Below are 57,671 nucleotides of genomic sequence, written 5' to 3' on the forward strand. Positions count from 1 at the left end.
AGCACGATCTCTATGACGTTGTTCCGGTTTTGCGGGGCAATGCGCTGGTGAACATGCAGATTTGATTAGTTATTATTTAATGGTTATTAGCTAATGGTTATTGATAACGATTAATCAATAACCATTAACTAATAACTAATCAACTGGCAGCCGCATTCTTCTTCCGGGTGGCGGCTGCTTTTTTTGCGGATGCCGACCGTTCCTCCGGCGTGCGTGCTGCCGATGCGGCTCCCCCTTTTCGGCCGCCTTTCTTTTCGGGCTCTTTGTTTTCGGCATGTCCGCGTCCGGAACCGCTCTTTTTGCCTCCGCCCGATACCTTGTTTACCGTTGCCCAGGCCCGGCTTTCGGCTTCTTCTTCGGGTACCCCGCGCTTTTCGTAACTTTCCTCAATGTGTTCAGCCTGTCGTTTCTGCTTATCGGTATAGGCCGACTTATCTCCTTGTGGCATAGCTTTCTGGTTTAGCTTAAGATGTGCTTTTAGGGTGTAGCCATTACAACCCGTACCCTCCCATTGTGTTTTACCCAGAAAAAAGCTCAGCGGGAAAAATGACCAACTGGTCACTCTTCCCGCTGAGCGTATCGTTTTTGTATCAATTCGGCTGTATCAGGCCGTTGCGGCCTGTTCGGCTTCGAGGTACGTTAAGACGTCCTGCACGGTTGTTAGCTTATGGTAATCTTCATCTGGAATTCGAATACCAAACTCCCGTTCCAGCTGCATGATCAAGTCAACGCTGTCGAGACTATCCATCCCCAGATCACGTGAGAAATGGGTTTGGTCGGTGATGGCTGATTCGGGTATCCCGAATTCTTTCAGAATGTCAATTACTTGCTTTTTCATAACTCCAGTAGTTATATGGTCAACCTGCCTGTTTCTTTATAGAATCCTTTTTAATCCGATTTAGTATGTGCCAACGGCGGGGATTAACAAATTTTAACCTTACAGCAGTGACTCGCCCAGCAGTCTTTTTAGTTCCAGTTGATTCAGCATGAGCTGATATTGAAAGTTTAGCTGGCCTAGTTTGGCTTCTTCCACCCCCGTTTCGGCACTTTGTAATTCAACATTGGTAATGACCCCATTTCGCAGCCGGGCGTTGGCAATCTGAAGCGCTTTTTGTGCCTGCAACACCTGCGTTTCAAGATTGGCCAGACGAGATTGGTTACTCCGAATGTCGGCGTTGAGCTGGGCAATACTTTGCCGTACCTGTGCATTGGCGTTCTCCACGGCGTAGCGGCTGGCGTTCAGGTTGAGCTGTGCCGCCTGGTTTTGCAGTTGATACCGCTTGCCGGCATAAATGGGAACCGTAAGCGACACACCTGCCGCCACGTTGAAGCGGGGCGTATTAATTTCCGGCAAATACCCGTTTCGGTACCCTGCTGAGCCCGAAAAACTGAGGTTAGGACGACCGGACAAGTCAGAAACCAGAATGTCCGTTTCGGCCTGGCGAACCCGATCCTGAGCCAGTTGCACATCTTTACTGCTCGCCAACGGGTTTTGGCCGTCGGCAATCAGGAACGGCTGCGTGGTTGCGCTGCCACCGGCTGCTTCCAGATTGAACTGGGTCATGGCCCGGCTAACATCCGGATTGGGATTGCCGGTCAGGTAGGTCAACAAAGCCAGTTGACGTTCCAACTGGTTCTGGATTTCAATTTTCCGGTTTTGCGCCGATTTTACCCGCACCTGCTGGGTCAGCACATCATACTCCAGCGCGTCGCCGTTTTGCAGCCGTGTCGTCAGGAGCCGTACATTGGCACCGGCGGTCTGAATTACGGAATCCTGCACCGACAAGCTCCGTTGCAGAAACCCGACGCCGTAATAAGCTGCAGCCACCTGATAAGCCAGTGTCTGTTGGGTAATTTCCAGACCCCGCCGGAGTACCTGTACATTATCGGCCGCTTGCTGTACCGATGCATTGGTACGGCCCCAGTCGTAAATGGTTTGCCCAACGCCAACGGAGGCATTTACGTTGTGGTTGGGCTGAAACTGAATAGTCCGGTTCACACCGTCTACCGGTAGCGTAGCCTGTGCAACGGGCGTTACATACTGATAAGACGCCGTACCGTTTACGTTGGGCCGAAGGGCCGTGCGGGCAATATCAGCTCGCAGGTCACCCGCCTGAATGAGTTGTTGCTGTTGTTTCAGGCTTGGGTAATTGGTGTTTGCCTGCTGAACCAGCGCCCGCAGGTCGTCGGGGAGTTGTACCGGCTGGGTTTGTGCCCTAACGGCTCCCGCAGTGAGTAGTATAGCAGTTACTGTGTAAAGTCTGTGAATCATGGTTGAAGATGTTACGGTTTCTGTCTGCTGGCCTTCAAGAGTTTGAAGGCCAGCAAACAGAAACCAGAATCAGTGGGCGGCATCGGCAACCGCTTTGGCAGCGGCCGCGTCCATTTTTCTACTTTTGAGGAGGAACAACAGTGGGAACGAGACGACAAAAAACAGACCAGCCAACCTGAACGTATCCAGATAGGAAATCATCAGGGCTTGTCGGGAAATGATCAGATCCATCGTTTTGTAAGCGCCCGTCACGGCATCGAAGGAGTTAACGCCTTTGGCAATTAGTCCCTGTGTAATGGCATTAAGCCGCTCCATCGTGAGCATTTCACCCGGTTGCAGGTTCGATACCAGGTCGCCCCGGTGTACCGCTGTGCGTTGGGTAACGTAGGTATTCGTAATGGCTACCCCGAAGGCACCACCCACCTGACGCATCATGTTGACAATGGCAATGCCGGTTGGTAACTGGCGCGGCTCCAGCGTTGCCACCGACTGGTTAATGAGCGGCACGTTGACAAAGGCCAGCCCGATCCCCCGAATGATGAGCGCCGTAATGAAGTCGCCGTTTGAGGCATCCATGTTGTACGTTGCCATCATGAAACAGAACGATGCGAACGCAACGTACCCCACCGCTACCAGCGTTCTCGGCGATGTTCCTTTCGCCAGCAACCGCCCGACAATAGCGAACATCGGTAAGGTGATGATGCCGCCCGGAATGAGGAGCTTGCCCGTTTGCGTAGCGGTAAGTCCAACAATACGCTGGGCAAAAAGTGGGTAGAGAAGGACCGAGGTAAACAGGCCGTATCCGATCACGACCATCAGAATCGAGCCAATGGACAGGTTTCGATTCTTAAAGGTTCGAAGGTCCACCACCGGCTCTTTCGTTCCTTTGAGTTCCCACAGAATGAATGCTGGGATCGCTACCGCAGCCGCCACCGCCAGCCCCATGATCACGTTGCTGTCGAACCAGTCGTCTGCTTCGCCCCGCTCCAGTACGTATTGCAGACTGCCGATACCAACGGCCAGCAACAAAATACCCGTTTGGTCGATATGAATAGACTTTCGGTCGATAGCCAGTTCGTCTGCTTTCTTATCAATGAACGCAAGACTCAGCATAACAGCCGCAATACCAATGGGTATGTTGATGTAAAACATCCAGCTCCAGTGGTAATTGTCGATGATGAACCCGCCGAGCGTGGGGCCGAGCGTGGGGCCCAACACGATGCCCATTCCGAATAGCGCCGACGCCAGAGGGCGTTGTGACGGTGGAAACGCATCGAACATCAGCCCTTGCGAAGTCGACAGCAACGCGCCACCCCCAATGCCCTGCAAAAAGCGGAAGGCGACCAGCGTCCATAAACTATCGGCAAAGCCACAGCCGTAAGAAGCTATGGTGAACAGGATAATGGACCCGATGTAATAATTTTTCCGGCCGAAATACCGCTGCAAAAAGCCCGTCATTGGAATAACAATGACGTTGGCGATGGCATAGGCCGTTACGACCCACGATACATCTTCGACCGTAACGCCCAGGTTCCCCGCAATGTCGGTCAGGCCAACGTTCACGATGGAGGTATCAATTAATTCAATAATGGCGGCCGAAATCGCGGTCACGACAATAATCCACTTTTTAAATCCAGTGGGCATTGCCGCCTGCGTCGGGAGGGCCAATGGTTGAGTTGCCATGTCTTTAATGAAGAATGTATAATGAATAATTGACCATTGAGGGCGCTTTCGAATGAAAGCTGGGAATGACTAACACATCTGGGAAATGATCCCATAGACATTATTCATTGTACATTATCTATTATTCATTAGTTAGCGACTCGTACCTCAGCGTCTACGCTCAGGCCTGCCCGCAGTTGATTTTTGTATTTCTCCGGATTTAGAATCTCAATTTTTACCGGCACGCGCTGGGTGATTTTGACGAAGTTGCCCGAGGCATTATCCGCCGGAAGCAACGCAAACCGTGCTCCGGTAGCATCCGATAAAGACGAAATGCGGCCTTTAATGTCAAGATCAGGATACGCGTCGAGCTTGATGTCGACGGCCTGACCCAGTTGCATTTTCTCCAGCTGCGTTTCCTTGAAGTTGGCAACAACCCAGAAAGTCGAATCGGCAACGATAGTGAACAGGTTCTGACCAGGCTGTACATACTGACCAACCACCACGTTTTTGCGCCCGATTTTACCGGCAATCGGAGCGGCCAGACGGGCGTAGCCTACGCGCAGTTTGGCGTTGTCGATGGCCGCCTGTTTTACCTTCAGCACCGCCTGAATTTTCTGGATGTTTGCTTGTGCCTTTGCGATACCGGCCTGGGCCACCCCCTGCGACGTTTTGGCGAGGTTGATCTGCTCAACATTGGCATCGTACTGGCGTCCCTGCACTTCGGCATTGTTCTGCGAATCTTCCAGTTGCTTGCGCGTCAGCGATTGCTCTTTGTAAAGGTTCTGATCGCGCTGCAAATCCTGCCGTGATTTGTCCCGCCGGGCGGCCTGTACTTGCGCGTTCGATGCCGCAACCCGCGCATTCTGCACTACGTTACGGGCGTTTGCCTGGGCATTCTGCAAATCAGCGCGGGCGTTTTCGAGGTCGGCCAGCGACTGCTGGTAATCGGCTTCGGCCTGAGCCAGTGCCACGTCGTATTCCTGCGGGTCGATGGTGACCAGCGGCTGACCGCGTTTCACATTGGTGTAATCATCTACGTTCACGGCGGTAACGTAACCGGCTACCCGAGCCAGTACGGGGGCTGAGTTGCCTTCAATTTGTGCATTATCCGTGGTTTCGTATTGCTGACTGTGTACGTAAGCCTTATAGCCAAAATAGCCACCAACGAGTAAAACGAGGGCTATAATGATACGCGGTAAGTACGCTTTAATTCCGCTTTTTTCGTCTGTGGTTGCCATTGGTTCAGTTATGGTTGCCATAGTTTGAGTAGTGTTTTAGACATAGGCTGATGTCTTATGAAGAACTTAGTTGATAGTCAACACGTTTGACTATTGTATGACAAAAGTAAACCAAGTTGACTATAAAGTCAAGTAGGTTGACTATATTTGTACAATCTTTTGATTAGAATTGGTTCAGTATTTTTTATTTTGCGAGTATGTTCGTGGAAACAGATAAAAATTCCTTTGATTTTACCCAATTTCAGGCGATTAGAGATCGGTCTATCGGGCGGTTGTTTTGGCGGCTCAAACGATACACGAGTGCCTTTATCGAGCCGCGTCTGCACGCTAAAGGATTCGCCGATTTCAAAATGAGTTACCTGATGTTCCTCTCCAATATTGAAGAGGGGGGTACGACCAATAATGAATTAGCCAAACGAGCCTGCGTAACGAAACAGATGATGAGTAAAATCGTCGGACTGCTTGAAGCGGAAGGGTATATTTATACGCAGAAAAATCCCAATGACTCCCGTTCCAGCATCATCTTTCTTAACGAGCGGGGTAAAGAGCTGTTCGTTTCGCTCAAAGCCTGTATGCAGGAAGCCCGCGACAAATTTGACGGGATTGTAGGCCACGACCGCATGGAGCAGGTTATCGACACCATGGTCGAATTAGCCAATAAATTGGAAAACGAAGAACAGTAAGGAGGTGTATGATGTGTAGGATGTAGGATGTATGGGTACTTCACTACTATAATCAAGTCGCTCTCGGTGCATATATCATACATCTCTCTATGTTTACGTCCATAAATCCCTACTCGCAGAAACGCATTAAAACCTATCGGCCCGATAGCACCAGCGCCATCGAGCGGAAACTCAAACAAGCCGACCGGGCCTTTGCTGACTGGTCGGCTTTGTCGCTTTCGGAGCGCACGGATTACCTGCGGAAAGTCGGGCAATATCTAACGGCTAATAAACAGCGATACGGCGAGTTGATAACGGCCGAAATGGGGAAGACACTGAAAGAAGCCGTGGGCGAAGTGGAGAAATGTGCCGCCACCTGTACGTTTTACGCCGACCATGCCGAAGCTTTCCTCGCCGATCAGTCTATACAATCCGACCGTACCGACGGACCGGCCGAAAAGAGCTTTGTAACCTATCAGCCACTCGGGGCCGTGCTGGCCATTATGCCCTGGAATTTCCCTTTCTGGCAGGTCATGCGCTTTGCTATTCCGGGCCTTATTGCGGGCAACGTCGGGCTACTCAAACACGCACCTAATGTATTTGGCTGTTCGCTGGCCATTGAGGAAGCCTTTCGAGAGTGCGGGTTGCCAACGGGCGTTTTTCAGTCGCTGCTGGTCGATGTGCCCGTTGTTGAAGAACTTTTAAAAGACAAACGGGTCAAAGCCGTAACACTTACGGGTAGCGGACGGGCGGGGTCGTCGGTGGCTAGCATTGCCGGTCGTGAAATCAAAAAATCAGTACTGGAACTGGGTGGCTCCGACGCGCTGATCGTTCTGGCCGACGCTGATCTGGATAAAGCCGCAGAAGTGGCCGTGAAGTCACGCATGCAAAACGCCGGGCAAAGCTGCATTGCCGCCAAGCGATTCATCATCGAAAAATCCGTGAAAAAAGCCTTTACCGAACGGGTGCTACATCAGATCAATCAAATCCGTCAGGGCGACCCCCTGGACGAGACTACCACCATGGGGCCAATGGCGCGGCTTGATCTGGCCGATTCCATTGAGCGGCAATACCGGCAAACGCTCGCTAAAGGAGCCAAACGACTAACGGTCGGTGAGCGCGAAGGGTGTAATGTGCAGCCCATGCTGTTGGACAATGTAAAGCCCGGCATGGCGGCTTTCGACGAGGAAACCTTTGGGCCGCTGGCCGTTCTGATCGACGCCAAAGACGAAACCGACGCTATCCGATTAGCAAACCAGTCTGATTTTGGCCTTGGCTCAGCCATCTGGACGCAGGATCTGGACAAGGCAGAACGACTTGCCCGCCAGATTCAGGCGGGGTCTGTATTTATCAATGGGCTGATGCGCTCCGATGCCAGGGTGCCCTTTGGTGGTATCAAAACATCGGGCTTTGGGCGTGAATTGTCGGAAGCCGGTATAAAGGAGTTTGTGAATATGAAGACAATCTGGGTTGACAGAAGTTGAGGCTAGTTTAAACCTATAAGGTTTCTAAAACCTTATAGGTTTGTAGCCAAATGAGCACTAATCGGTGTTCACTTCGGCTTTCTTTTCCTTTCTGGCGTTCAGATAGCCTTTCACAACCGTGAACGTGGTTACGGCCAGGAAGAAGAAAATGATGTATTGAACATAATCGACAATACCCGGGAAACGCTCCCCGAAGAAGAAGCCGCCCCCCACCAGCGTGATTACCCAAACTGCCGCCCCAATGATGTTATAAAGCATAAAAAAGCGGGGTGGCATATGGATCAGGCCCGCCAGAAGCGGGGCAAACGTCCGGACAATAGGCAGAAACCGGGAGATAATCAGGGCACTATTGCCATATTTGATAAAGGCCTCCCGCGTATTTTCGATGTATTTCTGCTTGAAAAACAGCGAATCGGGCCGGTTTTTGATCCGTCCGCCAAAATAATAGCCCGTCAGATACCCGGTCAACGACCCTAAAACCGCTGCTGCGAAAACGCAGCTCAGCAAGAGCCAGAGGGGTACGTTCAATAGTTTTATTCCAGCAAACACACCCGATAGAAACAGCAGGTAATCGCCCGGCAGGAAGAAGCCGAAAAAAATGCCGTTTTCAACGAAGACAATCAGCGTAATCAGTACAAGACCACCCGTTCGGATAATATCCTCAGAGTCGAGCAGGGTCTGAAAAAAAGCTATGATCTGATCCATATACAATGATAGAATTCTAAATGAGTGAATGATAGAATAATAACCTGTGAACTATTCATTCTGTCATTCACTCATTCAGAATTAAATAAACTCCGCCAGTTCCAGCCAGCGGTCTGATTTTTCGGCAATGGTTTGGTCAATTGATTCGATTTGCCGCGACCATGCTATTAACTGTTCATGGTGACCTCCTGCGTTGAGGAGACTCACGATTTCAGTTTTTCGTTGCTCCAGAGACTCAATATCTTTTTCAAGTGTTTCATACTCCCGAATCTCTTTGAAGGAGAGTTTTCGTTTGGCCCCGTTCTGACTCGCCGGTACCGACGAAACGACGGGAACTGCGGCCTGACTCTTTACATCGGCCGGGGCCGTTTTGCCCGGACGCGCATTGGCTTTGGGCTGCGAATCGCGCCACTCCCGGTAATCGGTATAGTTGCCCGGATAATCGCGCACTTTTCCTTCGCCCTCCATCACAAAGACGTGCTCCACCAGCCGATCCATGAAGTACCGATCGTGCGTAACAATGAGGACACAGCCCGAGAAGTTGAGCAAAAAGTCTTCCAGTACATTCAGCGTGGTAATGTCGAGGTCATTGGTCGGCTCATCCAGAATCAGGAAGTTCGGGTTTTGCACCAATACCAACAAAAGTTGCAGACGCCGTTTTTCTCCTCCGCTTAGCTTCGCTACAAAATCATACTGCTTGGAACGGTCGAACAGAAACCGGCTCAGGAGCTGCGTTGCCGTGATGGTGTCGCCGTTGGCCAGCTTCATCACTTCGGCCACATCCTGCACCACATCGATAACGCGCTGGTTTTCGGGTAAATCCAGTTCGGTTTGGGTGTAATAGCCAAACTTGACCGTGCCTCCCGTGCTGATCTTGCCGGAGTCTGGCCGGAGTTGGCCGGTTAGCATGTTCATCAGCGTGGTTTTGCCCATGCCGTTTTTGCCGATCAGTCCAACGCGGTCGGGCCGTTTGAAGGTGTACGTGAAATGGTCGAGCAGGACTTTTTCGCCGAAGCGTTTACTCAGGTTCTCAACCTCCAGAATTTTGCTGCCCAGACGCGACATGCGCAGGTTGAGGTCCAGTTCCCCGTCGTTCTTTTTGCCGCTGGTCTTCTCTTTCAGCTCTTCGTAGGCATCAATCCGGTATTGTGCTTTGGTGCCGCGCGCTTTGGGTTGCCGACGCATCCATTCCAGCTCCCGCCGGAACGTGTTGCGATCTTTGGTCAGTTCGGAGGCTGCGGCTGTTTCGCGCTCGTCTTTTTTCTCCAGAAAATACGCGTAGTTACCTTTGTAAGTGAATAACTGCCCGTTGTCCATCTCGGCAATCTGGTTGCAGACCCGGTCCAGAAAGTACCGGTCGTGAGATACCATCAGCAGCGTACCGTTGTTGGTGTTGAGGTAATTTTCGAGGTATTCGATGGCTTCCAGATCGAGGTGGTTGGTAGGCTCATCCAGAATAATCAGATCGGGATTTTGAATGAGTACCCGTGCCAGCGCAACACGCTTACGCTGTCCGCCGGATAGCGAGCCAACAATTTGCTCGAAATCCTGGATTCCCAGTTCACCCAGAATTTGCCGGATCTGGGCTTCGTAATCCCAGGCTTCGAGCTTCTCCATGTCGGCCATGGCTTGTTCGAGACCTTTGTTGTCTACGTGAGCCAGGGCATGTTCATACGCCCGAACCGCATCGAGCTGAGCGCTTTCGCCCGCCAGCACAACTTCCATTACGGTCAGGGCATCATTGAAGTCCGGCTGTTGGTCGAGGTAACCAATGCTAATGTCTTTACGATGACTCACAATGCCGGAATCGGGCGGCATGGCACCGGCCAGAATAGAGAGCAGTGTAGTTTTTCCGGAGCCATTGGCGCCAACGATAGCTACTTTGTCACCCCGGTTAATGCCAAACGTGAGGTTTTTAAACAGAGTACGGTCGCCGTATGTTTTCGATAAATTTTCGGCTGAGAGATAGTTCATTCGCTAATCTTATAACGGACGGAGGAGAAAAGGTGACAGTATTTCTGTTTGCCTGACTCACTTAACTGGTATACCAGCCCGACCGCGTTTTCATTTATTTTTACAAAGGTACAACAAAGGAAATCGTTCGTACTTTTACCTGTCGATCAATACTGATTCCTTTTCTTATATAACCAACAATGCGTCTAAAATATCTCTTATTGACCATCGCCTTTTTAGTGGGCGTTTTGGTTCGTACAAGTGCCCAAACCACAACCGATTTTAAATCGTACACGCAAACCGTTCCGGGCAGTAACCAGACCTATGCCATGGTGGCTGTTCCTGGAGGAGTGTATCTGATGGGGAGCCCGGCCGCCGAAAAAGGTCGTAGTGCCGATGAAGGTCCACAGCATAAAGTGCAGGTTGAACCCTTCTACATGGGTAAGTTCGAGGTTACCTGGGACCTTTACGACCTGTTTGCCTTCACCAATATGGAAAAGGAAATGGCCGCTAAGTACACCGAGTCAGACGCCAATCTGGCAAAGACAGATGCCACCACCCGGCCCAGCCCACCTTATGTCGATATGTCGTTTGGTATGGGACGGGCGGGCTATCCAGCCATCAACATGACGCAATACGCGGCTATTAAATTCTGCGCCTGGCTCTATGCTAAAACGGGTATGTTCTTTCGCTTACCCACCGAAGCCGAGTGGGAATATGCCTGCCGCGCTAATACAACAACGCCCTATTCGTTTGGGGCCGATGTGAAGAAATTAGGCGAATACGCCGTGTTTACCGGTAATAGCGACGGAGCCTATAAAAAAGTAGGTACCAAAAAGCCGAATCCATTTGGCTTGTACGATATGCACGGCAATGTAATGGAGTGGACGAAAGACCAGTACGTTGCCGATTATTACAAGCAAGTGGCCAGTGGCAAAGTAAAAGAACCGTTTGCACCAACCACAGCGCTTTACCCCAACTCGGTTCGGGGTGGCTCGTGGGACGATGCCGCCACCGTACTTCGGTCGGCGGCCCGGACCCCCTCGGCCCCGGCCTGGAAAGTCCTCGATCCCCAAAGCCCCAAATCGGATTGGTGGCTAACTTCGGCTTCCTTCGTGGGTTTCCGGCTGGTGCGCCCCGCCAAAACGCCCAGCGAAGAAGAGATCAAAGCGTATTATGATATAAAGCCGATAAAGGATTATTGATCGATCAATAAGTGAGTGAGTGAATATGTTCGAGACGACTTTATTCACTCATTCACTCATTCACTCATTCACCATTGAAAACTCACCTCCTCCTCGGCGCCAACCTCGGCGACCGCCCTTATACGCTTCTTCGGGCAGTTGACTTTATTTCGGAACGTGTCGGACGAGTAGTGCAGCAGTCGGGATTGTACGAAACGGCTCCCTGGGGCGTTACCGATCAACCCGCTTACCTGAATCAGGTGCTGGCGGTTGAGACTACTTTACTGCCTAAAGAAGTGCTTGAACACACACAGGCGATTGAGCAGGAACTGGGCCGGGTGAGACTGGAGAAGTGGGGTGCCCGCGTGATTGACATTGATATACTGTTCTACGATCAGCTCATGCTACACACAAACACCCTTACGATTCCGCATCCGTTTCTTCACCAGCGACGGTTTACCCTCGTGCCGCTAGCCGAAATTGCCCCGGATTTTGTGCATCCTGTTTTGGGGAAAACGACAACTGAGTTACTGGGAGATTGTGAGGATGAGGGAGAGGTAACAAGGTTTATTTAAAAGTTATGACACAGAGATGCACGGAGATGCACAAAGAAGAAAAAAGACCCTCTGTGCATCTCCGTGCATCTCTGTGTCATAGCCCCTTTTTTAATTTCCTAAAAACTACGCCCCTCCGCTGAAAACCCACTACCTTTGCGGTCAGTTTGTTATCATTTTCTCAAAAACATCACTGATTATGTCTGCCACGCTTGACACCGTGAGTTTGTTAGCCGACCGCATCAACGCGCTGGAGGAGTCGTCCACGCTGGCGATGACCAAAAAGGCCCGTGAATTGGCCGCTCAGGGCCACAAAGTAATTAGCCTGAGCGTTGGGGAGCCGGATTTTAAAACACCCGCACACATCTGCGAAGCCGCCAAGAAAGCCATTGATGATGGTTTCCATGGCTATTCGCCCGTTGCCGGTTATCCCGACCTACGCAAGGCCATTGCCGATAAATTCAAGCGCGACAATAATATCGACTGGAAACCCGAGAATATTGTTGTGTCGACCGGTGCCAAGCACTCGCTGGCAAACGTCATTCAGGTGCTGGTGAACCCCGGCGATGAAGTAATTATCTTCTCGCCGTACTGGGTTAGTTATTCCGAAATGGTGAAACTGGCCGAAGGTAAAGCGGTTGTCGTTGACGGTAGCTTCGATAATAACTTTAAAGTAACGCCGGAACAGTTTGAAGCCGCCATTACGGACCGGACCAAGATTGTGATGTACGCATCGCCGAACAACCCAACGGGTTCTATTTATTCGGAAGCCGAACTGCGTGCCATTGCCGATGTGGTGGCCCGGCATGAGAACGTCCACGTACTGGCCGATGAGATTTACGAATACATCAACTTCACCCCCGAAGGTCATTTCAGCATGGGATCGATTCCCGAAATTGCTGAACGTGTCATTACGGTAAATGGAGTAGCTAAAGGCTATGCCATGACGGGCTGGCGGATCGGGTATATTGGCGCGGCTAAATGGATTGCCGATGGTGTTGAGAAACTCCAGGGCCAGGTAACATCGGGTACCAACTCTATTGCGCAGAAAGCAACGGTAGCTGCCCTGAACGGGCCGATGGAACCATCCATGGAAATGGCTAAAGCGTATCACCGTCGGCGTGATTTAGTCGTAGGCTTGCTGAAAGAAGTCCCTCATTTTCGTACTAATGTACCGGAAGGTGCCTTCTATGCTTTCCCCGACATCAGCTATTACTACGGCAAGTCGGATGGAACGACAACGATCCAAAATTCGGATGACTTCGCTGGCTGGTTACTGAATACTGCGCATGTGGCAACCGTTGCGGGTTCGGGTTTCGGAGCTCCGGATTGCCTGCGTATCTCAACGGCCGCATCCGACGAATCACTTGTCGAAGCGGTTCAACGCATTAAAGATGCAGTGGCTACATTAAAATAAATAAAGAAAAAACGCAAAAGGGGACAAAAAGAGCGTGGTAAACCACCAACTCTTTTTGTCCCCTTTTGCGTTTTTGTTGGCTAAACCTCTATATTTAATATAGTAACAGGTTGTAAAAAAGCTGGCTAATCACTTACAAAGCACCCTTTTGACCTGATTCGTTATAAAGTTTTGTAGTTCAGCTTTATAAGGAAATTTTTGGCATAGTAATTGACAAGTAGAATACAAGGTAATGGTGGTGACAACTAATTTATCTATTTATACTAAAATGTAGTATATTAGACAGTGAACTTTTTATCGTAGCGTTTGTTTTTGTACAAAGACAAGGTTAATTTTGAATATCGATAGAAAGTGGCACTGAAAAGACTAGATATTAGTTATCACTTCTTAAATACCGTAAACTTAACTTTAAAATATCTTTTAAGCCGATGAAGAATTTTCGTTTGCACATGGCTTTTCAGTGGATCTTTTTTTTGCCAATCATTCTCCCTCTATGCATAGTCTTCGGAGCTCTTCGTGGGATCATTCAAATGATTGAGCGCGTAATGGAGCAAATTGTGCTGGATGTAGCGCCTACAGAGCCTAACACCTCCACATTGACTGAACGCTGATAACACCTCAACTCGGTATATAAAAATGGCTCTGTATTCCTTTCTCGGAATACAGAGCCATTTTTATGATTAAGCCAGAGCGTTGGCGGAGATTACTCAAAGGTAATATCCAAATTCTTATCGTTATAAATCTCCGTGTCCAACTCAAGGAATTCTTCCCAGAATGGGTCGTTTGGCAACCCTGCTTTACAAATAATGGGGCGATCCTCCGCTCCGGCCTGCTTGATTGGATGGATGAAATACAGTCGGCGAGCGTGTAGATAGATCTTTTTGTCGGGAACAGCCCGGTCGTATCCATATTTAATATCGCCCCGAATAGGACAGCCCATGTGCGCCAATTGCGAACGAATCTGGTGTGGCCGACCTGTAATCGGATTTACTTCCAGCAAATAGTGTTCATTGATCTTGCCGAGCAGCCGGTACGAAAGTTCGGCTTTCTGCGACTTGGGGACCTCGTAATCATACACTGTTACCTGATTTTTCTGCTCGTCTTTGATAAGCCAGTTAACCAGTTTATCCGCATCTTTTGGTGGTTTTCGCCTAACCACGGCCCAGTACGTTTTTTGTACCTGCCGTTTCCGGAAAATCTCGTTCATGCGTTCCAGCGCTTTCGAGGTACGCGCAAACACAACCAGACCACTAACGGGCCGGTCGAGCCGGTGAACGAGTCCCAAAAAAACGTCGCCGGGTTTATTGTACTTTTCCTTGACATAGTCTTTAAGGACATCCAGTAGGGTAATATCGCCGGTGCGATCCCCCTGTACCAGAATGCCGGGGTCCTTATTGACAATAAGCAGGTGGTTGTCTTCGTAGACCACCTGAAATGGTTTATTTTTCATGAGTCGTGCGGGTGAGAACCCGCATTAATAATCAATTGGCCGATTCCCACCCGCCTTACTTAACTCAATACGCTTCTTTCTCGTTCGGGAAGTCGTTGGTTTTCACGTCGTCTACATAATGAGCGATGGCCTCGGTCATGATTTTGTGCAGATCAGCGTACCGGCGCAGGAACCGTGGCTTAAATTCATTGGTGATGCCCAGCAGGTCATGGACAACAAGAATCTGCCCATCGGCGTCCGGGCCAGCGCCGATACCAATCGTTGGAATTGTGAGGCTTTCTGAAACGGTTTTGGTGAGTACCGCCGGGATTTTTTCAAGTACCAGCCCGAAGCAGCCAATATCCTCAAGCATGTGTGCATCGTCGATCAGCTTTTGCGCTTCGGCTTCTTCTTTGGCGCGCACTGCGTAGGTGCCGAACTTATAAATGGATTGGGGCGTCAGGCCCAGATGCCCCATGACGGGTACGCCCGCACTTAAAATCCGCACAATCGATTCTTTGATTTCCAGCCCACCTTCCATTTTCACGGCATGAGCCCCTGATTCTTTCATGATCCGAATGGCCGACCGCAGTGCTTCCGTCGAGTTGCCCTGGTAAGAACCAAAGGGTAAGTCGACCACTACCAGCGCCCGTTTAACACCCCGCACTACCGAACACGCATGATAAATCATCTGGTCGAGGGTAATGGGCAGCGTAGTTTCGTGGCCAGCCATAACGTTGGAAGCCGAATCACCCACTAAAATCAGTTCGACGCCAGCGGCATCAACCGCCTTGGCCATGGAGTAGTCATAGGCGGTCAGCGCCGAGATTTTCTCGCCTTTATTCTTCAGTTCCTGAATGGTATGCGTCGTAACGCGTTTGATATCGGGATTATGAACAGACATAGTGTCGGTTTACTATTTACGGATTTCGGTAAAAGGTTATAAAAGTACGGTTTTTTACCGATGCCCTTTTCATCAGTACCTTATCGGATCAACTCAAAACGGGTTGATCTAGCGGGGCGTAAGCCACGACTCCGGGTTGAGTTTGGTGAATTCCTTCCAGATTTGGAACTGAATTTCAGACACTCCATTCTTATCCGTTGCTACCGTACCGATGGATTCGCGGGCTTTCACTCGTTGCCCAACCCGAACCGATACGCTGCGAAGTTTGGCGTAAACCGTGAAGTAATCGCCGTGCTGAATGGCTACCACGTTGTTCATACCGGGCATGCTGGTCACGTCCTGTACAATGCCATCGTAAACCGACCGGACGCCTTCGCCCGCATTAGTCTGAATATCGACGCCCTGATTTTCCACGTAAATTCCCTTCAGAACCGGGTGTGGTTTGCGGCCGAAACGGTCAGAGATAAACCCTTTGGTTACCGGCCAGGGCAGATGCGCCCGCGACGATGTGAAGGACGAAGCCAGTGCTGTCTCTTCGTCATTAAGGTTATTGTTTCGGCGTTCGTCCGGTTTTTTCGGCGCTGGTTCCGGTTCTGCCGGCCGTTCTACTTTGGCTACGTCGGCGGGGGCGGGTTTTTCTCCGGCCTTTTCGGCAGCCGCAATGGCATCTTCAGCTCGTTTGCGTTCCGCTGCTTTGCGGGCGGCTTCGAGTCTGGCAATTCGGTCGCGCTCGGCGCGTTCACGGGCTTCGCGTTCGGCACGTTCTCTGGCTTCCCGAACAATCAGTCGTTTGATCAATGCTTCGAGTTGTCCAACAGCCCGGCGACTTTCGGCTAGTTCAGTTCTCAGTTCTGCTTCTTTTTGGCCCAGCTCCTTAACAACCTGGTTCTTGACGACCTTAAGGGTTTCGAGACTTTTAGTCTCCTGCACTTTGGCACCAATCGTATTCTTTTGCTCCTGACGTTTGCGCTGAGTGGCCCGCTGTTTGCCGTCCAGCATCGTCTTGACGTTCGACATCTGCCGCACCTGACTCTGGCGGGCATCGGAGTATTGCCGTAAATAGCGGTAACGGGCAACCAACTGATTGAAATTGTCGGCGGCAAACAAAAAGCCCATTGGATTCACCTGCTGTCGACGTTTATCGGCTGCGTAGATCATTGACCCGTATTCGTCCCTGAGTTTATCAAGATCTCTGACTAGGGTAGTACTAGCCCGTCGGAGTTCCGCAATTTCGGCTTCGGTTAACTGAAGGTCTTTGTTGAGCAGTCCAATTTGCTGCGATTGCGTCTGAATCTGCTGGTCAAGGGCCTTTAGCTGGCCCAGTCCTGCCTGCTTTTCGGTGGCAGTCTGTTTCAGAATGGTTCGAATCTGGTTCATTTTCTCCAGATTCTGCTTTTTTTCTTTTTCCAGTACCTGTCGGTCACGCACTGTCTGCTGCGCCTGCACCGATGGCATTGACCACACCCAGCCAATGATGACCAGCCCGATTACCGACCAGCGAACAACGTACGGAATGTGGGAAATTTTTGACTGCATAAGGGCTTTAACCAACGAATAAACTTAGGGTCGACGGGTATAATTGGCAGGAATAGTAAAGGGAAATCCCGGCGCTTTGTCTATCAGTTCAACTTTATTGTGCTTGATACGAAGCAGCGTTTGATAAAACTGCCCGTCAGATTTCGATTTGTAATCGACCGTAACCAGACTGGTATAAGGGAAGAGGAAGTTGTTGAGCGAGGTAAAATCTTCGTAATCCAGCCGAAGGGTATTCTTCGTTGGCTGCTCGGTCACCATTAGTTTCTTTAACTTTCGGTCCTGCTCGCCAATGTAATTTTCAACCAGTACTTTGCCTTCGCTTTGCCGGAGTAGCAGGTAATCCCGCTCATTTTTTATTTTTTGCGCCGGTCGTTTGGGTAGCGGCAGGTTGCCAACAATCAACGCCTGAAGCAGATCGAAGCTCAGGTTAAAGTTGAACCGCTTGCTCAGGGTCGGGAAATCATATACGGAATACTCGCGGTGTATTTTATCCACAATCGTGATGGAATCACGGGTAATCATACCCCGAACGGCTTCAATGCCCAGCTTGGAAACCGATACCCATATCAGGCTGTCTTTCCGGACCCGGATACTGACATTAGCGTTATCAATATCCTGCTGTTGCCCTTTGAATGAAATCTTCGACTTAGCGGTCAGGTAGCGAAAGTCGATTTCCGCAACATTGGCGCGGGCCTCTTCAATTCCGGGCCTGGATGGGTCCGGCCTGGATGGGTCCGGCCTGGATGGGTCCGGCCTGGATGGGTCCGGCCTGGATGGGTCCGGTTTTGATAACTCAGGCACAATCTTCGTAGAGTCGGTAGGTGGGTTTGGCGCTGGGTTGGCAGTAAGGGCAGAATCGACAGGCGTGGGGACGACTGAAACCGGCGCTGGGCCAGTGTTGCGGGACATGCGCTGACGTCGACAACCTTCCGAACTTAACAATACGCTTATCAGGAGCGTAAACAGCAGGTGTTTATTCATTTAAGAGCTTTTCGGTCTATCATTTTTCCATCTACGGCCATCAGAATAAATGGATTGACAGGGTAAGGCCGTATTCATGGACCGTAAACCGGTTTACATTTTGCCAGAGGTTATTTTCTTATCTATATCGGGGCTGGCACCACCTTTCGTCTTCGCTTTCTTCCACTGCTCAAGTGCCTTGTCTGCCTGGCCTAACTGGTAAAGAACATCGCCATAATGCTCAATGATGGTTCCGCTTACGTTTGTTGGATCCGCCAGCGCTTTTTCGAGGTATTGTTTTGCCTTGGCGTAGTCTTTCGAGACGTAGAGCACCCAGGCGTAGGTATCCAGATAGGTCGCATTGGTTGGGTTGCGCTCCACGAGTTTCTGGGCCAGTTGCAAGGCACGGGGCAAGTTCTCTTTCCGTAAAGACAGAAAATAGCTGTAATTGTTCAGAACGTAGTCGTTCAGGGGATCAACCTTCAGCACGGCTTCATACGATTCGTCTGATTTGGCATAATCGCCAAGGCCGTTGTACGCATCGCCCAACTGGGCACTGATTCCCTTTTTCAACTCGTTGCTCGAACTGGTAGCCAGTAATTTCTGACTTTCTTCGAGGGCATCGACCGCCTGCTGATACCGGCGCTTGTACAAATTGGCCGACCCGTTGGAGTACCAAAATAGCCCCTGCGTTGGGAATACCTCCAGCGCCTTTTCGGAGTGGACAAGGAGACTATCAACCTGATTCAGTTCATTATCGAGCTGTAGCAAGGCACCCCAAACTTCGTAAATGGAGCCGTCCAGACGGGTGGCTTTGGCATACGCATCGCGGGCTTCGGCTTTCTTGCCCTGCTGCATGAGCAGGTCGGCCAGCATTACCTGCGTTTTCGGGTCGTTGGGCGATGTTTTTGCCAGGTTCTGGGCCATAACCAGGGCGTCCTGCTGCGCTGCGCTATTAGAGCCAGTCATGCCCATGTAACTCGACAGGATACGGGCTTTCAAACCAGCTTCGAGGTTGGGGTTGGCCAGTACTTGATTCAGCTCTTTACTAACCCGGTCCATGTCCCCCTTTTTGCGATAGATATCGGCCAGCAGCACATGGGCCTGGGGCAGATCGGCGCTTAACTTAAGGGCGCGGTCAATCCAGCCGATAGCCTGATCGGTGCGGTCGTTGGCGATGAGCATTTCCGCGCCTTCGAGCAGGTAATCGGGGTCGGAGGGTTCGGACGCTACCAACTTTTCCGCTTCCTCAATGGCCTTGTCAATTTTGTTCTGCTTGAGGTAGATGCGTTGCTTCTGGCGGGTGATTTCTTCGTTCAAGCCCAGTTCGCGTTCTACTTTGTTGTAGGCGTCAAGCGCCTTGTCGGGCTTCTCATTGAATAGGTAAATAGCCGCCAATTCGACGCCATATTCTGCGTTTTCGGGGCCTTTTTTCAGCAAGGCTTCGTAGAGGTCCTCGGCTTCATTATATCGCTTTTGTTTGACGTACAGTTCCGCCAGCAGGAGTGAATAAAATTTGTTGTCAACGTCCAGTGAATGCGCTTTAACCGCAAACGGAAGGGCTTCGGTCACTTTCCCGCTTTTGAGGTAAGCACTGGCTGTCGAGTACTGAGCGGCTGCATTGTTGGGGTCTTTCTGCAGCACTTTGGCAAACTGGGCAATGGCCTTGGACGGGTCATCCGTCATCAAGTACCGGATCCCCTCCGTAAACTGCGTTTCGGCCTCCATCCGGACGGTGGTGGTCGATGTAGAGCCTGGTTTGGCCAGTGCCGTGTCGGCTTTGTCGCGTTTGCGTTGCGCCAGGGCAGGCGCGTCCGCAAGGCAAAGGAGCAGGCCTACACTACTTGCTAACCCAATGAGTAGCCGATGGCTTCGATATGTTGAATATATTGAATTCATGTTGGTCAGCGTGTCGTGATGCATACGTACGAAAAACGCGGCTCAACCCGGTCTATTGCGGCTCCGATCTAAATAAACCGCTAAGACAAAGGTAGTTTAAAATGGTGGAATGTCTTCTTTTAGGAGTTAGTATGTAGGAGCGAGGAGTGAGGAGGGCTGGCGCAGGCTGGCGCGGGCATTAGCCCGTGACTTTCGATGAAGTCAGTGTTCACTGACGCCTTATCTGCTAATGCCAGCGAATGCTGGCTATATAAATAGTCACGGGCTAATGCCCGCGCCAGCCCTCCTAACTCCTCGCTCCTACATACTAACTCCTGATACTCAAAACATTCACTATCCCACTGCATCATAAATCTGCACGCGTTCCCAGAGGTGGGCGCAGTTGGCCACGAAGGCCAGGTGGGTAGGGTGTTCCTGATAGACATCGTGGGCGGCTTTGTCAGTGAAGACCAGCGTTAACGAGAAATCGTAGGAGTGGTCGATAACCGGACGGCGGGTTTCGGCGGGGGTGCCTACATAAGCCGTTGAGATGTCGGTTATTGATTTCAGGGTTTCAAGACCGGCGCGTAAGGCCTGATGGTCGTCCTGGCTTTCGGGATGGCGAAGCCAGAAAAAAACAGTATGAACAAACATAAGCGTAGAGCAGGCTATTTACTGGCTGCTCCGTAAAAGTAAGCATAGTTTCCTGTAAACACCGCCAGGTAATCAGTAGAAACAGACGTTGTAGAACCGGTTGATGGAAATGCTGAAACGTGAACGCCAGCCGTTCAGTTTTTTTTATCGGCATATCGCTTTTCTAGCAAACATTTCGCTACCTTAAAAACGTTATGGGGGTATAAACGACATTATTTACGCAGCGAACGAATGGATGGAGATGGTAACGCTATGAAAACGCCGGGTACCCCTGATGGTCAGGGGAATAAGAACCGGATTCAGAATGATAAAGCAACGGTGCGTATACCCATGCTATTGGGTATTGCGCTGGCTGGAGGTATGTTGATTGGGGCGACGTTTTTTGGCGGCACTCGGAGTATGAACAACATCGGACGGGGATACGGTAAATACAAGGAGATTTTACAGCTGATCGAGAACAATTACGTCGATACGGTCAATACCGACGATCTGGTCGATTACTCGATTACCAAGATGCTCGAAAGGCTTGATCCGCATACGGCCTACATGAACCCGCAGGATGCCGTGGCCGCCCGGGCGCAGCTGGAAGGTGGATTTGATGGTATTGGCGTGGAATTTAATATCTACAAAGACACTGTTTATGTGGTGACGCCCCTGGCGGGTGGACCCTCTGAAACGGCGGGTATTCAAAGTGGCGACAAAATTATTAAGGTCGATGATAAACCCCTGGCTGGTGGTAAAATTGAAAATAGTGCCGTGTTTAAGGCCCTTCGCGGTAAGAAGGGCACAGATGTCAGGTTAACCATTCTTCGGAAAGGGGACAAGCAACCCAAGGACTTTACGATCACGCGCGACCGGATTCCGACTTACTCTGTCGATGCCGCCTATATGATCGATGCCAAAACGGGATACATTAAAATTAACCGGTTCTCGGAAACAACTTACGATGAGTTCAAGACGGCGCTGGCATCGCTCAAGGCAAAAGGAATGACCCAGCTCATGATGGACCTTCGGAATAACCCCGGCGGATACATGGACCGGGCTACCAACATTGCCGACGAGTTTATTTCGGGTAACAAGCTGCTTGTTTATACCGATGGCAAAGACAACCGATATGACCGCAAAACGATGGCCCATATTGCCGGACAGTTTGAAGAGGGCGCTCTGGTTGTATTGATCGACGAGGGAAGCGCGTCGGCTTCTGAAATCGTGTCGGGGGCATTGCAGGATCACGACCGGGCCTTGATTGCGGGTCGTCGGTCGTTTGGGAAAGGGTTGGTACAAATGCCCGTAACGCTGTCTGACGGTTCCGAATTGCGGTTGACCATTTCACGCTATTACACACCCAGTGGTCGTAGTATTCAGAAACCGTACGTGCCGGGTCAGGAGGGTGATTATGAGAAAGACCTCGAACTCCGCTCGAAACGGGGTGAGTATTACATTGCCGATTCGATCAAAAACGATCCCAAGCTGAAATTTAAAACCGATGGCGGACGGGTTGTCTATGGCGGTGGCGGTATCACGCCGGATTATTTTATCCCGCGGGATTCAACCTGGCAGACGGCCTATCTGGTGCAACTTTACGGGAAGAACATTATCCGCGAGTTTGCGATGGAATACACCAATGATAACCGGAAGAAACTGGAAAAAATGTCGTTCGATGAGTTCGATAAGGCGGTTATCATCAACGATGAGCAGATGAACCGTCTCGTAAAAGAGGCTACCTCGGAGGGGATCAAGTTTAACGAGAAGGAGTACAATCGCTCGAAAAACTACATCCGTACGCAGATAAAGGCACTGGTAGCCCGGTCTGTCTTCCAGAAGACCAGCAAGGGCGGCCAAAATAACGAGTTCTTCCGCATCATCGCCCAATCGGACGATACCTATCAGAAAGCGCTGAAACTCTTCGATCGGGCTAACAAGCTCGAACACGGAGCGATGACGTATAATCAGAAGTAGAATTAGGAGTTAGGAGCGAGAAGTTAGGAGTGAGGAGGGCTGGCGCGAAAGTAACACATGCGCCAGCCCTTCTCACTCCTCGCTCCTAACTCCTAACTCCTAATACTCGCTACCGTCATGGTTTCTTCGAAAACTGATAGGCGAAGCCCAGAAAGGATTGAAGATTCCCTGTTTTAAAATCTTTTCTCGAATAAGGCGCCAGTTCGAAGGCTACCCGCAGGTTGGGCATAAACAGGAGCGGCTTTATTCGTACACCAACGTGCAGTGAATACCCTTCCAGCACATCCCGATTGTCGATGCCATTCAGTGCATTGAAGCGAACGCCCAGACCTGTATAGTAATTTACCTGCGCCTTTCGAGCCACATTGACCATAGGACAGATCGTTGTACTCAAGGAGCCAAACAACGTATTCGTCTGCATACGGGCATCGGCCCAGAAAGCGCGGTCGGCGTTGGTACTGACCGTAATCAGGCTGTTAAACGGATAATAGGCTACTGATGCCTGACCAAAAGCAGTTATTGTGACACTTAAAAGAAGCGCAGTTAAAGCATGTTTCATAGGCGCAAAGCAACAAATTTATTGGTACAAAAAAACGGTATGTACCCGAAACTGACTGTCTGGTTTTTTCAGGGTTTCCTGGTTTAGTTAGAAGGAGGTTTCTCAATTGCTCATCTCCGAATAGAGAACAATACTAGTTGATGCTTCTTTTCTTTGTACCTTTGCCGCTCCTTTGCTGATAATTACTTACTGAAAATGTCTTGGTTCGTCCGAAAAGATAAGGGTATTCAGACCCCAACCGAAATGAAACGGGAAGCTCCCGACGGGTTGTGGTATCAATGTCCGAACTGCAAAAAGGTAATGAACACGCGGGAACACAAACTCAACGCGTATACCTGTGTTCATTGCAACTACCACGAAAAAATAGGCTCCGATGCTTATTTCTCCCTCCTGTTCGATGATAACGAATTCACCGAACTCGATGCCAACATGCAATCGGCCGACCCGCTCAAATTTGTCGACACCAAAGCCTATCCGGATCGTGTAAAGGCAACCATTGCCAAAACGGGTTTGAAAGATGCCGTTCGGACAGCTTACGGGCCTATGAACGGGTTGATCGTGACGGCGGCTGTCATGGATTTCAATTTCATTGGCGGTTCAATGGGCTCGGTAGTGGGCGAAAAAATTGCCCGTGCCATTGACCATGCTATCGCTCACAAAACGCCGTTCCTGATGGTGTCGAAGTCGGGCGGGGCGCGGATGATGGAAGCCGGTTTCTCGCTGATGCAAATGGCGAAAACGTCGGCAAAGCTGGCGTTGCTCGATAAAGCCAAGCTTCCTTACGTGTCGTTGCTGACCGACCCGACTACGGGGGGCGTAACCGCTTCGTACGCCATGCTCGGCGATTTCAACATTGCCGAACCCGAAGCACTGATCGGTTTTGCCGGGCCGCGCGTTATCCGCGAAACCATTGGTAAGGATCTGCCAAAAGGCTTTCAAAGTGCTGAGTTCGTCCTCGATCACGGCTTCCTCGACTTCATCGTCGACCGGAAAGACCTGAAAGATAAATTAGTGAGCCTGTTCAATATGCTGTTGTAGAGACGCAATACCTTGCGTCTTTTACTCAATAAAAAGACGCAAGGTATTGCGTCTCTACAAATGCCCCATGCGCCTTGTCTCCCATCCTGTTCTCTGCAACTACTACGTTACCTATCGCTGTAATGCGAGCTGTAGTTTTTGCGATATATGGGAGCGGCCTTCTCCGTATGTCACCCTCGAAAACGCCCGGCAGAATCTGCGTGACCTCAAACGGTTAGGCGTTCGGGTGGTCGACTTTACGGGTGGCGAACCCCTGCTGCATCGCCAGCTTCCCGAACTTCTCCGCGAAGCCAAACGCCTTGGCCTGATTACGACCGTCACGACGAATGCGCTGCTGTACCCCAAACAGGCGGAGAGCCTGCGAGGTCTGGTCGACATGCTTCACTTTTCGCTCGATTCGCCTATTGCCGAAGAGCACGATGCCTCTCGGGGGGTGAAGTGTTTCGATAAGGTAATGGAGTCGATTACACTGGCCCGGAGCCTTGGTGAGCGACCCGATATTCTCTTTACGGTTTTTGAACATAACGTGCATCAGATCAAACAGATGCATGAAGAAATTTGCCTGCCAAATGGTCTTGTGCTGATTCTAAATCCGGTATTTGAGTACAATACCGTCGATACCGGCGACCAGCTCTCGGAGGAGGCTCTGCACCAAATGTCGTGGTGGGGAAAGCAGAAAGATGTGTACCTGAACGATGCCTTTATCCAGCTTCGGCGCGACGGGGGGAATCACATCGAGGCCCCCATTTGCCGGGCGGCCAGCACAACCATCGTTATTTCGCCGGAGAACAAACTCGTGCTGCCCTGTTATCATTTGGGATTGACGGATTTTGCCATCGACAATAACCTGTTTGCCCTCTATCGCTCTGATGAGGTACAGAAATTAGTGGCGCTGGAAGGTCGGTTGCCCGCCTGCGAGGGCTGTGCCATTAACTGCTACATGCAGCCGTCGTTTGCTGTCGAAATAAACAAATACTTCTGGCGGGCACTGCCCAGCACCCTCAAATACAATTGGGTAAAAGGCACCTGGAAACAGTTGCTTAAGTAAATGATCCCAATTTGCGGCTTGTAGGTCATGAATATCGACTAAACTCGCCCCATGATGAAGTATGCACTCCTGACGTTCCTTTTATCAATTGGCGCACTGGTAACACAAGGCCAGACGAAAAACCCGCCCGAACAGGTCGTAATCACCTCTAAGAAGGGTAAAATCCGGCTGTCCAGTCATGAAAATGGGCAATTACAGCTGAATGTGCCGCCAAAAGATGTCGTTAAATTCAAGGCTGCTGGGTTGGTTCATTATAGCGACTTCGGTGCCGCAGGCAATGGCAAAACGGATGATATCGATGCTATTGCGGCCACGCATGCATTTGCCAACCTGCATGGCCTTTTAGTGAAAGCCGATGATAAAGCTACCTACTACATTAGCGGCAAAGAGCGCACAGCCTTCATCCGTACAAACACCGATTTTGGCACGGCATCTTTCCTTATTGACGATACAGAGGTTCAGAATCGCAATGCCTCTGTGTTCACGGTCAGTTCGGACCTCAAACCGTTTAAGCTGGAAACGATAACGTCCCTGAAGCGAAATCAGCAAAAGATTGACGCGGTTTTGCCTGCTTCCTGCCTGATTACTGTTACGAACGCCACCGTAAAGCAGTACATCCGGTTTGGACTCAACCAAAATAATGGCTCCCCACAGACCGATATTTTTGTCGTTGATAAACATGGCAATGTCGATATGAACGCCCCGATCATTTGGGATTTCTCTCAAATCACCGACATCACGGCGCTGCCGATCGACGAAAAGCCACTGACTATCAAGGGGGGACGTTTCACAACCATTGCCAATAAAGCCGAATCAAAGTATACCTATTATAACCGAAATATTGCCATCAGACGGTCTAATGTGCTGGTTGAAGGACTGCAACATTACATTAAAGGCGAAGAAGACCACGGTGCGCCCTATGGCGGCTTCATCAACATCGGTGAGTGCGCTTATGTAACGGTAAAAAACACCATCCTGACCGGCCACCGGACGTATAGCACGATTGGCGCGGCCGATAAGCCGGTTACCATGGGCACTTACGATCTGTCTGTCAATCGGGCGCTCAACGTATCGTTCGTTAATTGCAGCCAGACCAACGACATCAACGACAATACGTACTGGGGCATTCTGGGGTCCAACTTCTGTAAAAATCTTCTTTACGATCAGTGTACCCTCTCTCGGTTCGATGCCCATCAGGGCGTTGCCAATGCCACCATCCGTAACTCGACGCTCGGCCACATGGGGATCAATGCGATTGGCAGCGGCCTTTTGCTAATCGAGAATTCGACCATCCGGGGCAGGAGTGTAGTCAACCTGCGCCCCGATTATGGTAGTAGCTGGCAGGGAGAGCTAGTGATCCGTAACTGTGTTTTCGTGCCATCCGATGGCAAACCCATCAGTGCTGCGGTGATAAGCGGCTTTTATTCAGGCCAACATGATTTCGGCTACACCTGCTATATGCCCGAACGAATCACCATTGAAAATCTGCGTATCGACGACTCCCGGCATCCGGAAAATTATCAGGGACCGGCCATTTTTGCCAACTTTAACCCGCAACTGACCGACGCTTCCTACCAGGAGAAGTTCCCTTATGTTAAAACGAAAGAGGTCATCCTGAAAAACGTGACGACTGCCAGTGGCAAGCCGCTACGAATCAGCGATAACCCCTTCATGTTCCGGGATGTGAGAGTTAATAGCGGTCAGTGAGCCTGCATAAACTACACAAATCCGTTCGGCTACATCCGGTCAAAAACCTACCGCTCACCGTTTCACAACTTTGCGCGTCAGTGTTCGTCCGTCTACGTCAACACGCAGTACATAAACGCCAGGCGTCAGACTACTCATACTGACAACCTGCTCATGCTGGCGGGCCATTCGATGAAACGTTAACTCATGAAGTTTGCGGCCGTTATTGTCCGTTAGTTGCAGTGTAGCGGTTGTTGGGTTACTGGTCTGAATGACCACCTGCAACCGATCATCAACGGGGTTGGGAAACGTAACGAGCCGGACGTTGACATCTTCATAGTCTGTTATAGCCGTCACCAGGCCTGTTGGCGATGGCCCATCAGCTACCGGTTCGTAAGGAGGAATAATGCCCGGTGTGCTGGGAATATCCTCAACAACAAGCGGAATTTCCTGCATTGTCTGGCTGATCAGGATACCGCGTCGGTATTCGTTAATGGTTAAGGTTACGCTGTAGTATCCCAGTTCAGTCGGGGCATCCCAGACTAGTTCGCCCGTTCGGCTGTTGAGCTTGAAGGTCCCCCGGCGCGTTACATCGTTCGGATACTGGTAGGAGGCCACCGACTGCGCATTACACGATGCCTGCGTTACGCTGGTCTGCGCTTTTGACAGTCCATACACCAGACTATCGCCTTCGGGGTCGGTGGCAGCCAGGGCAATCGTTGCCCGGCGTCCAACGCCAACACGGAAGCCATTTCCGGGATAACCCGGTGTAGGTGTCTGGTTGACCAGGTTGGTCGATAGGACCGAATTCAGGGTAAACAACTGCGCGTCGGCATTCGTAATGTTCTTAACACCTGTCCGGTTCGAGAGAATCAGGGTTAAGGGATAAACGCCCGGTCCGGCATACGTATGAATGAGCGTGTAGCTATTGATACTCGTTGTTTTATTTTCAATCAGCAATCGGCTGGCGCGAAACGCTTTTACGGTACTGCCATCGCCTAAACAGATGTCCAGTACATCGGCCTGATCGGCGGCCGGTTTCCCGCGAACTTCGTCCATGTACAATAAAGCCGATATTCGGTAGGTGAGGGGTGAACCGGTGATTGGCGTAGCCTGAATATAACCACCCAGCAAATGGCTTGCCTGTGCGGTGGACAAGCCAATCAGCAACAGGCAGAACAAGGTAATGATTTTCATGACGGATTCGGGAGAAGGAGAACGCATGGAGATAACTTCAACTGGACAACTAACCATATGTCCAGACCGGAACATTTCGTAAGCGGTATTTTTTGTACTTTTCGCCCATGCTGTATACGCCCGAACAAACTGCTCAACTACCGGCCGATGGCTTTCGTTACCTGCTCACCTCGGTCGATGACCACGTGCTGACGATTACGCTGAATCGGCCCGAAAAGAAAAATGCCCTCCATCCACCCATGCTGGCTGAACTGGCTTTTGTACTGGCTTATGCCAATTACACGGCCCACATCTGGCTTGTTGTGCTGGCCGCTGCGGGCGATACGTTTTGCGCGGGAATGGACCTGAAAAGCCTGTCGGTGGGCGATACGGAAACCGCAACGGTGCCCGCACCTGCGGGGCCGGTTCGGCTGGGGGAGTTAATGGCCGGGTTGCACAAGCCCACTATTGCCCGCGTGCAGGGACCGGTGTATGCCGGTGGTTTTTTGCTCGTGGGTGCCAGCACGTATGTCGTTGCAGCGGAGTCGGCAACGTTTACGTTACCGGAAGTAAAACGGGGCTTGTTTCCCTTTCAGGTGCTGGCTATTCTGCTGGACATCATGCCCGCCCGAGCCGCTCTCGACCTCTGCCTTCGGGCCCAAACGCTGACATCCGCTGAGGCAAAAAGCCTGGGGTTGGTTACAGATGTTGTACCTGTTGATGAACTGGACAACGCCATAACCCAGTTGGTAGACGAGTTGAAACAACTTTCGCCCACGGCCATGCAGTTTGGGTTACGGGCCTACCGGCAACTAAAAGACCTGCCGTCGAGTGAACAGCAGGCCTATTTATTCGATCAGTTTCAGCAACTCCAGCAAACGCCCGACGCCAAAGAAGGGATGGCCGCTTTTCTGGAAAAACGCAAACCGAACTGGGGCAATGTATCAAACAGCTAGAAGCTGTTTGGTACTTTACGGCTTCGGTAAATCCGGGCAGTTGTCTTTCCGGCGGGTGTCGATAATACCCTGAATCTTCCAGTTACCATTAACTTTCACAAGCGTGAAGGCATTCACACCGCAGTGGCTTTTCTGATCTTTGAGGTAAAAGACGTAGGGTGTCCAGGCGGTGGCCAGTTCGGCATCAATTTTTATTTCCATGCCCGATAGCCGCTCGTCGAGGGTGAAGGCCGGGTATTTAACAACCGAAGCCGCAAACTTGCCAATATCATCGGTCCTGACGGAAACATCGCCTTCTTTATTTTTAGCAATTGTCTGTAAGGACGCGCCGGGCATGAACGTATTTTTTATCTGGGTCGAATCCCCTTTTCGCATGCCGTCGAACATAAGTTTGATGGTCGTTCGAACGGCGGCTTCATCGGTGCTGGCTTGGGCAAAGGCCGAAACGGTTGAGAGAAAACTGACGAAAAGGAATAAATGCTTCATGAAATACGCTGTTTACGGCCAATGAAAATATAAAGGAGTGCTCCGATCAGGTTCAGGAAAACGATAATGATTACCCAGATCACTTTATCGTTTGGGCCACGAAAGTCGCTTCGAACAACATCGACGAGCGCAACAATGGGGAAGACGAGCAGAAATGCTAAAACGCCCAGAATGAAAAAAAGCTCTATTCCACCAATACCAATAAATGCTTGCATAGAGATAGAGTTTACCCGGACTTGCCCAACACGGAGTTCGGCAAGTCCGGGATGTTTTGGTTAAATATACTGGTTAACGATCATTTCGTATAGCTCCTGTTTGCCACTTAGCTGTTTGGGCTCGCCATTGGTCATGGCATACTGGCGTAGGTCTTCGAGAGTCACTTCACCTTTTTCAAAACGGGCACCCTCTCCCGAATCGTAGCTGGCGTAGCGTTCTGCACGGAGTTTCCTGTACTGCGATTTGTCCAGAATGGCTTCGGCCGCGATGGCTGCCCGTGCAAATGTGTCCATGCCGCCAATGTGGGCGATGAAAATATCGTCCAGATCCGTTGAGTTCCGGCGCGTTTTGGCGTCGAAGTTAACCCCGCCGGATTTCAGGCCGCCCGCTTCCAGAATGACCAGCATGGCTTCCGTCAGTTCATACACATCCACCGGAAACTGGTCGGTATCCCAGCCGTTCTGGTAATCGCCCCGGTTGGCGTCGATACTGCCCAGCATATTGTTGTCAGCGGCAACCTGCAATTCGTGCGCGAAGGTGTGGTTGGCCAGGGTAGCGTGGTTGGTTTCGATGTTTAGCTCAAAGTCGTCCTGTAGACCGAAGCGATTCAGGAAACCAACAACCGTAGCTGCGTCGAAATCGTACTGATGTTTGGTGGGCTCCATCGGCTTGGGCTCAATGTAGAACGAGCCTTTGAAGCCCTGCTTACGGGCGTAATCGCGGCTGATCTGCAGAAACTTGCCCAGGTGTTCCTGCTCGCGTTTCATATTGGTATTCAGCAGCGACATGTACCCTTCCCGACCTCCCCAGAAGGTATAGCCCGAGCCACCGAGTTCGATGGTGGCATCGATGGCGTTTTTCACCTGCCAGCCACCGTGGGCGAGCACATGAAAATCCGGGTTGGTGGAGGCTCCATTCATGTACCGCTCGTGCGAGAATAGGTTGGCCGTTCCCCACAGCAGTTTTACCCCGCTGGCGGCCTGTTTTTGTTTGGCGTAGTCGACAATAGCCCGGAAATTCTTCTCGAATTCGGCATTAGAATTGCCTTCGGGGGCTACGTCTACATCGTGGAAGCAGTAAAACTCCATGCCGATCTTCGTGATAAATTCGAAGGCAGCATCCATCTTGTCGTGCGCTGCGGCCAGCGGGTCGGGGTTGGCATCCCACGGGAAATGCTTGACACCCGGACCAAAGGGGTCGGCTCCGGTGCCGCAGAAGGTATGCCAGTAGGCCGTTGCGAACCGAAACAGGTCTTTCATCGGTTTGCCCAGAATGAGTCGGTTGGCATCGTAGAACTTGAAAGCCAGTGGGTTATCCGATTCACGGCCTTCGTAGGCAATTGGCTTTTCTATAAACGGAAAGTAAGTTTTCTCGCCGAGGGTCAATTTAACGTCTGACATAGCAATAAGAATTGAGGTATTTAGGTGAAAGAAAAGAAAGCTAAAGGTAGTTTCTCCTTATTTAGCTGGCAATGCCTTTCTGCTATGTCGGTTCTATTTGTGTAAGTGTTGAATTATTTCAATTCAATTAAAAAAAAATACTATAAATCTTGATTTTGTTGATTTTGAGCTTATATCTTTGCTTCTGTTAACTTAGTGCGTTAAGTGTATGAAAAGAAATCTCCGCTGGCTGATCGTTTCGTTACTCTTTGTGGCTACGGGCCTAAGTTTTCTGGATCGGCAGGTACTGTCCATCGCCATCATCAAGATTCAGCAGGAGTTTCATATTTCAGACGTACAATATGGACTGATCAATACCAGCTTCCTGATCAGCTACGCCATCATGTTCACGCTGGGCGGCTGGCTGATCGATCGGGTAGGGGGCAAGATCGGACTGGCCATCTCGGTGGGTCTATGGTCGGTAGCCAACAGCCTGCACGCAGTAATGAATTCGTTTTCGCAATTGCTGGCATTCCGGTTTCTGCTGGGTATGGGCGAAGGCGGCTGCTTTCCGGGTGCGGCCTGGACGGTTTACCGGTGGTTCGATAAGGAAGAACGCGCACTGGCGAACGGGATAGCGATTGGTGGTTCGGCCATTGGCGCTGTAATCGCTCCGCCACTAACTATTTGGCTATCTACTCATTACGGCTGGCGGGGCGGGTTCCTGATTCCCGGCCTGATTGGTATCGTCTGGGTAATTGTCTGGTTGCTAACGCCCTGGAAAAAAGAAAATATGGTTGCTCAGCAACCGCTAACTCTGTCTGCTGGAAAAACGGTTCCCTTTCTGGATTTGCTCAAAATACGACCTACCTGGGTGTTCATCCTGATCCGGTTTCTGCTCGACCCGGTCTTCTATTTCATGATGTTCTGGATTCCCAAGTACCTGAGTTCAGTTCGAAATGTGTCGTTCGAAGCGATCGGAAAACTGTTCTGGATACCCTTTTTAGCCCTTGGGATTGCCAACATTCTTGGGGGCTGGTTTTCGGGTCAGTTGATCGCTCACCAGTATTCGGTCAATAGAGCGCGAAAAACGGTTATGGGCATTGCGGCTGTACTAACGCTGGCTACTCCGGCTATCTCGTGGGTTTCGTCGGTGGAGGTTGCCGTTGCGCTGATGTCGGTTTTCATGTTTGCGCATGGTTTCTGGATCACCAATTACATTACGTCTATCTCCGATATGTTTGGCCAGAAAGCGACGTCGACGGTGGTGGGCCTGTCCGGAACGGCCGGCGCGGTGTCAAGTCTGTTGCTCAATCCCCTGATGGGCGTAATTATTCAACGGTACTCATACACCCCGCTCTGGATCGCTTCGGGACTGCTGTATCCACTGGCTTTCGTTCTGCTTATCGTGCTCATTCCCAGTATAAAATCTTTGCCTATTGGTTCAGAGCAGGACCCAGTTAATCCTTCTGCCCCAGTCGCAGCTCATTAAATCAGCTTTGACAGAGTGGCTTCGTGAAATACTCGCTCAACAAGGTAAACTAATCTTCAGTTAAACTTAGTGCACTAACTCAACTGCACAAATACACCAACTTTAAATCATGCAGAACCTATCACCAAATGGAGTAGCCCAGGCCAGTCAGGCCGCATTTGTCAAACGAAAACCAACGACCGCCCGGATCGGGGTCTTTGGCGTGGGATATTATAAATATTGGAGTCAGTTCGATGGCTTGCTGGATGACCTGCTGAAAAAACAGGCTGTTTTCATCGAGAAAGTTGAATCGATGGGGGCCGTCGACATCGTTGACTTCGGGCTGATCGACGATGTTACGAAAGCCTATGAACTTGTCCCGAAACTCAATGCGGCCAACCTGGACCTGATTTTCTGCGATATGCTGACGTATGCCACCTCAAGTACGTTCGGCATCATCATCAAAAGCGTCGACATTCCCATTGTGCTGGTGGCCCTTCAGCCCGATAAGGCTATGAACTACAGCCAGGCGTCGACCTATCTTCAATTGTACAATGATGATATCTGCTCGTTGCCGGAGTTTGCCGGGGTAGCGGTCCGAATGGGCAAAAAAGTGCCGCAGATGATTATCGGCACGTTGCACGACGACCCTGCTGCCGATGCCGAAATTGAAGAATACTGCCGGATAGCCGCCGTACTGCACGATCTGAAAACGGCTAAGATCGGTCATATCGGTCATCCGATCGAAGCCATGCTCGATATGCACTCCGACTCGACCATGCTGACGGCTCATTTCGGTGCCCACATCGTTCAGTGCGAAGCGCACGAAATTGTTACGGAATACCAGCAGGCAACGGAAACTGAAATCAATGCTGTTAAAGAGCGTATCTTGGCTTTTTTCGATACCCCTGACCCCGTCTCCGATCCTATTTCGGAGAAACTGAGGGACTCCGATCTGCACATTGCGGCTCAGGCGGCCGTGGCGCTTGAACGATTCGTGAAAGCCCGGAAGCTGGACGGGCTGGCTTATTACTACGATGGCCCCGATGGCAGCGACACGCGGGTGGTTATGTCGAATCTGATTGTCGGTAATTCGCTGCTTCAGGGCGCGGGCTTTCCCATGTGTGGCGAATCGGACTTGAAAACCTGCATTGCCATGCTCATTATGGAGCGACTGGGCATTGGCGGCAGCTTCGCCGAGTTTCACCCGGTCGATTTCAACGAGGATTTTGTGCTCGTTGGCCACGATGGGCCGCACAACATTGCCATCGCCGAAGGGCAGCCGGTGCTGCGGAGTCTGAAAAAATACCACGGCAAACCCGGATTCGGGGCCGGAGTCGAGTTCAAGATAAAGGAAGGTCCCATTACCATGCTGAGCATCAGCTCGAACTACGAAGGCAAGATGAAATTTGTCATTGCCGAAGGCGAATCCATTGCCGGGCCTATTCCCCCAACGGGCAATACCAATACCCGGGGCTTTTTCAAACCCGATGTTCGGACGTTCCTCAAACGCTGGATTCAGGAAGGGCCAACCCACCACTTTGCGCTGGGCATCGGCCACCATGCCGAGTCGATCCGGAAAATTGCCGACTACCTGAAAATCGAATCCGTCATCGTTAACGGCTGAAAATCTTGTAACCTCTAACCCTTACTCTTTTCCATGAATCACTATTTATTTCATCGGCTTCGGCTCCTGGTCATCGGGAGTATGTTAAGCGTATTGACCGTTGCCCATAGCGTGTCCGCTCAGTCGGGCAGAGTGCCGGTGAGCGGTAAGATTACCGCCGATGAAGACGGCGAAGCGTTAGTTGGGGCCACCGTTACCGAGAAAGGAACCACCAATGGTACTACCTCGGATGTGAACGGCAATTTCAAGCTGACCGTAGCGGCCAATGCGACGCTGGTGATCAGCTTCATTGGGTACGCGCCCCAGGAACTACCCGTCAGCAACGGCAATGGCCAGCCGCGCACCAACTTCACCATCGCGTTGAAAACCGACCAGCAGCAGTTGCAGGATGTAGTGGTGGTGGGCTACGGTACCCAGCGCAAAAAAGACCTGACGGGTTCTATCGTCAACCTGACCAGCAAAGACCTGGTGCCGGTACCCTCGGCTACGAGTGTCGACCAGATGATGCAGGGCAAAGTGGCGGGGGTGCAAATTACTCAAACATCGGGAGCGCCGGGAGGTAATGTCAACGTGATCATTCGGGGGATCAGTTCCATTACGGGTGGTAACTCACCGCTTTATGTGGTGGATGGATACGCCATTGGTACCGGCGGGGGCGGCTCTGATCTGAGCAGTTTCGGGGCCAATTCCTACACGGCCAGCGGGCTTGCCAGCAGCAGCTCGACTAACCGGATCAACCCGCTCAGCATCATCAATCCTGCCGATATTGAGTCGATTCAGGTGCTGAAAGACGCGTCGGCCACGGCTATTTACGGCTCGCGGGGCTCCAACGGGGTCATTATTATCACGACTAAACGGGGTAAGCTTGGTAAACCCACCATCAGCTTCGAACATTCGACGGGTATGCAGGAACTGGCTCGCAAAATGAAACTGCTGACGCCCCGCCAGTATGCCGAATTTGTTGCCGAAGGGCGGGACAACGCCTGGGTATTCGGGGGCGGTAAAGCCACCGACCCAAACAACGTTCGGAGTACGGCTACGCAGGTGAAGCCCGACTTTCGTAACCCCGGCCAGTTTGCCGATGCCGGTTACGGGACCGACTGGCAAGACGTGATTTTCCAGAAAGGGATGGTTCAGAATTACCAGTTGTCGGCCAGTGGCACGAGTCGGGACGTTAGCTATTACGTTTCCGGCGGCTTTTTCAACCAGAAAGGTATCATCATCGGGTCGGATTTTAACAAGTTTACCCTGCGCACTAACATCGACGCCCAGCTTACCTCCCGTCTGAAAATCGGCGCGTCGTTTTCGGGCGCTCATTCGTACGGCAACTTTGCCAGGGCCGAAGGACACCTCCAGTTTCGGGGCCTGATTTCGGCGGCCCTCGCCAGCGACCCAACCATCCCGGTAAGAAACTCCGATGGTACGCCTTATTCCGAATTTTCCAGTCCAACGGGGATTCCCGTCGAAAATCCGCTGATCATTGCCGCCGAATTTTCGGACAAACGAAATAACACCAACGTATTCACCAATAACTACTTACAGTTCGATCTGGCACCGGGGCTTGTCCTGAAAACGTCCGTCGGGGTCAACTACTCCAACAACGTAACCCGCTTATGGAAGTCGTCGAAGGTGGGGTTAGCGACCAGCCGGACGGGTGCGGCTACGGCGGCTGCAACGGAAGTTAAAAGCCTGAACTGGCTGAACGAAAACACCATTAACTACCGGCATAAGTTTGGTGGCAAACATGACATCGATGCGCTGGCGGGCTACACCATTCAGAAGAATTCGGACGAGATACTCCAGGCCGGGGCAACGGGCTTCTCGACCGATTATGTGCCTTTTCTGGCCGCAGGAACCGTTTCGACGGGTACGAACTACATCAGCGAATGGGCCATTATGTCGTGGCTGGCCAGAGTGAATTATACCTATAACGGAAAATACCTGCTTACGGCGACGATTCGAAAAGACGGCAGTTCGCGCTTTGGCTCGAAAAACCGGTGGGGAACGTTCCCGTCGATTTCGGCCGCTTACCGCCTGTCGGATGAGCCGTTTATGAAGTCGGCCAGCTTTATCAGCGACCTGAAAATAAGGGCCAGCTATGGTATTTCGGGCAATAACCTGATTCCAAACTACGCTACGCAGGGCTTGCTGGGCGTGGCTCGAACGGTGGCGAATGGTCAGATCGTATCCGGTATCATCCCGACGAGCCTGGCTAATGACGAACTGACCTGGGAGCAATCGCTGCAGAGCAATGTGGGTATAGATCTGTCGCTGTTCCAGAATCGGCTGTCGTTTACGGTCGACGCCTACCAGGCCTATAAAAAGAACCTGCTGCTCAACGTAACCCTGCCCTCGGCTTCGGGCTTTGGCAGTTCGGTTCAGAACATCGGCGAGGTGGAAAATAAGGGAATCGAGCTGACGGTCAATTCGCAGAACATCGCCAAAGGGCCGTTCCAGTGGAATACGGATTTTAACATTAGCTGGAACCGAAACAAGGTGCTGGCGCTCAACTCGAATTCGGCCCGGATCGTCACGTCCGATTATCAGGTGGCGCAGGTTGGCTACCCGATTTCCAGCTTCCGGCTGCTCAACATTCTTGGCGTTTTCCAGACGCAGGAAGAGGTCAACAACAGCCCGAAGCAGAACCCACGCGTGCAGCCGGGTGACTATAAATACCAGGATGCCGACGGCAATGGCACCATCAACACATCGGACAGAACCATTGTCGGCAATCCGTGGCCCCGGTATACGTGGGGACTAGGCAACCGCTTCACTTTCAGGAATTTCGCCCTGAGCGTGAGCCTGAATGGCACTTACGGCAACCAGGTTTATTTTCAGGGGGGCGAGGTCAACCTCAACGGGGCCGGGGTGCAGAACCAACTGGCGGCTATGGCCGACCGCTGGAAGTCGCCGGAAAGTCCGGGTGCCGGGTTGTACACGCGTGCTATCCGGAACGATTATGCTTTTGGGTTCAGCGCCGGAACGACCAAATACCTGTTCGATGGGTCGTTCACCCGCATTCGGGACGTCAATTTATCGTATACGTTTCCATCGACAGCAGTCAGCAAGCTAAAGCTTCAGGCCCTTTCGATCTATGCCGATGTCACGAACCTGTACACCTTCACGAAGTATCCGGGCTATGACCCGGAAGGCAGTACCGGGGGCGATAACCTGGCCAGAAGTGGCGTCGACTTCTTTTCGTATCCAAACCCACGGACCTATACCGTTGGCCTGCGCGTGACCTTCTGATCAGACCCTTGATTAACTCCCATTAACCATCATGAAAAAGCGAATACTGGCCATTTTAGCGGTAACGGCCACCTTATCATCCTGTCAGGATTTCCTGAACCTCAAACCCGCTTACCAGATCAGCGACCAGGGGTTTTACCAGAATCAAAATGATTTTGAGACGGCGCTGGTTGGCGTTTACAGTACTACACGGGGCCTCTACAGCAGCAGCACCATCCATTACGTGGGCGATCTAACGACCGACAATGCCGAAATTCAATGGTCGTCGCCCTCGGCCGATGAGATGCAACTGGATCAGAATGGCGTTACGGCAACGAATGCCTACGTCCGGTCGGTCTGGAATACGTGTCTGTACACCATCTCGCAATCCAGCAATATACTGAACCGGATTGATGCCGTTACCTTCGACCCGATCGTCAAGAACCGGATAAAAGGCGAGGCTCAGTTTCTGCGGGCGTTCAGCTATTTCTACCTCGTACGCATGTTTGGTAATGTCCCTATAGCCACGCAAACATTTACCAGCCCAGCGCAGGTAGCTTCCGCCGACCTTACCCTGAAGCCTAAAGAAGAGGTGTACAAACTCATCGTGTCAGACCTGACCAGCGCCGAAACTTTGCTGCCTGTTACGGCCGTGACGGACAAAACCAGAGCATCGCAGATGACCGTAAAAACGTTGCTGGGTAAAGTCTATTTAACCCAAAAGAGCTACGACCTGGCCGCTGCAAAGTTGAAGGAAGTGATCGACGCAAAGCAGTTTTCGCTGGTTGCCGACTACAAAACGCTGTCGACCAACGGCAACACGAATCTGCCCGAAACGATTCTGGAAGTCGCTTACCTCTCTGGTCAGACGCTGGGCAATAACTACTCGGCGCTGTTCACCCCCGCCATTACGAGCATGGCTATTTTCCCCAATAATTCGCAGGGAGCGGGGCGCATCGTGCCAACGCTGGACCTGATCCAGACCTACGAAACCGGCGATGCCCGCAAGGCCGTATCCGTGAGCGATTCGGTCACGTTGATTGGCGGCCGGAAATCCTACAGCCGATACGGGTTGAAATTTGTTGACTTCAAAGCGGTTGATCCGGGCGATGGCAGCGTTTCGTTTACCGTTCTTCGCTTCGCCGATGTGCTGCTGATGTATGCCGAAGCGCTGAACGAGCAGGGTAAAACGACGGAGGCATTCCCTTCTCTCAATCAGGTACGTCAGCGGGCTAAGCTACCTGCTTTGGCGGGACTTTCGCAGGCTGATTTACGGCTGGCGCTCGAACGGGAACGACGTGTTGAGTTTCTGTACGAGGGCCATCGCTGGTTCGACCTGGTTCGAACCGGGCGGGCGCAGGGCGTATTAAATGCGCATTATGCCAGCCAGAAACTCAACTTTTCGGTGCAGGATTTTGAGTTGTTGTTTCCTATTCCCCAAGCCGAAATCGACCTGAATCCAACTTTGAAGCAGAACCCGGGATATTAACGTACCCATGGGCTTTAGCCCGTGACCAATGCTCGGTGAGTCACGGGCTGAAGCCCATGGGTACGTTACCTTAACTTTTCAACCTATGCGCACTCAATTCCTGACCTTTCTTAGTCTGTTAAGTCTGGCTTTGCTTGGCTTTACGACGACCGTCGATACGCCTAACCTCGACAACTCGACGTTGCGGGGAAAGCCGTTCAATAACATCACGTTGGAGGCTTCACTTAAGCCGTTCAAGAAAAATGACAAGGCTTATATCCGGCAGGTAGCTACCGAATTATTTACGCAATGGTCGGCCCTGCTACGGCATACGGATACGGTTTCTGTCATGCTCTGGACGTCGGATGGGTCGGAGATTCTGGACTACAAGGGGAAGCTGGATCAACCGCTGGAATGGGCGCGGTATATCGGCAATCCCAATACGGAGCACGAAGTGGGTTCAGGTCCGAAAGAACTCTCCCTTCACGAACGGGCGTATCTGTACATGGAAAATCCGCCAGCGTTTACGTACGGTGATTTGAAATTTATCATTCAAACGTTAAAAGAAACGGGCAAACGAATAACCGGAAAGCCCGTTCTGATCGGGGCTACGTTCGATCCGGGGCCGGAGTTTGCCAAATCAGAGTTCAAGTACAGAAAACACCCCGAGATTCTGGGTGGCAATGCCATGGGTCACAAAACCATGGTCAGTTGTTACTCGACCCTAAACGCCGACGCCGATGCCTATGCCGGGTTTCCCAAAGGCATTCCGGCCAACACGCCTTTTGGTACCTTTCTGGGGCGGCAGAGCCAGCATTTTCTCACCGATTTAGGCTACGATTACATCTGGCTCAGCAACGGTTTTGGTTTTGGGGTTGAAGGCTGGTCATCGACGGGGGCCATCTTCAACGGCAAAGCATTTGCACCCGAAAAACTAGCGAATACCAAAGCCCTGATTGCCGGTTTCTGGAACCTGTTTCGCAAGGAATGCCCGGCATTTCAGATTCAAACCCGGGGTACGAACCTATCGACCGGGGCCGATTTAGCGCGTGATGGCGTTGATCTAAAACAGATTTACGGCGGCAAGTACAACATGCTTCCTCCGCCTAATTCGCCCTGGGCCGCGTTGGACGGTGATTTCGGGCTGGAAATGGTCGGGTATATGTCGCGCATGGCTGAGCTGCCCGACGAGCGGTATCTGTTCAGGTATTACACACATGACCCTTGGTGGGTCAACAGTCCGTGGCTGGACCGCTACGGGCAGGAGCCGCACGATATTTACCTGCCAATGGCAGTGGCGCGCATCAATGCAAAGGGCGAGATCAGACTGCCTACCCACCTGAACTTCCTGACGGCTGATAATTCGTATGGCGAAATGCCGTCGCAGGTGCCCGACGAAGTAACGCCCCATATTTTGAAAGCCCGCTACGATTCGCCCACGGCACCGGGGCCACTGGTGTGGGTCTATCCGTTTGACGAGTACCATAGCTGGGCCTATAAACAACCTGACCGATTGCCGGAAATCTATTACGGCGACTGGCTCATCCGACAGGCCATCAACAACGGATTTCCGCTGAATACGATCACGTCGACGGGCTCGCTCCAGAACGTATTATCAGCCAAACCCACATACTTTAAGGAGTCTATTCTGGTGTCCATCGTGCCGGACGCGGGATCGTCGCTCGAAAAAACGCTGATCGACTTTGTGCAGCGGGGTGGCAAGCTCCTCGTCTACGGCCCCGCCGACCATGCCGGACCCGCTTTTCTGAATCTGCTGAACCTTCAGAATACCAAGTCCCTTGAGGGCGAGTTTCAGGTTAAGTCAACGATCATGCTCGACGAACTCACCAAAAAGTACCCTGACAGGATTGTTCACAACGCGTTGTTTTCGGGTGGGGGCGTAGCGACACAGGTAAAGAACAGTGCCGATGCTGGAACGAAGGTGCTGGCTCAGCTAATGCAGGGAACAACCCAGCGGGACGTGGTCTGGACGCGCGAAAAGCGAGAATGGAACGGCGGCAAAGTAGCGTATGTTCGCGGCACCAATTCGAGCAAATTCACGGGCGGCAAACTCCTGACGCCCGATGACCCGGAACAACTCTTTACCGGCCCGCTCCTGATGCGCTATGTGCTCAGTCAGTTTGGCCTCGACTACCGGGTCGACAAGCGAAATCCATCCGTTAAGAATCCCGTACTGACTATTTCGCGGGGCAGCAACGGCTTTTTCTTTTCGGGGTACTGCCCCAATACGACCATTACTCATCGGTTCAAACTACCGCAGGGCGCACCCATTCTGACAGGCTACGAAACCGAGTTGGCCAATGGCTATTCGGTCTATTCAATGCCCAAAGCCTGGCATCGGGAGAGCCGGGTATTCATCGACCAGCCCGATGGTATCGTGTCGTGCCAGGAAATGACATCGGGCGTAAAACACATGAAACGATGTATTCGGCTAACGGGCCTGAAAAACGCCACGGTCCGCATCTACCCCGACGATGGCATTACAGATCAGACACTGCATGTCTACACGAATACCAGCTACCCCTGGAAAAAAGGGCAAACGGCCTTCAAATCCGGCGATCAGACGTACGGTAAGCATTACGTAGTCGAAAACGTAACCGGCGATCTGGTAACATTCTGGTGATTGATACTGAGGCCTACCGACAGTTTAAATGCATTAATTGATAACGGAAATGAAAACACACATCGGGAAACTCTTACTGCTGCTGATTGGACTGAATGCCCCATTCGTTTCAGCCACCGACAAGTCTGTATTTCAGCCATTAACACAACCGGAAGTTGCCGATGAACCAACCCGCATCCGCGATGTTGTTTACGGACACAAGTTCGGAACGGCGCTCACGATGGATGTTCTTAAACCGGCTAAACCCAACGGCATTGGTGTTATTTTTACCCTGAGCGGAGGCTGGCATTCGGACATCAGCATGATTGAAAAACGCCGGAAGCATTTCCATTACTTCACCGACCGGGGCCAAACGGTATTCCTTGTCATTCACAGCTCGGCACCCAAATTTCAGGTTAGCGAAGTCATTCAGGATATTCACCGGGCCGTTCGATTCATTCGATTTCACGCGGCCGAGTACGGCGTGAATCCCAATAGGCTGGGTATTTCGGGTATGAGTTCGGGCGGGCACCTGTCCTTGTGCATCGGCACCGGCGTTGGTCGCCCCCGCTTACCGGATACGACGCAGCGAAGCCCCGCTGCTACGCTCGATTCTGTCGACCGGGTCTCCAGTCGGGTGCAGGCAGTGGCCTGTTTCTTCCCGCCAGCCGATCTGGCTAATTTTGGAAATCCGAACCGCTTATTTGTCGAATGCGATACCGTTAGGCGGTACTGGCCGCAGTTTGGCGTTGACGGGAAATCGAGAGCGGAGAAGCTGAGGCTGATGGAGTCGTTATCTCCATTGATGGCCATTGCTCCGGATACCCCGCCAACCCTGATTTTACACGGGACGGTCGACCCGATCGTGCCGCTTGAGCAATCCGAGCGGTTCATTGACAAGCTAAAAAAAACGGGCGTGCCCGCTCAACTGATCGTACATCAGGGTGGCGGGCATGGCTGGGACGAAACCTGGGAGTCGGACCTGGGCGTGCTGGCCAATTGGTTTGAGAAATATCTTCGGTAAATTGCCCAACCTGTCTATGCCCTGTTTATGAACAAAATCTACGTAGTCCTTACCTTACTCATAGTCCTGACCATCAGTGCCAAAGCTCAATCGTCTTCCATCGCCGATTCGGCCACGTATTTAGCAAACATAAAACTGGAACTAACCGTACAGTGGCCCAAAAACCGAACCATCAATCTGGTGTTTCATGGGCATTCTGTACCCGCAGGCTTTTGGCACGACCACGAGGTACATACGCTGGAATCGTATCCGAATCTGGTGCTGGCCCAACTGAAAAAGCAGTACCCCTATGCGGTCATTAATATTATCGTTACGGCCATTGGCGGAGAAAATGCGATAAAAGGACAAGCCCGCTTTGAGCAGGAGGTACTCGTGCATAAACCCGATGTGCTGTTCATCGACTATGCCCTCAACGACCGGTTCTCGGACATCGGCAAGGTGAAAGAAGCCTGGTCGAAGATGGTGGAAGCCGCCCTGGCTCGAAACGTAAAAGTCATCCTTTTAACGCCCTCGCCCGACCAGCGGCTGAACATTCTGGATGCGGCCAACCCGCTGGAGCCGCACGTTCAGCAAATTCACCAGCTGGTAAAGCAGTACAATGTAGGCCTGGCAGACCCGTACACCCAGTTTAAACGGGTAGCCAAAGGCGGGGAACTGACCAACTACATGTCGCACGTGAACCACCCGAACCGAGCCGGTCATGAGCTCATTACCAGCGAAATTCTGAAATGGTTTACGAAGTAATTGGGCTGGGCTGCCGGTAGTCGTGTTCAGGACTGGCAATAACGGCGAACTTATACTTATCGCCGTGGTAATACGACTGTTCAATTTCCACGACCTTGTCGCCGGTGCAGATAACGGCACTGTCGAGCACAAAGACGGGCGTTGGCTTGCTGAGGTCAAAATTAGTGGTGTTGGGTTCCAGAATTTTTACGCCTAGTGTCTGCTGAACTTCGTCGATTTTTAAATGATAGTTGTTCTCGTAGACTTTAAAGTAAGAGACTTCCGTAGGTATTCTGTTGATTTTGGGACACAACGTCAGGGAAATGTATTTGACTTCATCTTTAATTAGTAGCTCATCCGCATAGCGCAGCTGATGAATTTTCAGCGCCGGACCTTCAATGATAAAGTGACGGCCATTGATTTCGGACGAGATGCCGTCCTGTAAAATCGTTTTCTCCAGCACAATGTTCCTGGGGGTAAATCCTTCGGCAATCAGACTATCGTGAAAACCGCGTCGGGTGGCATAGATCGAGCCAAGCGTACGGAGCAAATGGTGATCTTCCGTCCGGTTCAGCACGTAGGTTCCTTTGCCCTTTATTCGCCGTGCCCAGCCTTTGGATTCAATTTCGAGGAGTGTTTTGCGGGCCGTTGTATTACTGATGTTGAATGTTTTGATAAGCTCATTTTCGGATGGGATCTGGTCGCCCGGCAGTAGTTCACCATTTTTTATCTTTTCAATAATGCTCTCGCTCAGCGCAATGAATTTCGCTTTTGGAGGGGTGGATGGAGCCGTTGTCCGTTTCTTTTCCATTCAATTGTCGACAATAATGAGCTAACGTGCCTCAGAAAACAGGCCCTGTCAAAAGGGTTATCGCTTCAGCAAGTTGTGTAAATATAGCAGACCGGGCAATTGATCCCTACCCATAACCGCAGGTGACAAACGCCCGGAACGGGTGAATGGCTTACTTTTTAGGGGCAAAAAAACGCAGGGCATTGTAAATGGCCTGATGGGCAATGGTGGCATGGTCCTCGTCCGGCAGGTAATCGAAGTAGACAGTCATGGTACCGGGCTTACTCTTCTTTATTTTTTCGGCCAGCAGATTGGCATCCACTTCCATAACCCGGGGGATTTCGGTTGGCGTCAGCCCTTCCTTCCCGACACCAATGTAAACGTTGGTTTGCCGGTTTTCGGCGCGTTCCAACGGGCTGGCGTCGAGGTTCAACAGCGAGCCGTTGTCCCACCACAAACTTGGGCTTGTAATGATGTACTGTGTAAAGAGCATGGTTTTTTTCAACAGTACTTCGGTAGCCAGCAGACCTCCTAATGATTGCCCGATCAGGGTCTTAGCCTCATTCGTCCTATAATTCTTCTCCATATAAGGCACCAGTTCTTTTTCCAGAAACTGAATGAAGTTCTCCGAATGGCCAGACGTAGGGTATTTCTTTTTATCCGCGTCAATCGTTGTCGGAAAAGTGAAATCCCGCCGTCGGTCAACCGTGGCAATACCAACAATAATCGACTTCGGGGCTATGTTGATCCACTCAAACGCAGTGAATTGATACAGCCCTACTACGTGAATAAAATCTTCGTCTGCCGAGCCATCCAGCAAATACACTACCGGGTATTTCAGGGTGTCTTTTGGGTCGTAGCCCGGAGGCAGATAGATGTTCAGGGTTCTTTTTTCGTTGAGGATACGGGATTGTATTTCGATAATTTCGCCGAGCACAAATGGCTTTTTACCAGACGGTTGGCTTGCTTTTTGTGCTTGCCCGAATGCAGTCAGGCTAAACAGGATAACGCAGAAAAACAGACTTACTTTTTTAATCACGTTCAGATTAAGTTAGCCGCCATCATCAACCAGTTCGGTACTAATTGGCGGGTTAAATACGGTAGGAGTCTAGTTGACGAAACAAGGGTTCGTATAAAAGTCTGCTAAATTAAGTGCTATTCGATCAAGAAGGAATAAAGTAGTACCTAAAGCACGTAAACCATTTTCGGTAGGCGGGGTTTGTTTCACACACTGCCTATCCGCCTTATGACTATCCGGCTTCAGCAATAGTGGCAGCAACCTAACGAATCTCTCTGGTTTTTACCCGGCCTGATGGGGCTGTTTTCCAAAGAGTGACATCGTCGATACCCTTTAGTTTCAAATCGACACTTTGGGCCAAATTTCCTGGCGAACACTGTGTGAAAACGCGAAAGTCGGATTGGCTTCAGTTACCGGTTCGGTGAAGCGGTTTCTAACGTGAGGGAAAAAGCAGAGCATGCAACTGATATGGCATCGAATGATAATAGTTTTACTATTGTTGCCTTCATTTTCAGTACATATACGCTCAATATATAGTATTATATGGTTATTATTTGTAAGATTTCCTTATTAAGTAAATAAAAACATAGCATGAAGATGCATCTATATTGACTAAAAAAAATTCGATTGTACGTACGATAATTTGTAGATAGCGCCTTAAAATTTAGTACTAACGTTCAGGTTTGATGAATAGTAATTAATCAACGATGAGTTTGACTTTTCTGGGGGTCTACATGAATGACAGACACTTCGTTTTTGAGCAAGCAGAACACGTGAAAAACGCAACAGCTAAGGGTGTGTCGGGAGTGTAACAGCCTCAAGCCAATAGCGTCTGAACGTGTAAAAACAGTTTAACCATTGATGATAACTTATAGGCTTTACAATGTATGAGGCAATGCTGAATGTATACGCTTGTTCTATGTCTTGTCGATCTGTAGAGTTGCTCAACACAACAACGGGTAATTGCCGGAAAACAAGGTGATTTTTCAGAGACTCGAGGAGCGCGATACCATCTTCCCGACGAGGTAAATACAAATCGGTTAGAATAAGTCGGGGAAGTTCTTTCTCCGCCAACAGACAGGCATTTAAATGATTGATTACCTGTGCCGTATTATTCATCCACAATGGTTCTACTTCAGGAAAGCATTGGGAGAGGGCAGAGCGAATTATAAGCCAGTGATCAGCATTATCTTCTATGACTAAAATAGGAATCCTGGGTACTTTACGACGTCGTGTACTGGGTAGCTTAGCCATAGATTTTATAGTAAATGTTGAGCCGGTTTATTCAAATCAAATATATCCAGAATAACACTTACTTTTTCGTTGGACTAGAATTTTGTTCCTCCTTTTTTAATATACTTATCGTACGACATTTTTTTTATTGAAAACCTATTCTTCTGAATGAATATGTTAATTGGTGAATTGAGGAAGTGGTTTATAATGTCTGATTTATATTAATTTCTTTTGTATTAATGGCTTAAAATAATAAAATAAAAGTAAAAAAAATAAGTCACCAAAATAAGTATATTAATTAAGTATACTATTTACAATCGACTGAATTTCAGTGACTAAGTTGGCCATAGAAATGAAATGTCTAGAATAGAATTGTTCTACCTAAAAGGTATTTTTTACTTGGGTTAACTATAAAAACTACCTACCTGAATAAAATCGCTGGAAGTGACGTTTGATTTATCATGACTCTTTTTTACAACGCAGAGTACATAGTTGTTTAAAAGTGATGTTGTTGAGCGCATGTTCATCAGGAAAAGGCGCTTTTTAGGGTATTTAATTGGCTTCTTCAGGTGTAAATTTTTGCTAAAGTGTATCATAAAAGTTATTTACGGTTTATTTAAATCGATTAATAGTTTGTCAAGATCGAAGAATGTATTCATGTGCGGATTTATTTATGGGAATTTCTTTGTGAGATAGATAAAATCGGATGACTGGCCAATCATAACGGGAATGAACTAAGCAAATTAGTCTAATGCTCTGATGAGCATACAGTTACCTAAGACGACCAGGGTGCATTTACGTAACACAACGAGGAAAAGTTTTTATTTAAATTGGTCTATTTGTTGGTGAGAGATGGCTTAGGTAAGCTGGGTAGTGAGGCTGTCTGCAACCAGAAGCGGCAGACCCGCTCAATCGTTTGTACAAAAGACAACTGGCCATCCTGTAAAGAAATGACCGAATTCGCCTGCCGTTTGTAGCCATCGCTAATTAGTGTATCGGCTGGTGTAACAAATAAGATGACGGGTATCCGGCATAAGTAAGGGTCCCGTTTGAGCCGTTGCAGCGTCTGAAGCCGCTCCACTGTAGTTGTACGGGCATCCAGTAAAATAAGCGTTGGAAGTTCTTCGGCAGAAATTCCGGCCAGATGATCGGGTAGTTGGTTGCTTTGCTCCGCAATTTGCAAACGGTACTGAGGCCAGCGTTGGCTCATCATCTTTGTAACAATAGGCTCGCAGGACGGATCGTCGGTAACCAGCAGAATTGATTGCTTCGAGACGTTTTCCGAAGGAGCCTTTTTGGTTGAGCTTATCGTAAATGTAACCGCTGCGCTGGCTTTTTCAGCATCTGCTGCTAAACGGTGGTCAAGGGCTTCTGCCACTTCGTTCCAACGTCGGCGGCTCACCGGAAAAATAAGTCCACTCTCAAGTTGAATCTCGCCGGCCATTTTCTGACGGGGAGGAGCTGTTAGGGTCCGGGCGTAAATCGGGTTAATGAGCACACTCTTGTGGGTCCGGATAAAGCCCGGTAACTCATCCTGTAAATAGCTGATTGGTTTCGCTAACAGTTTTTTATCGCCGTTACGATAATAAATCCAGCAGTAATTGTTAGCGCCTAATAAATGGGTGATGAGGTTTGGATGTTCAAGGGCCGGTTTTATAACGCTCATGGTAAAAGGTAGAGATATTAAAAAGTGGTCAGGCTTACCAACGGTTTACACCAGAAAATATCGGTTTATATAGTCTACACTTTGTGTAAGGGTACTGTTTCAAGTTTACCTTAAAATTATCTACTGAACTAGTAGATTAATAGGGCCGGGCCTGCCTTTTTAGAAACAGGCCCGGCGGGAAACGTACAAAACAGCGTTCCTCAGGTCTTACCGGTCGTAGTCGGTCGCTTGTGGATTGACATTTGTCCAGCCCGAAACCCAGTTGTCTGTACCAAAAGCGCCCCGATAAGTCACCGACGTAAAGAACGAATTAGCCAGTTTGCCTCCGGTTACGGCACCCGTCAGGAGGGGTGAGCCGGTTTGTGGGACAAAAGCCGGCGAACTGAGGGTGAGGTTGCCCGGATTCAACAGCAGCGTTGCGACATCAGACGTTGCTATAATCTGGTTGGATCGTCCGGCTCCTGTGAAGTAGGTTGTAGCCTGCTCAGGGGTGTTCGATCCGGCACCCACTACGGGTGTTAGCGCATTGGCAACAACGATGCCTTTTAAATCCAGCGTTCCGCTCGTAAAGTTGGCCTGCGGCCCAACAGCAGCTCCTTCCAGGTAAACCCCCACCGGAAAGCCGTATACCAGCGAGTTATAGATGGAAACAGCGGTATTTCGGCGCAGGTATATGCCCGCATTGTATAAGCCGGTGGTAGGAGCGGTACTATAGGCGAAGCTGCTGAAGTTGGCGAAGGTCGGTGCCGTTTGCGTATAGCCGTTAATGGCCGTTACTGCCGTCACATCGCTGGTTTCGGCAGACTGGTAATTGTCGACTTCAAAGCCGTTCGAGCCGGAGGGGTCGCCCACACTCACGTCCCTTAGCGACACGCCGAATTGTACGTTACCCACATAGCCCCAGTCGGCACTCCAGTCGTCGTCGAACGCCCGGTACGAAAACACGTTCTTTAATCGGGCAGTCCCGCCAAACCAGGCAAACGCATCACTGCCGCTGTACGACACCTGCACGTGATCGATAACAGTGTTAGTTCCAACGCCAATCAGTGTCAGGCCGCCGAGTCGGCTGGCGGGTGTGGTTGGCTGGGTCGCTCCGGCGTATTCGATGCGCACATATTGCATTGTACCCGAGTTGTCCAGGGGTTCTCCGTAAGCTTCGACCGTACCCCGAACGCCATTCGGGTAAGCTGCTGTGCGGGATTGATTAACCGGCGCTTTTCCGATCAAAACAACACCGCCCCAGTCGCCATAACTACGCTGACCGGCTGCTTTGGACGAGGTAAACACGATGGGCTGTGTGGGGGTGCCAATGGCAATCAGCTGCGCCCGACGCTCAACGATCAGCGCGCCCGGATAATTAGTGCCGTTGGGATCCATTTCGGGACCGGTGCCTTTGATAATCGTTCCCGGCTCAATAGTCAGCTTGTAATCGGCCGGGATGTAGACTTGTCCCCGGAGTACGTAAATCGTATCTTTTTTCCAGGTCAGGTTGGCAAAGGTCGTTCCGCGTACCTCTTTGGTGGGTTTCAGACCCGGAAGGGCAACGGTAAATGTTCCGGCGCTTTGGGCCGTCTGACCGTTGGCCGTTACCGAAACGGGACCGTTGGCGGCACCCGCTGGCACCACGACGACCAGTTTAGTTGGCGAGGCCGACACTACCGTGGCCGTAACGCCCCCAATGGTAATGGTGTTGCTGGCCGGATCGGTGCTGAAGTTCGTTCCCGTAATGGCAATGGTGCTACCCACCGGAGCCGTAGCCGGATCGATAGACGTTATTGCCGTAACGGCGGGCTGCGGGTCGGGATCGACGGGATCTTTTTTACAGGCCACAAAGGCCAGCGAAAGGCTCAACAGCAGGAGCAGTGCGGACAAAAGTTGTTTTACATGTTTCATAACTGGGTATTAGTTGGGTAAGATGATGACTGTTTAGGACTGAAGTGTACATTCTAAAATGCGGTGACCTTCAATGGCAATGGGTAATTCGCGGATGATCCGGACCCGGCCGGTTTCGATGAAATACTCGATCTGATAATTGCTGCTTTCATCGATTACGTAGAAGTGCGGCACCACCGACCGGGTGAAATGCTGGCTCGGGATGATGTCATTGACCTGATACTTTTCGCGAACCGATTTCAGCACCTTGTGCTCTACGGTAGCGCTCAGGATATTCGTTGGTTGCGTTGCGGTATCCCAATCCAGCAGATAACGAACCTTCGTTGTCTTGTCGTGGAACCAGATGGGCAGGAAGTAATCGGCGGTTTCGACAAAGACGGGGTACGCTTTGTTCAGTTGCGGCAGGTAGCTCAGCACCCCGCTGGGAAAGACATTGACTTTTCGGTTCTGGTAGAAAATAAATCCCGCCAGCGCGAGTATATAAAGGGGCAGGAACTTTACCCGAACCGCAACACGGCCCGGCTGTAACGGGCGACGATCCAGAAAAAAGTAGACGGCATACACCAATTGATACACGACCAGCAAATGACTCGGCCACAAGTACCGGCTGATGAACACCGACCGAAAAAACAGAGACACAACCAGGGCGATACCCACCGGAACCAGATACAGAAAGCCCGCCAGCAGGTAAAAGGTAAAGGCTTTGTCGGCGATGAGAAACTGAAACCGGGTGGTTCGCAAACGCGGCAGGGCGATGTACACCCACAACCCCACAATGAGCAGAAACCGTAGAATGGGCAAAACTTTAAAGACGGATTGCCGTTCGAGCGAGGACGAAAGCGACGGAGCCAGCTCACCGACAACCGTAAAAAAAGACGACAACGTGGGCACCGGAATCCAGGAGTGGGGCTTGCCTGCTTCGGTCTGAATGGCGAAGTTGGGATACCAGAGCAGGAGCCAGATCACCAGAATCAGCACATGTGCCCCTACTAAATAGGTGTATCGTTTATTCCCGGACCACAGAAACAAACTGGCGAAAAAAGCACCGGAGGCCGCTGTGTAAAACAACCCGAAACTATGAGTGAACACAATCAGTAACCCAAGTACGAAAAATGCGACTAACGATTCTACGCGCTCGGGGGCGGTAGTGAGCTGATGCAACACCATGAAATACCCGAAGCTGATGAGCAGAAAAAGCGAATAGCCGCGAATCTGGGTCGATAATGTCAGGTTCAGGTAGGTGAATGCAACGATGAGGCTGATGAGCAGGAAGTTCCTGACCGGCGTGCCGATAAGCACCGTTGTATACTGGTAAAACACGGCAAGCGTAGTAGAAAAAAGAAGCACCGAAACCGCCCGTAGAAACTGCGGATTCTCACTGATGACATGCCCAATGAACCAGTACAGATTCGGAAAAATGGGTGGATTCTGGTCCATGTTACTCACCAGCGCATCATTCATGTGCGCCAGGGAAGGGTCAGAAATCAGGATATAACTCAGCACCTCATCCATCCACAGCCATTTCTCCTTGAAAAACAACGAGACGATCAGGCTAATCGAGAAGATAAGCAGCAGGGCTATACTCAATAAAATGATCTGTTTTCTTCGCTGATTCACCTTCGTAACGGGTTTGAATACTATCTTTTTCGCTTGTCAGTGTTTACCCTTTGTAAGCTGGGTCAACGCTCAGTTGCGCACTGCTTGCCTCAGCGCTTTTGGCCGTCTTTGGGCTCATACAGTGCTTTTTATAAAGCGACACGTATTGATCGGCGACTTCCTCAATCGGAAATCGCGTTTGCACAATCCGGATTGCGTTGGTCGAGCACCGTTTGTAGAGTACCGGATCGGACAGGAGTTTATCGACGGCCTCCACCATCTCGTCCACCTTCGTAACGTCGACCAGCAGGCCTCCATCTTCCACCACCCAGGCCACCGCCCCGCTGTCTTTTCCGGCCACAACGGGCACGCCAAAACTCATGGCTTCGGCCATTACCATGCCGAACGATTCTTCGAGGGAGGCATGCAGCAACACTGTACTCTGAGACACTTTATCGAGTACCTCCGCGTAGCGCGTCGAGCCATGCAGCACCACGTTGGGTATTTGATGCTCCCGGCAGAAAGCGTCGGCATGTTCGCCAGGTTCGAAGGCTGTGCCAAAGGCCCAGAGGACCGCATTCGGGTGCCGCTGCTGAATGCCTTTAAACGCCAGCAGGGCATTTTTGCTATTCTTTCGGTCGTCCCAGCCGTTCACAACCATGCTGATGGTGGGCACTTCCGACCGGGTCGAATGCCGTCCTTTATCGGGCATCGGCACCGGGTTAGGCACCACGGCTACAGGCTCGGTTATCCATTGCTGTACGGTGCCGGCCATGTAGGGCGATACCGCCGTGAACCATCGGCCCCGCTGAAATACGTACCGGGCGAGCAGCAGATGGAAGAAGCGATTCAGCGTACGAACGTAGTTGAAAATTATCCGGGCGTTGTCGTGTACGGTAATGAGCGCGTTGGGTGTGTACGTCAGACCTGCCAGCGCGTACTCATACGTCCAGTGAGCATGTACCACATCGGGCTTATACTGCTTCAGCACGGCCACCATCTGGTTTCGCTCGAAGCGGAAAAAGTCGGCGGTGCGGCCGGGGCGTTTCCCGTTGGGGCGGAACGTATGTTTTCGTTTAGGAACCACCACATAGGTCAGCAACGGGTCGGTATACACAAACGGCGGCTCATCGTCGGCCAGCTGATCGTCTATGGTAATGGCCAGCACCTTATACCCGCGAGACAGGTATTCGTTAATGAGATTACTGATCAACGGAGCCCCCGGCTGTCCTTTCGGGTACGAGCCGAGTTGCCGCCGGGCGGCCTCCGTCAGCAGGTCGTTCGTTGCAATAGAGCCCAGGATACTGATGTACATGTTGGTTGTTGAGTTAGTTTGACTATTCCTGACTGACGGCCATGACCACGCTGGCGGACTGACCCATGAGGGCGGTGTAGTATCGGCGGATAATGTGGTCCACTTTCAGCTCCCACCGTTGCTGTTGAGCAAAGTGAAAGGCATTGATTCCCATGTTAACCCGCTTTTGTTCGTTGTGATACATCCAGGTAATCGCTTCGGCCAGCCCCTGTGCAACGGTTTCCGGATCGGTAACGGGCACCCGAATACCGGTCGAATCATCCACTAGCTCGGCCTGTCCGTGGAGCTTCAGCGTTACTACCGGCAGGGAGTAGCCCATAGCCTCCATCAACTGAGCGGGGCCGGTGTCGCGCAGGCTCGTGAACAGAAATGCGTCGGCTTGGCGGTAGTATTCCTTCACCTGCTCGTAATTGACCTTGCCAACCCATGTAACCCGTTTGCCGAGGTTGTATTTCTCGATGTACTCAGGAACGAACTGCCCCATTTCGCCATCGCCCACAATCGTTAGGTGAATGGGTAGCTGCGGGTCTACTTTGCTCATGCCATGCAGGGAAAGTTCAAGCGCTTTGCGGGGCATCAGTCGGCCAACCCAAACCAGCTCCAGTGAATCATGGGTGGGGCGATGAATGGGTTTCGACGGGATAAAGCGGGCACCCACCCCCCCGAACTCCTTCTCAACACCTTTGGTCCGGCCCATCGCTGCGATCATCTGGCGGGTGTCTTCGTTCCAGGCCAGCACATAATCGGCCTGGCGGACAGACTGGTAGCAGCCGGGATTGAAATGACGCATAAGATCGCTCACCCACGACCGCATCTTCTCCTTCAGCCAGTGAGATTTAAAGTAATGGCGCATGGTGGCGGGGGCTTCCTGACCACCGCCAACGGGGCCGTAGATAAAGGGTAATTTGAGTTTATAGAGGTAACTACCCAGTTGCAGACTGGTGTAACTGACGTGATGGACCAGGTCGAACTTGTGCTTTTTCGTGAGTTTCAAGGCCGACTGCAACGCAGTCCACTGCCAGTAGAGGTAATGGAAATACATGCCCAGCAGACCAAACGAACCGGCTTTTTCGGCCCAGCCGGGCAGCGTAACGAACTCAAAATTCAGGTTAGGGTATGCGCACTGGCGGAGCTTCTGTTCGATTTCGGCTTTGCCGATGTCTCTGGTCAGGCACCATACTTCATACCCCTGCTGGCTAACCAGCGATGAGTAGAACCAGCCGTTCCCCTCCTCCGACCCTCGGTCGGGAATGCAGGCGTAGGCAGAAATAAGTACTTTTTTCATAACGTAAGGGAGTCAATGCACTGGTGAAAAGGGTGAAGGGTCAATGGCTAGTGGATCATGCGTTAGGGTTTAGTTTTCAGGTAGTTCGCCAACTGCAGGGCGTGTGCAACAATGGTAAGGGTCGGGTTGGCATGTCCGCCGGTTGGAAACACCGACGAGCCCGCCACATACAGGTTGTGCAAGCCGTGTACTTTGGCGTCTCGATCGACCACGCCTGTCTGCGGATCATCAGACATCCGGGTGGTGCCGATGTGGTGCGAGGCCGAGTTAAAGGTCTTGAACAGTTCACGGAGGTAGCTTCGTAGACCCGGTTCCGAATACCTTATTTCGCCCATCTTTTTCTCGACAAACGTCCTCACGAATAGAGCGTGTGTTTTAACGATCGACTCAATGTCGGCTTCCAGAAAAGCGAGCTGGACTTCGGCTCTGGGCATACCAAATGAGTCTTTCTGCGAGTCGGACAAACGCACCCGGCTGGTTCGGTTAGGCGACTGTTCTGCCTGGAAATACAAACCCCAGTATTCGTTCCGTCGGGAAGGCAGCAGGAACGGCAACCGGCGTTTCGCCATGCGTTTCAGCCCGATCTGGATCAGATTCGGCACATCCATCAGGCCGTTGCGGGCAATGTTGACGGTATGCTCACGGAGGTCGGGTATCAACTGTTTCGCCTTACTCACCGACCGATGAAACGAACGCTGGCTCAAAATGGACAGTACCGATTTGACCACGAAGCGGGAGGAAAACAGGACGTCCCGATGGCCGGTTTTCTGGGTGGGGTGGTATAAAAAAAAGATGGTGTTCAGTAGCTTGTTTCGAACCTGAACCGGCTCAGGGAACCACCAGCGCCGTCGGCAGTAGACCCCTCCCGCATCCCGTTCGAAATCGGCCATGAGCTTTTCTTTGTCGTGCAGTTTCAACTCCGCATAGGTGCCGCTGATGTGCACCATGTAATAGCGCCCTACATTGTCGTGCTGGTTGCCGAGGCCGGTAGGAAAGCGGTCGTTTGTCGAGACCAGCAGCAGCCGGGCATTTTCAATGCCGCCGGTTGCCAGCACAAAATCACGCGCCTGAACAGACAGCATTTTGTCGGTCATGGACACATCGACATGACTAACGCTATCGGTTGTGTCCTGCGTTTGCAGACTGATAACGTGCGCATCCAGCAGCACCCGAATGTTGGGGCTGTTTTCCAGTTGTTTCTGGTATGTTTTGCCGAAATGAACGGGCGGACTCCAGCGTTCCAGCGGGTAGGAGACCAGTCCATCGGAGTCTAGTCCTTCCAGAATTTCCTGTTTGTTTTCCGGAAAGGCCTTTTGGGCGTTGAACTCAAAACGGCCGATCTGGCACAGCTCGGCCGCCTGCTCGTAATAGGGATGCAGGTCTTGATAAGTCATTGGCCAGCCGCTGTCGGGCACCCAGGAACGGGCTTTGAAATCGACCGGCTCGAAGGGCATACAACGACCACCCCAGGCCGACGACGTACCACCAAACTGGCGTCGGCGGTTTTCTTCCAGCGGTTCATGAGAACCTCTGGGCGAAACGGCGCCCCGGTATAAATCCTGGTTTGAGATGGTTTCGGACCAGTTGCCGCCCGTGATCATAATGACCGAGAACGGGGAACCATCCAGGCTAAGTGCCATTGAAATAGCTGCCGGACCACTACCAATAATGCATATATCGGCGTCGAGCGTGTGACCTGGCGGGAACGTGTTTTTTGTGACGATCATGACAGGAGTTGGTTAAGTCTCGACAAATGAGGACGCAGGGGTTCTACGTACCGCAGGGCATCGATGTTGTGCCGGAGATGCCCCAGATTACTGGTGCCGAACAGGGTGCTGTCCGCCTTTCTTTCCGCCAGTACAGCCGCAATCAGAAACTGCGGCAGTGAAATGTTGGATAGCCCGTCCAGCTGGCGAATGACATCGGCATTCCGGGAAAAGGTATCCTTGAGGGACTGGTAGGGGCGTAGGGTCTGGTTGGCGATTACCGGAATCTGGTGCGCCCGGCATAAGGCAAGAATGGGCGATGCCCCGTCTTCCTGCCAGCAGGTCGACGTTTGCACCAGTTGCACCTGTCCGCTTTGGATGCCTTCTTCCACCACGCGGTAATCGTTGGTCGACACCCCCGTGTACCGGGCCAATCCCCGCTGCCGGATTTGCGCCAGTCCATCCCAGCTATCGGCATCGGCCAGGTCGGCCCAGTCGGGTTCGTGCAGCAGCAGCGCATCGACTGCTTCAACCCGCAGTCGTTTGTTGCTTTGCCGGACACTGTCGATCAGGTACGCCGATGTGTAGTTCTTTCTGGCCCCCACCCGTTGTATGATCTTCTTGCCAATCTGGTTCAGGGGCGACAGCCAGCCGGGTGTATGCACACGCGGAAGCCCGGCTTTGGTGACCACAAAAAATGGTAATTCTGTTGCTTTAATGCTCTGGGAAATGAGCCGTTCGGCATCGCCGGAACCATAAAAATCGGCCGTATCGATCAGGTTGATTCCCTGTTCAGCCGCTACCCGCAGAAACTCCACGAACTCGTGTGTTGCCAGTCGACTTCCCAGCGATGCAGCCCGGCTAGTGCCAATACCTAGTGGTGATAGTTGATCCAGGGTTATCATGATGAGAAGGGTTAGCGTGCGTAACGTTCTAAAAGCCGGTGAAAAGCTGCTTAGCTTCGTTTGAGTGCCGCCGAATAAGCGGGTGTTTTAGGCAGGACAGACGGATACAGTTCGTCGAGGAACACCCTGATCTTGGTTTCCCAAACCTGCGTCTGTGCGAAGGCGTACCCCGCCTGACCCATAGCCAGCCGCTCCGTTGGGTGGTGGTACATCCACTCGATGGCGCGGGCCAGATCGGCCACCACCTGCTCCTCGTCGGTCACTTTCACCCGCAGGCCGGTTGCTTCCGATACGAGTTCGGACTGGCCGTGCAGATCCAGCGTTACCACGGGCAACGAGTAGGCCATGGCTTCCAGCAGTTGATGCGGGCAGGAGTCGCGCAGGCTCGTGAAAAAGAATACGTCCGATTGCTCGTAGAATTCCTTTACTTCCTGGTAGGATACATGCCCCACCCAGTTCACCCGGTCGCGCACGTTGTAGCGGTCGAGGTAGTGCGGCACCTGTTCGGCCATTTCGCCTTTACCGCCCACAATGGTGAGCGTAACCGGAATGGCCCGATCCACTTTCCCTAAAGCCTGAATGGTTAATTCGAGGGCTTTGCGGGGTAACATGCGGCCTGTCCAGAGTAATTTTAGCTGATTGCCGGGGTAATGCTCCGTTGGTTTGGCGGGCAAAAAGGAAGGGCTCAGGCCTGCGTCCCAGATCCGGTCGATGGGGCGTGTCGGGCGGAGTTTCCGGGCCAGGGCAAAGGTGTCCATGTTGGTCACGACCAGCCGGTCGGCGGCAGCTACGGATTTATAGAAGCCCGGATTGACGTACTGAAGCATCGTGCCTACCCAGTCGCGCATCCACTCCCGCGACCAGTACTGGCCAAAGTACCGCTTCATGTTCTTGGGGGCCCGCTGCCCGCCACCTACCGGACCAAAAATGAACGGCTTGCGTAGTTTGTACATGAAGCTGCCCAACTGAATGCTGCCGTAGGTAACATGGTGAACCAGGTCGAACCGGTGGACCCGGTCCAGCTTTCGAGCCAGCTTCATGGCGCTCCACTGCCAGTAGAGGTAATGAAAATACATGCCGATCAGGTTGGAATTGCAGAACC

47 protein-coding genes (2 of these 47 running past the window's edge) are annotated in these 57,671 nt (G+C 51.3%); 18 read left to right on the top strand and 29 right to left on the bottom strand.

Annotated elements, in window-relative coordinates:
* Nucleotides 1-65 carry the 3' portion of a 2-phosphosulfolactate phosphatase gene (locus tag CRO74_RS17025; RefSeq protein ID WP_097127305.1) on the top strand. 646 nt of this gene lie to the left of the window's left edge, so the window shows 65 of its 711 coding nt (coding positions 647-711); its start codon lies off the left edge, out of view; its stop codon occupies nucleotides 63-65.
* Between the two features lie 74 nt (nucleotides 66-139).
* Here CRO74_RS17025 and CRO74_RS17030 read toward each other — a convergent pair whose 3' ends face one another.
* The 5 genes from CRO74_RS17030 to CRO74_RS17050 all read right to left on the bottom strand — a co-directional run bounded on the left by CRO74_RS17030 (nucleotide 140) and on the right by CRO74_RS17050 (nucleotide 5,196).
* Nucleotides 140-448 carry a plasmid stabilization protein gene (locus tag CRO74_RS17030; protein ID WP_097128647.1) on the bottom strand — a complete coding sequence of 103 codons (309 nt, stop codon included), beginning with the start codon at nucleotides 446-448 and terminating at the stop codon, nucleotides 140-142.
* A gap of 156 nt (nucleotides 449-604) precedes the next feature.
* Nucleotides 605-838, bottom strand: coding sequence for an acyl carrier protein (acpP, locus tag CRO74_RS17035; protein ID WP_097127307.1), 234 nt, complete (start codon nucleotides 836-838; stop codon nucleotides 605-607).
* 99 nt (nucleotides 839-937) lie between these two features.
* Nucleotides 938-2,272: a TolC family protein gene (locus CRO74_RS17040; protein ID WP_097127309.1), complete on the bottom strand. Its 1,335-nt coding sequence runs from the start codon at nucleotides 2,270-2,272 to the stop codon at nucleotides 938-940.
* Between the two features lie 69 nt (nucleotides 2,273-2,341).
* Nucleotides 2,342-3,955 carry a DHA2 family efflux MFS transporter permease subunit gene (locus CRO74_RS17045; protein WP_097127311.1) on the bottom strand — a complete coding sequence of 538 codons (1,614 nt, stop codon included), beginning with the start codon at nucleotides 3,953-3,955 and terminating at the stop codon, nucleotides 2,342-2,344.
* A gap of 128 nt (nucleotides 3,956-4,083) precedes the next feature.
* Nucleotides 4,084-5,196, bottom strand: a complete 1,113-nt coding sequence (locus CRO74_RS17050) for an HlyD family secretion protein (protein WP_097127313.1) — start codon at nucleotides 5,194-5,196, stop codon at nucleotides 4,084-4,086.
* A gap of 176 nt (nucleotides 5,197-5,372) precedes the next feature.
* Between CRO74_RS17050 and CRO74_RS17055 the strand changes: the two genes are divergently transcribed.
* Together CRO74_RS17055 and CRO74_RS17060 are read left to right on the top strand one after the other, a co-directional pair.
* Nucleotides 5,373-5,858, top strand: coding sequence for a MarR family winged helix-turn-helix transcriptional regulator (locus CRO74_RS17055; RefSeq protein WP_097127314.1), 486 nt, complete (start codon nucleotides 5,373-5,375; stop codon nucleotides 5,856-5,858).
* 89 nt (nucleotides 5,859-5,947) lie between these two features.
* Entirely contained in the window at nucleotides 5,948-7,321 is a 1,374-nt protein-coding gene (locus CRO74_RS17060; RefSeq protein ID WP_097127316.1) for an NAD-dependent succinate-semialdehyde dehydrogenase, read from the top strand.
* Nucleotides 7,322-7,378: 57 nt separating this feature from the next.
* Here CRO74_RS17060 and CRO74_RS17065 read toward each other — a convergent pair whose 3' ends face one another.
* Both CRO74_RS17065 and CRO74_RS17070 read right to left on the bottom strand, forming a co-directional pair.
* Nucleotides 7,379-8,026: a DedA family protein gene (locus tag CRO74_RS17065; protein ID WP_097127318.1), complete on the bottom strand. Its 648-nt coding sequence runs from the start codon at nucleotides 8,024-8,026 to the stop codon at nucleotides 7,379-7,381.
* Nucleotides 8,027-8,107: 81 nt separating this feature from the next.
* Entirely contained in the window at nucleotides 8,108-10,000 is a 1,893-nt protein-coding gene (locus CRO74_RS17070) for an ABC-F family ATP-binding cassette domain-containing protein (protein ID WP_097127319.1), read from the bottom strand.
* A gap of 179 nt (nucleotides 10,001-10,179) precedes the next feature.
* On the opposite strand from CRO74_RS17070, the gene CRO74_RS17075 reads away from it, so the two are divergent.
* The 3 genes from CRO74_RS17075 to CRO74_RS17085 all read left to right on the top strand — a co-directional run bounded on the left by CRO74_RS17075 (nucleotide 10,180) and on the right by CRO74_RS17085 (nucleotide 13,134).
* Nucleotides 10,180-11,184, top strand: a complete 1,005-nt coding sequence (locus tag CRO74_RS17075; protein WP_097127321.1) for a formylglycine-generating enzyme family protein — start codon at nucleotides 10,180-10,182, stop codon at nucleotides 11,182-11,184.
* 74 nt (nucleotides 11,185-11,258) lie between these two features.
* Entirely contained in the window at nucleotides 11,259-11,738 is a 480-nt protein-coding gene (folK, locus tag CRO74_RS17080) for a 2-amino-4-hydroxy-6-hydroxymethyldihydropteridine diphosphokinase (protein WP_097127323.1), read from the top strand.
* Nucleotides 11,739-11,916: 178 nt separating this feature from the next.
* Nucleotides 11,917-13,134: a pyridoxal phosphate-dependent aminotransferase gene (locus CRO74_RS17085; protein WP_097127325.1), complete on the top strand. Its 1,218-nt coding sequence runs from the start codon at nucleotides 11,917-11,919 to the stop codon at nucleotides 13,132-13,134.
* A gap of 703 nt (nucleotides 13,135-13,837) precedes the next feature.
* Here CRO74_RS17085 and CRO74_RS17095 read toward each other — a convergent pair.
* The 6 genes from CRO74_RS17095 to CRO74_RS17120 all read right to left on the bottom strand — a co-directional run bounded on the left by CRO74_RS17095 (nucleotide 13,838) and on the right by CRO74_RS17120 (nucleotide 20,495).
* Nucleotides 13,838-14,584 carry an RluA family pseudouridine synthase gene (locus CRO74_RS17095; RefSeq protein ID WP_097127328.1) on the bottom strand — a complete coding sequence of 249 codons (747 nt, stop codon included), beginning with the start codon at nucleotides 14,582-14,584 and terminating at the stop codon, nucleotides 13,838-13,840.
* Nucleotides 14,585-14,648: 64 nt separating this feature from the next.
* Nucleotides 14,649-15,467, bottom strand: a complete 819-nt coding sequence (panB, locus tag CRO74_RS17100) for a 3-methyl-2-oxobutanoate hydroxymethyltransferase (protein ID WP_097127329.1) — start codon at nucleotides 15,465-15,467, stop codon at nucleotides 14,649-14,651.
* A gap of 108 nt (nucleotides 15,468-15,575) precedes the next feature.
* Nucleotides 15,576-17,003 carry a murein hydrolase activator EnvC family protein gene (locus CRO74_RS17105; RefSeq protein ID WP_097127330.1) on the bottom strand — a complete coding sequence of 476 codons (1,428 nt, stop codon included), beginning with the start codon at nucleotides 17,001-17,003 and terminating at the stop codon, nucleotides 15,576-15,578.
* 24 nt (nucleotides 17,004-17,027) lie between these two features.
* The gene (locus CRO74_RS17110) at nucleotides 17,028-17,984 is read right to left on the bottom strand and encodes a lipoprotein insertase outer membrane protein LolB1 (protein WP_097127331.1); all 957 of its coding nucleotides are present in this window, start codon (nucleotides 17,982-17,984) and stop codon (nucleotides 17,028-17,030) included.
* A gap of 93 nt (nucleotides 17,985-18,077) precedes the next feature.
* Nucleotides 18,078-19,886 (bottom strand): tetratricopeptide repeat protein, encoded by a 1,809-nt coding sequence (locus CRO74_RS17115; RefSeq protein ID WP_245877890.1) that lies wholly within the window; start codon nucleotides 19,884-19,886, stop codon nucleotides 18,078-18,080.
* A 309-nt stretch (nucleotides 19,887-20,195) separates the two neighbouring features.
* Nucleotides 20,196-20,495 (bottom strand): Dabb family protein, encoded by a 300-nt coding sequence (locus CRO74_RS17120; protein WP_097127332.1) that lies wholly within the window; start codon nucleotides 20,493-20,495, stop codon nucleotides 20,196-20,198.
* 252 nt (nucleotides 20,496-20,747) lie between these two features.
* Between CRO74_RS17120 and CRO74_RS17125 the strand changes: the two genes are divergently transcribed.
* On the top strand, nucleotides 20,748-22,454 hold the full coding sequence (locus tag CRO74_RS17125) for a S41 family peptidase (RefSeq protein WP_179830229.1): 1,707 nt from the start codon (nucleotides 20,748-20,750) through the stop codon (nucleotides 22,452-22,454).
* A gap of 115 nt (nucleotides 22,455-22,569) precedes the next feature.
* Here the strand turns inward: CRO74_RS17125 and CRO74_RS17130 are convergent, their stop codons facing one another.
* Nucleotides 22,570-23,013 carry a hypothetical protein gene (locus CRO74_RS17130; RefSeq protein ID WP_097127334.1) on the bottom strand — a complete coding sequence of 148 codons (444 nt, stop codon included), beginning with the start codon at nucleotides 23,011-23,013 and terminating at the stop codon, nucleotides 22,570-22,572.
* A gap of 195 nt (nucleotides 23,014-23,208) precedes the next feature.
* Here CRO74_RS17130 and accD point away from each other — a divergent pair, with 195 nt between their 5' ends.
* The 3 genes from accD to CRO74_RS17145 all read left to right on the top strand — a co-directional run bounded on the left by accD (nucleotide 23,209) and on the right by CRO74_RS17145 (nucleotide 26,806).
* Nucleotides 23,209-24,051 carry an acetyl-CoA carboxylase, carboxyltransferase subunit beta gene (gene accD / locus CRO74_RS17135; RefSeq protein ID WP_097127335.1) on the top strand — a complete coding sequence of 281 codons (843 nt, stop codon included), beginning with the start codon at nucleotides 23,209-23,211 and terminating at the stop codon, nucleotides 24,049-24,051.
* Between the two features lie 67 nt (nucleotides 24,052-24,118).
* Nucleotides 24,119-25,099 (top strand): radical SAM protein, encoded by a 981-nt coding sequence (locus CRO74_RS17140; protein ID WP_097127336.1) that lies wholly within the window; start codon nucleotides 24,119-24,121, stop codon nucleotides 25,097-25,099.
* A 54-nt stretch (nucleotides 25,100-25,153) separates the two neighbouring features.
* Nucleotides 25,154-26,806, top strand: a complete 1,653-nt coding sequence (locus CRO74_RS17145; RefSeq protein ID WP_097127337.1) for a hypothetical protein — start codon at nucleotides 25,154-25,156, stop codon at nucleotides 26,804-26,806.
* A gap of 54 nt (nucleotides 26,807-26,860) precedes the next feature.
* On the opposite strand, the gene CRO74_RS17150 is transcribed toward CRO74_RS17145, so the two are convergent.
* The gene (locus CRO74_RS17150) at nucleotides 26,861-27,982 is read right to left on the bottom strand and encodes a T9SS type A sorting domain-containing protein (RefSeq protein ID WP_097127338.1); all 1,122 of its coding nucleotides are present in this window, start codon (nucleotides 27,980-27,982) and stop codon (nucleotides 26,861-26,863) included.
* 107 nt (nucleotides 27,983-28,089) lie between these two features.
* Here CRO74_RS17150 and CRO74_RS17155 point away from each other — a divergent pair, with 107 nt between their 5' ends.
* Entirely contained in the window at nucleotides 28,090-28,917 is an 828-nt protein-coding gene (locus CRO74_RS17155) for an enoyl-CoA hydratase/isomerase family protein (RefSeq protein WP_097127339.1), read from the top strand.
* Between the two features lie 15 nt (nucleotides 28,918-28,932).
* On the opposite strand, the gene CRO74_RS17160 is transcribed toward CRO74_RS17155, so the two are convergent.
* Genes CRO74_RS17160 through xylA form a run of 3 tightly spaced genes read right to left on the bottom strand, consistent with a single transcriptional unit; the run spans nucleotide 28,933 to nucleotide 31,019 of the window.
* Nucleotides 28,933-29,403: a nuclear transport factor 2 family protein gene (locus tag CRO74_RS17160; protein ID WP_097127340.1), complete on the bottom strand. Its 471-nt coding sequence runs from the start codon at nucleotides 29,401-29,403 to the stop codon at nucleotides 28,933-28,935.
* Complete coding sequence (locus CRO74_RS17165; protein WP_097127342.1) at nucleotides 29,400-29,618, bottom strand: PLDc N-terminal domain-containing protein; 219 nt, start codon at nucleotides 29,616-29,618, stop codon at nucleotides 29,400-29,402. The genes CRO74_RS17160 and CRO74_RS17165 overlap by 4 nt, the downstream gene beginning before the upstream one ends.
* Nucleotides 29,619-29,678: 60 nt before the next feature.
* Nucleotides 29,679-31,019: a xylose isomerase gene (gene xylA, locus CRO74_RS17170; RefSeq protein ID WP_097127344.1), complete on the bottom strand. Its 1,341-nt coding sequence runs from the start codon at nucleotides 31,017-31,019 to the stop codon at nucleotides 29,679-29,681.
* A 208-nt stretch (nucleotides 31,020-31,227) separates the two neighbouring features.
* On the opposite strand from xylA, the gene CRO74_RS17175 reads away from it, so the two are divergent.
* The 7 genes from CRO74_RS17175 (at nucleotide 31,228) to CRO74_RS17205 (ending at nucleotide 43,183) form a co-directional block, all read left to right on the top strand.
* On the top strand, nucleotides 31,228-32,490 hold the full coding sequence (locus CRO74_RS17175; protein ID WP_097127346.1) for an MFS transporter: 1,263 nt from the start codon (nucleotides 31,228-31,230) through the stop codon (nucleotides 32,488-32,490).
* Nucleotides 32,491-32,599: 109 nt separating this feature from the next.
* A complete protein-coding gene (locus CRO74_RS17180) occupies nucleotides 32,600-34,096 on the top strand; it encodes an L-fucose/L-arabinose isomerase family protein (protein WP_097127347.1) in 1,497 nt (498 codons plus the stop codon).
* 33 nt (nucleotides 34,097-34,129) lie between these two features.
* Complete coding sequence (locus tag CRO74_RS17185; protein WP_097127349.1) at nucleotides 34,130-37,345, top strand: SusC/RagA family TonB-linked outer membrane protein; 3,216 nt, start codon at nucleotides 34,130-34,132, stop codon at nucleotides 37,343-37,345.
* A gap of 31 nt (nucleotides 37,346-37,376) precedes the next feature.
* Nucleotides 37,377-38,813, top strand: a complete 1,437-nt coding sequence (locus CRO74_RS17190) for a RagB/SusD family nutrient uptake outer membrane protein (protein WP_097127351.1) — start codon at nucleotides 37,377-37,379, stop codon at nucleotides 38,811-38,813.
* Between the two features lie 85 nt (nucleotides 38,814-38,898).
* Nucleotides 38,899-41,436 carry a hypothetical protein gene (locus tag CRO74_RS17195; protein ID WP_097128650.1) on the top strand — a complete coding sequence of 846 codons (2,538 nt, stop codon included), beginning with the start codon at nucleotides 38,899-38,901 and terminating at the stop codon, nucleotides 41,434-41,436.
* A gap of 49 nt (nucleotides 41,437-41,485) precedes the next feature.
* The gene (locus CRO74_RS17200) at nucleotides 41,486-42,439 is read left to right on the top strand and encodes an alpha/beta hydrolase (protein ID WP_097127353.1); all 954 of its coding nucleotides are present in this window, start codon (nucleotides 41,486-41,488) and stop codon (nucleotides 42,437-42,439) included.
* A 27-nt stretch (nucleotides 42,440-42,466) separates the two neighbouring features.
* Nucleotides 42,467-43,183: an SGNH/GDSL hydrolase family protein gene (locus CRO74_RS17205; RefSeq protein ID WP_097127355.1), complete on the top strand. Its 717-nt coding sequence runs from the start codon at nucleotides 42,467-42,469 to the stop codon at nucleotides 43,181-43,183.
* Here the strand turns inward: CRO74_RS17205 and CRO74_RS17210 are convergent.
* The 11 genes from CRO74_RS17210 to CRO74_RS17260 form a co-directional block, all read right to left on the bottom strand.
* Nucleotides 43,173-43,973 carry a GntR family transcriptional regulator gene (locus CRO74_RS17210; protein ID WP_097127356.1) on the bottom strand — a complete coding sequence of 267 codons (801 nt, stop codon included), beginning with the start codon at nucleotides 43,971-43,973 and terminating at the stop codon, nucleotides 43,173-43,175. The two genes, CRO74_RS17205 and CRO74_RS17210, sit on opposite strands and share 11 nt — an antisense overlap.
* Nucleotides 43,974-44,124: 151 nt before the next feature.
* The gene (locus CRO74_RS17215; RefSeq protein ID WP_097127358.1) at nucleotides 44,125-44,991 is read right to left on the bottom strand and encodes an alpha/beta hydrolase; all 867 of its coding nucleotides are present in this window, start codon (nucleotides 44,989-44,991) and stop codon (nucleotides 44,125-44,127) included.
* Between the two features lie 768 nt (nucleotides 44,992-45,759).
* The gene (locus CRO74_RS17220; RefSeq protein ID WP_097127360.1) at nucleotides 45,760-46,224 is read right to left on the bottom strand and encodes a response regulator; all 465 of its coding nucleotides are present in this window, start codon (nucleotides 46,222-46,224) and stop codon (nucleotides 45,760-45,762) included.
* Nucleotides 46,225-47,038: 814 nt separating this feature from the next.
* Nucleotides 47,039-47,869: a LytTR family transcriptional regulator DNA-binding domain-containing protein gene (locus CRO74_RS17225; RefSeq protein WP_097127361.1), complete on the bottom strand. Its 831-nt coding sequence runs from the start codon at nucleotides 47,867-47,869 to the stop codon at nucleotides 47,039-47,041.
* A 207-nt stretch (nucleotides 47,870-48,076) separates the two neighbouring features.
* Entirely contained in the window at nucleotides 48,077-49,762 is a 1,686-nt protein-coding gene (locus tag CRO74_RS17230) for an IPT/TIG domain-containing protein (RefSeq protein WP_097127364.1), read from the bottom strand.
* A 33-nt stretch (nucleotides 49,763-49,795) separates the two neighbouring features.
* A complete protein-coding gene (locus tag CRO74_RS17235) occupies nucleotides 49,796-51,379 on the bottom strand; it encodes a hypothetical protein (protein WP_097127366.1) in 1,584 nt (527 codons plus the stop codon).
* Nucleotides 51,380-51,422: 43 nt separating this feature from the next.
* Nucleotides 51,423-52,673 (bottom strand): glycosyltransferase family 4 protein, encoded by a 1,251-nt coding sequence (locus CRO74_RS17240; RefSeq protein ID WP_097127368.1) that lies wholly within the window; start codon nucleotides 52,671-52,673, stop codon nucleotides 51,423-51,425.
* A gap of 22 nt (nucleotides 52,674-52,695) precedes the next feature.
* Nucleotides 52,696-53,958: a glycosyltransferase family 4 protein gene (locus tag CRO74_RS17245; protein ID WP_097127370.1), complete on the bottom strand. Its 1,263-nt coding sequence runs from the start codon at nucleotides 53,956-53,958 to the stop codon at nucleotides 52,696-52,698.
* Between the two features lie 62 nt (nucleotides 53,959-54,020).
* Complete coding sequence (locus CRO74_RS17250) at nucleotides 54,021-55,685, bottom strand: GMC oxidoreductase (protein ID WP_097127372.1); 1,665 nt, start codon at nucleotides 55,683-55,685, stop codon at nucleotides 54,021-54,023.
* Nucleotides 55,682-56,569 carry an aldo/keto reductase gene (locus CRO74_RS17255; RefSeq protein WP_097127374.1) on the bottom strand — a complete coding sequence of 296 codons (888 nt, stop codon included), beginning with the start codon at nucleotides 56,567-56,569 and terminating at the stop codon, nucleotides 55,682-55,684. The genes CRO74_RS17250 and CRO74_RS17255 overlap by 4 nt, the downstream gene beginning before the upstream one ends.
* 50 nt (nucleotides 56,570-56,619) lie before the next feature.
* Nucleotides 56,620-57,671, bottom strand: partial view of a glycosyltransferase family 4 protein gene (locus tag CRO74_RS17260; RefSeq protein WP_097127376.1) — the 3' portion only. 217 nt of this gene lie beyond the right edge of the window; the window shows 1,052 of its 1,269 coding nt (coding positions 218-1,269); its start codon lies off the right edge, out of view — the gene reads right to left on this strand; it ends in the stop codon at nucleotides 56,620-56,622.

The organism is Spirosoma fluviale (assembly GCF_900230225.1).
In the GTDB taxonomy this organism is placed as follows: Bacteria; Bacteroidota; Bacteroidia; order Cytophagales; family Spirosomataceae; genus Spirosoma; species Spirosoma fluviale.

Bases quoted from the DNA above. Each gene is read 5' to 3' on its own strand.
- CRO74_RS17030 (WP_097128647.1), bottom strand. From the start codon at position 448: ATGCCACAAGGAGATAAGTCGGCCTATACCGATAAGCAGAAACGACAG.
- acpP (WP_097127307.1), bottom strand. From the start codon at position 838: ATGAAAAAGCAAGTAATTGACATTCTGAAAGAATTCGGGATACCCGAA.
- CRO74_RS17040 (WP_097127309.1), bottom strand. From the start codon at position 2,272: ATGATTCACAGACTTTACACAGTAACTGCTATACTACTCACTGCGGGA.
- CRO74_RS17045 (WP_097127311.1), bottom strand. From the start codon at position 3,955: ATGGCAACTCAACCATTGGCCCTCCCGACGCAGGCGGCAATGCCCACT.
- CRO74_RS17050 (WP_097127313.1), bottom strand. From the start codon at position 5,196: ATGGCAACCATAACTGAACCAATGGCAACCACAGACGAAAAAAGCGGA.
- CRO74_RS17055 (WP_097127314.1), top strand. From the start codon at position 5,373: ATGTTCGTGGAAACAGATAAAAATTCCTTTGATTTTACCCAATTTCAG.
- CRO74_RS17060 (WP_097127316.1), top strand. From the start codon at position 5,948: ATGTTTACGTCCATAAATCCCTACTCGCAGAAACGCATTAAAACCTAT.
- CRO74_RS17065 (WP_097127318.1), bottom strand. From the start codon at position 8,026: ATGGATCAGATCATAGCTTTTTTTCAGACCCTGCTCGACTCTGAGGAT.
- CRO74_RS17070 (WP_097127319.1), bottom strand. From the start codon at position 10,000: ATGAACTATCTCTCAGCCGAAAATTTATCGAAAACATACGGCGACCGT.
- CRO74_RS17075 (WP_097127321.1), top strand. From the start codon at position 10,180: ATGCGTCTAAAATATCTCTTATTGACCATCGCCTTTTTAGTGGGCGTT.
- CRO74_RS17085 (WP_097127325.1), top strand. From the start codon at position 11,917: ATGTCTGCCACGCTTGACACCGTGAGTTTGTTAGCCGACCGCATCAAC.
- CRO74_RS17095 (WP_097127328.1), bottom strand. From the start codon at position 14,584: ATGAAAAATAAACCATTTCAGGTGGTCTACGAAGACAACCACCTGCTT.
- panB (WP_097127329.1), bottom strand. From the start codon at position 15,467: ATGTCTGTTCATAATCCCGATATCAAACGCGTTACGACGCATACCATT.
- CRO74_RS17105 (WP_097127330.1), bottom strand. From the start codon at position 17,003: ATGCAGTCAAAAATTTCCCACATTCCGTACGTTGTTCGCTGGTCGGTA.
- CRO74_RS17110 (WP_097127331.1), bottom strand. From the start codon at position 17,984: ATGAATAAACACCTGCTGTTTACGCTCCTGATAAGCGTATTGTTAAGT.
- CRO74_RS17115 (WP_245877890.1), bottom strand. From the start codon at position 19,886: ATGCATCACGACACGCTGACCAACATGAATTCAATATATTCAACATAT.
- CRO74_RS17120 (WP_097127332.1), bottom strand. From the start codon at position 20,495: ATGTTTGTTCATACTGTTTTTTTCTGGCTTCGCCATCCCGAAAGCCAG.
- CRO74_RS17125 (WP_179830229.1), top strand. From the start codon at position 20,748: ATGAAAACGCCGGGTACCCCTGATGGTCAGGGGAATAAGAACCGGATT.
- CRO74_RS17130 (WP_097127334.1), bottom strand. From the start codon at position 23,013: ATGAAACATGCTTTAACTGCGCTTCTTTTAAGTGTCACAATAACTGCT.
- accD (WP_097127335.1), top strand. From the start codon at position 23,209: ATGTCTTGGTTCGTCCGAAAAGATAAGGGTATTCAGACCCCAACCGAA.
- CRO74_RS17140 (WP_097127336.1), top strand. From the start codon at position 24,119: ATGCGCCTTGTCTCCCATCCTGTTCTCTGCAACTACTACGTTACCTAT.
- CRO74_RS17145 (WP_097127337.1), top strand. From the start codon at position 25,154: ATGAAGTATGCACTCCTGACGTTCCTTTTATCAATTGGCGCACTGGTA.
- CRO74_RS17150 (WP_097127338.1), bottom strand. From the start codon at position 27,982: ATGAAAATCATTACCTTGTTCTGCCTGTTGCTGATTGGCTTGTCCACC.
- CRO74_RS17155 (WP_097127339.1), top strand. From the start codon at position 28,090: ATGCTGTATACGCCCGAACAAACTGCTCAACTACCGGCCGATGGCTTT.
- CRO74_RS17160 (WP_097127340.1), bottom strand. From the start codon at position 29,403: ATGAAGCATTTATTCCTTTTCGTCAGTTTTCTCTCAACCGTTTCGGCC.
- CRO74_RS17165 (WP_097127342.1), bottom strand. From the start codon at position 29,618: ATGCAAGCATTTATTGGTATTGGTGGAATAGAGCTTTTTTTCATTCTG.
- xylA (WP_097127344.1), bottom strand. From the start codon at position 31,019: ATGTCAGACGTTAAATTGACCCTCGGCGAGAAAACTTACTTTCCGTTT.
- CRO74_RS17175 (WP_097127346.1), top strand. From the start codon at position 31,228: ATGAAAAGAAATCTCCGCTGGCTGATCGTTTCGTTACTCTTTGTGGCT.
- CRO74_RS17180 (WP_097127347.1), top strand. From the start codon at position 32,600: ATGCAGAACCTATCACCAAATGGAGTAGCCCAGGCCAGTCAGGCCGCA.
- CRO74_RS17185 (WP_097127349.1), top strand. From the start codon at position 34,130: ATGAATCACTATTTATTTCATCGGCTTCGGCTCCTGGTCATCGGGAGT.
- CRO74_RS17190 (WP_097127351.1), top strand. From the start codon at position 37,377: ATGAAAAAGCGAATACTGGCCATTTTAGCGGTAACGGCCACCTTATCA.
- CRO74_RS17195 (WP_097128650.1), top strand. From the start codon at position 38,899: ATGCGCACTCAATTCCTGACCTTTCTTAGTCTGTTAAGTCTGGCTTTG.
- CRO74_RS17200 (WP_097127353.1), top strand. From the start codon at position 41,486: ATGAAAACACACATCGGGAAACTCTTACTGCTGCTGATTGGACTGAAT.
- CRO74_RS17205 (WP_097127355.1), top strand. From the start codon at position 42,467: ATGAACAAAATCTACGTAGTCCTTACCTTACTCATAGTCCTGACCATC.
- CRO74_RS17210 (WP_097127356.1), bottom strand. From the start codon at position 43,973: ATGGAAAAGAAACGGACAACGGCTCCATCCACCCCTCCAAAAGCGAAA.
- CRO74_RS17220 (WP_097127360.1), bottom strand. From the start codon at position 46,224: ATGGCTAAGCTACCCAGTACACGACGTCGTAAAGTACCCAGGATTCCT.
- CRO74_RS17225 (WP_097127361.1), bottom strand. From the start codon at position 47,869: ATGAGCGTTATAAAACCGGCCCTTGAACATCCAAACCTCATCACCCAT.
- CRO74_RS17230 (WP_097127364.1), bottom strand. From the start codon at position 49,762: ATGAAACATGTAAAACAACTTTTGTCCGCACTGCTCCTGCTGTTGAGC.
- CRO74_RS17240 (WP_097127368.1), bottom strand. From the start codon at position 52,673: ATGTACATCAGTATCCTGGGCTCTATTGCAACGAACGACCTGCTGACG.
- CRO74_RS17245 (WP_097127370.1), bottom strand. From the start codon at position 53,958: ATGAAAAAAGTACTTATTTCTGCCTACGCCTGCATTCCCGACCGAGGG.
- CRO74_RS17250 (WP_097127372.1), bottom strand. From the start codon at position 55,685: ATGATCGTCACAAAAAACACGTTCCCGCCAGGTCACACGCTCGACGCC.
- CRO74_RS17255 (WP_097127374.1), bottom strand. From the start codon at position 56,569: ATGATAACCCTGGATCAACTATCACCACTAGGTATTGGCACTAGCCGG.